The sequence below is a fragment of the Variovorax sp. PMC12 genome (assembly GCF_003019815.1).
Classification (GTDB): domain Bacteria; phylum Pseudomonadota; class Gammaproteobacteria; order Burkholderiales; family Burkholderiaceae_C; genus Variovorax.
Window position 1 is genome coordinate 4,486,004 of the sequence record NZ_CP027773.1, and the last position, 55,945, is coordinate 4,541,948.

At 70.6% G+C, this 55,945-nt stretch carries 48 protein-coding genes (1 of these 48 only partly in view); 27 read left to right on the forward strand and 21 right to left on the reverse strand.

Annotated elements, in window-relative coordinates; all coding sequences use genetic code 11:
- Positions 1-260: 260 nt before the first annotated feature.
- Together C4F17_RS20805 and C4F17_RS20810 are read right to left on the reverse strand one after the other, a co-directional pair.
- The gene (locus C4F17_RS20805; RefSeq protein ID WP_081267491.1) at positions 261-1,706 is read right to left on the reverse strand and encodes a nicotinate phosphoribosyltransferase; all 1,446 of its coding nucleotides are present in this window, start codon (positions 1,704-1,706) and stop codon (positions 261-263) included.
- 65 nt (positions 1,707-1,771) lie between these two features.
- Positions 1,772-2,851: a bifunctional nicotinamide-nucleotide adenylyltransferase/Nudix hydroxylase gene (locus C4F17_RS20810; protein WP_106936512.1), complete on the reverse strand. Its 1,080-nt coding sequence runs from the start codon at positions 2,849-2,851 to the stop codon at positions 1,772-1,774.
- A gap of 83 nt (positions 2,852-2,934) precedes the next feature.
- Between C4F17_RS20810 and C4F17_RS20815 the strand changes: the two genes are divergently transcribed.
- From C4F17_RS20815 to C4F17_RS20835, 5 genes are all read left to right on the forward strand, one after another.
- Positions 2,935-3,768: a pseudouridine synthase gene (locus C4F17_RS20815; RefSeq protein WP_106936513.1), complete on the forward strand. Its 834-nt coding sequence runs from the start codon at positions 2,935-2,937 to the stop codon at positions 3,766-3,768.
- Positions 3,735-4,865 carry a winged helix DNA-binding domain-containing protein gene (locus C4F17_RS20820; protein ID WP_106936514.1) on the forward strand — a complete coding sequence of 377 codons (1,131 nt, stop codon included), beginning with the start codon at positions 3,735-3,737 and terminating at the stop codon, positions 4,863-4,865. The genes C4F17_RS20815 and C4F17_RS20820 overlap by 34 nt, the downstream gene beginning before the upstream one ends.
- A 156-nt stretch (positions 4,866-5,021) precedes the next feature.
- Positions 5,022-5,678: a response regulator gene (locus C4F17_RS20825; RefSeq protein ID WP_081267495.1), complete on the forward strand. Its 657-nt coding sequence runs from the start codon at positions 5,022-5,024 to the stop codon at positions 5,676-5,678.
- Between the two features lie 67 nt (positions 5,679-5,745).
- Positions 5,746-7,140: a sensor histidine kinase gene (locus C4F17_RS20830; protein ID WP_106936515.1), complete on the forward strand. Its 1,395-nt coding sequence runs from the start codon at positions 5,746-5,748 to the stop codon at positions 7,138-7,140.
- A gap of 157 nt (positions 7,141-7,297) precedes the next feature.
- Positions 7,298-7,636, forward strand: coding sequence for a hypothetical protein (locus C4F17_RS20835; RefSeq protein ID WP_106936516.1), 339 nt, complete (start codon positions 7,298-7,300; stop codon positions 7,634-7,636).
- Positions 7,637-7,747: 111 nt separating this feature from the next.
- On the opposite strand, the gene C4F17_RS20840 is transcribed toward C4F17_RS20835, so the two are convergent.
- Positions 7,748-8,758, reverse strand: a complete 1,011-nt coding sequence (locus C4F17_RS20840) for a zinc-dependent alcohol dehydrogenase family protein (protein WP_106936517.1) — start codon at positions 8,756-8,758, stop codon at positions 7,748-7,750.
- A gap of 96 nt (positions 8,759-8,854) precedes the next feature.
- On the opposite strand from C4F17_RS20840, the gene C4F17_RS20845 reads away from it, so the two are divergent.
- Both C4F17_RS20845 and C4F17_RS20850 read left to right on the forward strand, forming a co-directional pair.
- Positions 8,855-9,775, forward strand: coding sequence for a LysR family transcriptional regulator (locus C4F17_RS20845; RefSeq protein WP_106936518.1), 921 nt, complete (start codon positions 8,855-8,857; stop codon positions 9,773-9,775).
- Positions 9,776-9,848: 73 nt separating this feature from the next.
- On the forward strand, positions 9,849-10,901 hold the full coding sequence (locus C4F17_RS20850) for an ABC transporter substrate-binding protein (RefSeq protein WP_106936519.1): 1,053 nt from the start codon (positions 9,849-9,851) through the stop codon (positions 10,899-10,901).
- 9 nt (positions 10,902-10,910) lie between these two features.
- Here the strand turns inward: C4F17_RS20850 and C4F17_RS20855 are convergent, their stop codons facing one another.
- Positions 10,911-11,420 carry a DUF3761 domain-containing protein gene (locus tag C4F17_RS20855; protein ID WP_106936520.1) on the reverse strand — a complete coding sequence of 170 codons (510 nt, stop codon included), beginning with the start codon at positions 11,418-11,420 and terminating at the stop codon, positions 10,911-10,913.
- A gap of 367 nt (positions 11,421-11,787) precedes the next feature.
- On the opposite strand from C4F17_RS20855, the gene htpG reads away from it, so the two are divergent.
- From htpG to C4F17_RS20910, 11 genes are all read left to right on the forward strand, one after another.
- Positions 11,788-13,824: a molecular chaperone HtpG gene (htpG, locus tag C4F17_RS20860; RefSeq protein ID WP_106936521.1), complete on the forward strand. Its 2,037-nt coding sequence runs from the start codon at positions 11,788-11,790 to the stop codon at positions 13,822-13,824.
- Entirely contained in the window at positions 13,821-14,465 is a 645-nt protein-coding gene (locus C4F17_RS20865) for a hypothetical protein (protein ID WP_106936522.1), read from the forward strand. The genes htpG and C4F17_RS20865 overlap by 4 nt, the downstream gene beginning before the upstream one ends.
- A gap of 52 nt (positions 14,466-14,517) precedes the next feature.
- The gene (locus C4F17_RS20870) at positions 14,518-15,870 is read left to right on the forward strand and encodes an SWIM zinc finger family protein (RefSeq protein ID WP_106936523.1); all 1,353 of its coding nucleotides are present in this window, start codon (positions 14,518-14,520) and stop codon (positions 15,868-15,870) included.
- A gap of 61 nt (positions 15,871-15,931) precedes the next feature.
- Positions 15,932-17,473: a DUF5691 domain-containing protein gene (locus tag C4F17_RS20875; protein WP_106936524.1), complete on the forward strand. Its 1,542-nt coding sequence runs from the start codon at positions 15,932-15,934 to the stop codon at positions 17,471-17,473.
- A complete protein-coding gene (locus C4F17_RS20880; RefSeq protein WP_081267506.1) occupies positions 17,470-18,549 on the forward strand; it encodes an ATP-binding protein in 1,080 nt (359 codons plus the stop codon). Before C4F17_RS20875 ends, C4F17_RS20880 begins: the two co-directional genes overlap by 4 nt.
- A gap of 8 nt (positions 18,550-18,557) precedes the next feature.
- Positions 18,558-20,420, forward strand: a complete 1,863-nt coding sequence (locus C4F17_RS20885; RefSeq protein WP_106936525.1) for an ATP-binding protein — start codon at positions 18,558-18,560, stop codon at positions 20,418-20,420.
- Between the two features lie 26 nt (positions 20,421-20,446).
- Positions 20,447-22,765 (forward strand): tetratricopeptide repeat protein, encoded by a 2,319-nt coding sequence (locus C4F17_RS20890; protein ID WP_106936526.1) that lies wholly within the window; start codon positions 20,447-20,449, stop codon positions 22,763-22,765.
- A 36-nt stretch (positions 22,766-22,801) separates the two neighbouring features.
- The gene (locus C4F17_RS20895) at positions 22,802-25,147 is read left to right on the forward strand and encodes a DUF5682 family protein (RefSeq protein ID WP_106936527.1); all 2,346 of its coding nucleotides are present in this window, start codon (positions 22,802-22,804) and stop codon (positions 25,145-25,147) included.
- A complete protein-coding gene (locus C4F17_RS20900; protein ID WP_106936528.1) occupies positions 25,144-26,358 on the forward strand; it encodes a VWA domain-containing protein in 1,215 nt (404 codons plus the stop codon). The genes C4F17_RS20895 and C4F17_RS20900 overlap by 4 nt, the downstream gene beginning before the upstream one ends.
- 43 nt (positions 26,359-26,401) lie before the next feature.
- The gene (locus tag C4F17_RS20905) at positions 26,402-27,391 is read left to right on the forward strand and encodes a Bug family tripartite tricarboxylate transporter substrate binding protein (protein ID WP_106937632.1); all 990 of its coding nucleotides are present in this window, start codon (positions 26,402-26,404) and stop codon (positions 27,389-27,391) included.
- A gap of 142 nt (positions 27,392-27,533) precedes the next feature.
- Entirely contained in the window at positions 27,534-29,213 is a 1,680-nt protein-coding gene (locus tag C4F17_RS20910; RefSeq protein WP_106936529.1) for a hypothetical protein, read from the forward strand.
- Here the strand turns inward: C4F17_RS20910 and C4F17_RS20915 are convergent.
- Genes C4F17_RS20915 through C4F17_RS20930 form a run of 4 tightly spaced genes read right to left on the reverse strand, consistent with a single transcriptional unit; the run spans position 29,203 to position 33,196 of the window.
- Positions 29,203-30,333 (reverse strand): hypothetical protein, encoded by a 1,131-nt coding sequence (locus C4F17_RS20915; RefSeq protein ID WP_106936530.1) that lies wholly within the window; start codon positions 30,331-30,333, stop codon positions 29,203-29,205. The two genes, C4F17_RS20910 and C4F17_RS20915, sit on opposite strands and share 11 nt — an antisense overlap.
- 3 nt (positions 30,334-30,336) lie before the next feature.
- Positions 30,337-31,113, reverse strand: a complete 777-nt coding sequence (locus tag C4F17_RS20920) for a diiron oxygenase (protein ID WP_106936531.1) — start codon at positions 31,111-31,113, stop codon at positions 30,337-30,339.
- On the reverse strand, positions 31,103-32,116 hold the full coding sequence (locus C4F17_RS20925; protein ID WP_106936532.1) for a hypothetical protein: 1,014 nt from the start codon (positions 32,114-32,116) through the stop codon (positions 31,103-31,105). The genes C4F17_RS20920 and C4F17_RS20925 overlap by 11 nt, the downstream gene beginning before the upstream one ends.
- A 51-nt stretch (positions 32,117-32,167) precedes the next feature.
- Entirely contained in the window at positions 32,168-33,196 is a 1,029-nt protein-coding gene (locus C4F17_RS20930; protein WP_106936533.1) for a glycosyltransferase, read from the reverse strand.
- Positions 33,197-33,292: 96 nt separating this feature from the next.
- Here C4F17_RS20930 and C4F17_RS20935 point away from each other — a divergent pair, with 96 nt between their 5' ends.
- The gene (locus tag C4F17_RS20935) at positions 33,293-34,633 is read left to right on the forward strand and encodes a UDP-glucose dehydrogenase family protein (protein WP_106937633.1); all 1,341 of its coding nucleotides are present in this window, start codon (positions 33,293-33,295) and stop codon (positions 34,631-34,633) included.
- Between the two features lie 13 nt (positions 34,634-34,646).
- Here C4F17_RS20935 and C4F17_RS20940 read toward each other — a convergent pair whose 3' ends face one another.
- The 3 genes from C4F17_RS20940 to C4F17_RS20950 form a co-directional block, all read right to left on the reverse strand.
- Complete coding sequence (locus tag C4F17_RS20940) at positions 34,647-35,771, reverse strand: CaiB/BaiF CoA transferase family protein (protein ID WP_106936534.1); 1,125 nt, start codon at positions 35,769-35,771, stop codon at positions 34,647-34,649.
- Positions 35,772-36,069: 298 nt separating this feature from the next.
- Entirely contained in the window at positions 36,070-37,047 is a 978-nt protein-coding gene (locus C4F17_RS20945) for a Bug family tripartite tricarboxylate transporter substrate binding protein (RefSeq protein WP_081267517.1), read from the reverse strand.
- A 38-nt stretch (positions 37,048-37,085) separates the two neighbouring features.
- Positions 37,086-38,795: an acyl-CoA dehydrogenase family protein gene (locus tag C4F17_RS20950; protein WP_106937634.1), complete on the reverse strand. Its 1,710-nt coding sequence runs from the start codon at positions 38,793-38,795 to the stop codon at positions 37,086-37,088.
- A 101-nt stretch (positions 38,796-38,896) separates the two neighbouring features.
- On the opposite strand from C4F17_RS20950, the gene C4F17_RS20955 reads away from it, so the two are divergent.
- On the forward strand, positions 38,897-39,796 hold the full coding sequence (locus C4F17_RS20955; RefSeq protein ID WP_106936535.1) for a LysR family transcriptional regulator: 900 nt from the start codon (positions 38,897-38,899) through the stop codon (positions 39,794-39,796).
- Here the strand turns inward: C4F17_RS20955 and C4F17_RS20960 are convergent.
- The 4 genes from C4F17_RS20960 to C4F17_RS20975 form a co-directional block, all read right to left on the reverse strand.
- On the reverse strand, positions 39,787-40,821 hold the full coding sequence (locus tag C4F17_RS20960) for a serine/threonine protein kinase (RefSeq protein WP_081267519.1): 1,035 nt from the start codon (positions 40,819-40,821) through the stop codon (positions 39,787-39,789). The two genes, C4F17_RS20955 and C4F17_RS20960, sit on opposite strands and share 10 nt — an antisense overlap.
- 33 nt (positions 40,822-40,854) lie before the next feature.
- Positions 40,855-41,970, reverse strand: a complete 1,116-nt coding sequence (locus tag C4F17_RS20965; protein WP_106936536.1) for a DUF2855 family protein — start codon at positions 41,968-41,970, stop codon at positions 40,855-40,857.
- A 147-nt stretch (positions 41,971-42,117) separates the two neighbouring features.
- Complete coding sequence (locus C4F17_RS20970; RefSeq protein ID WP_106937635.1) at positions 42,118-43,557, reverse strand: N-acyl-D-amino-acid deacylase family protein; 1,440 nt, start codon at positions 43,555-43,557, stop codon at positions 42,118-42,120.
- A 10-nt stretch (positions 43,558-43,567) separates the two neighbouring features.
- Complete coding sequence (locus C4F17_RS20975; protein ID WP_106936537.1) at positions 43,568-44,557, reverse strand: Bug family tripartite tricarboxylate transporter substrate binding protein; 990 nt, start codon at positions 44,555-44,557, stop codon at positions 43,568-43,570.
- A 170-nt stretch (positions 44,558-44,727) separates the two neighbouring features.
- On the opposite strand from C4F17_RS20975, the gene C4F17_RS20980 reads away from it, so the two are divergent.
- Positions 44,728-45,621, forward strand: a complete 894-nt coding sequence (locus tag C4F17_RS20980) for a LysR substrate-binding domain-containing protein (protein ID WP_234382248.1) — start codon at positions 44,728-44,730, stop codon at positions 45,619-45,621.
- A 72-nt stretch (positions 45,622-45,693) separates the two neighbouring features.
- On the opposite strand, the gene C4F17_RS20985 is transcribed toward C4F17_RS20980, so the two are convergent.
- Together C4F17_RS20985 and C4F17_RS20990 are read right to left on the reverse strand one after the other, a co-directional pair.
- Entirely contained in the window at positions 45,694-46,119 is a 426-nt protein-coding gene (locus C4F17_RS20985; protein ID WP_019657755.1) for an organic hydroperoxide resistance protein, read from the reverse strand.
- A gap of 97 nt (positions 46,120-46,216) precedes the next feature.
- On the reverse strand, positions 46,217-46,672 hold the full coding sequence (locus C4F17_RS20990) for a MarR family winged helix-turn-helix transcriptional regulator (protein WP_106936538.1): 456 nt from the start codon (positions 46,670-46,672) through the stop codon (positions 46,217-46,219).
- Positions 46,673-46,784: 112 nt separating this feature from the next.
- Between C4F17_RS20990 and C4F17_RS20995 the strand changes: the two genes are divergently transcribed.
- Positions 46,785-48,386: a glycosyltransferase family 39 protein gene (locus C4F17_RS20995; RefSeq protein ID WP_234382251.1), complete on the forward strand. Its 1,602-nt coding sequence runs from the start codon at positions 46,785-46,787 to the stop codon at positions 48,384-48,386.
- A gap of 7 nt (positions 48,387-48,393) precedes the next feature.
- On the opposite strand, the gene C4F17_RS21000 is transcribed toward C4F17_RS20995, so the two are convergent.
- Together C4F17_RS21000 and C4F17_RS21005 are read right to left on the reverse strand one after the other, a co-directional pair.
- Entirely contained in the window at positions 48,394-49,233 is an 840-nt protein-coding gene (locus C4F17_RS21000) for an ABC transporter permease (RefSeq protein ID WP_106936540.1), read from the reverse strand.
- Positions 49,234-49,236: 3 nt separating this feature from the next.
- Positions 49,237-50,259: an ATP-binding cassette domain-containing protein gene (locus C4F17_RS21005; RefSeq protein WP_234382259.1), complete on the reverse strand. Its 1,023-nt coding sequence runs from the start codon at positions 50,257-50,259 to the stop codon at positions 49,237-49,239.
- A 21-nt stretch (positions 50,260-50,280) separates the two neighbouring features.
- Between C4F17_RS21005 and C4F17_RS21010 the strand changes: the two genes are divergently transcribed.
- Genes C4F17_RS21010 through C4F17_RS21020 form a run of 3 tightly spaced genes read left to right on the forward strand, consistent with a single transcriptional unit; the run spans position 50,281 to position 52,435 of the window.
- Positions 50,281-51,123: a hypothetical protein gene (locus tag C4F17_RS21010; protein WP_081267526.1), complete on the forward strand. Its 843-nt coding sequence runs from the start codon at positions 50,281-50,283 to the stop codon at positions 51,121-51,123.
- A complete protein-coding gene (locus tag C4F17_RS21015) occupies positions 51,120-51,803 on the forward strand; it encodes a hypothetical protein (RefSeq protein WP_106936541.1) in 684 nt (227 codons plus the stop codon). The genes C4F17_RS21010 and C4F17_RS21015 overlap by 4 nt, the downstream gene beginning before the upstream one ends.
- Positions 51,800-52,435 (forward strand): hypothetical protein, encoded by a 636-nt coding sequence (locus tag C4F17_RS21020; RefSeq protein ID WP_234382262.1) that lies wholly within the window; start codon positions 51,800-51,802, stop codon positions 52,433-52,435. Before C4F17_RS21015 ends, C4F17_RS21020 begins: the two co-directional genes overlap by 4 nt.
- On the opposite strand, the gene C4F17_RS21025 is transcribed toward C4F17_RS21020, so the two are convergent.
- On the reverse strand, positions 52,425-53,315 hold the full coding sequence (locus C4F17_RS21025) for a LysR family transcriptional regulator (protein ID WP_106936542.1): 891 nt from the start codon (positions 53,313-53,315) through the stop codon (positions 52,425-52,427). The genes C4F17_RS21020 and C4F17_RS21025 overlap by 11 nt on opposite strands.
- 119 nt (positions 53,316-53,434) lie before the next feature.
- Here C4F17_RS21025 and C4F17_RS21030 point away from each other — a divergent pair, with 119 nt between their 5' ends.
- Together C4F17_RS21030 and C4F17_RS21035 are read left to right on the forward strand one after the other, a co-directional pair.
- Entirely contained in the window at positions 53,435-54,085 is a 651-nt protein-coding gene (locus C4F17_RS21030; RefSeq protein ID WP_106936543.1) for a glutathione S-transferase family protein, read from the forward strand.
- The gene (locus C4F17_RS21035; protein ID WP_106936544.1) at positions 54,082-55,071 is read left to right on the forward strand and encodes a pyridoxamine 5'-phosphate oxidase family protein; all 990 of its coding nucleotides are present in this window, start codon (positions 54,082-54,084) and stop codon (positions 55,069-55,071) included. The genes C4F17_RS21030 and C4F17_RS21035 overlap by 4 nt, the downstream gene beginning before the upstream one ends.
- Here C4F17_RS21035 and C4F17_RS21040 read toward each other — a convergent pair.
- A protein-coding gene (locus C4F17_RS21040) for a cytochrome P450 (protein ID WP_106936545.1) crosses the window boundary here: on the reverse strand, positions 55,029-55,945 show its 3' portion. Its footprint extends 253 nt past the window's final position; 917 of the gene's 1,170 nt are visible here — the last part of the coding sequence; its start codon lies off the right edge, out of view — the gene reads right to left on this strand; the stop codon is at positions 55,029-55,031. The genes C4F17_RS21035 and C4F17_RS21040 overlap by 43 nt on opposite strands.

Here is a 55,945-nt window from a genome sequence, read left to right on the forward strand (position 1 = left end):
CACGCCGACGGGGTGCCTTGCTCCGCGAATGTCCCCCGCCCTTCGGGCTCCTCCTTTATTTCGCTGCGCAAGGCACCCCGCCGTCGTGAGCGTTCAGAGCACTTGTTGATCGAGTGGAACAACGGCAGCGCTCGTTGTGCGCAGGGCGCCGGGTGCTCCCCGCAGCGAAATAAAGGAGGAGGGGCGCAGCCCCGGGGGACATTCGCGGAGGGGAGTACCCGGTGGCCTGCGCACGCATCCCGAACGCCTGAACCGAAAGCCTAAAGAGGCGCCCGAGAAGTGATGAACTGATTCACCCCCGCAGCAGCCCGCTCGCGAACAGCATCGAAAGTGGTGCTCTCCACGATGCGCCCGTTCTCGAACACCGTCTGCAGCAAGTCGGCCTGGCCTGCCGCCAGCGTCTCTTCACGCACAGTGCTTTCGACGCCGTTCGCACCGCGCACCAGCGCAAGACGCCCCTTCTTCGAAGCCTTGCCCATGTCCCCCACGGGCGACTTGTACACGTCGCGCCACTCGCCGTTCACCTGCATCGCCGAGCACTTCATCGCCCACTGCATCGTGTCGCGGTTGACCTGCTGCAGCAGCCCGCCGCCCATGCCAAAGGAGATGTTCTCCGTCGAGAAACCGTTGTGGAAGAAGTTCGACAGGCACAGCCGCAGCGAATCGAGATTCACGCCGTCGCCCTGGATGATGCGCACGTTGTTCAGCACGCGGAAGCCCTTGGCGTTGGTCGTCGTGCCGAAGCGCTCGGCCAGGATCTGCGCCACCTTCAGCGTGGTCTCGGCCGGGTCGCCCGAGTCCGGCCGCACCACCAGCGTCGCGCCCGAGGCCACCACCTTCGCCTTCAGCTCGCCACCCCAGATGCGCGCGCAGGCATTGAAGATGTCGTAGCTGTCGCTCACCACCGCAAAAGTGGCGCCGGGCTTGCCGAACTGGTCGACCATGTTGCTGTACGCATCGGCTTCATGCTCGCGGCCCCAGCCCGTGATGGTGCTGTGCTCCGCCGCGGGAATCGAGAAGCCCGCCACGTCGCAGTCGTAGTACCGGCGCGCCGCCACCAGTGCAGCCAGCGTGTCCGTGCCCATGAAGTTCACCAGGTGGGCCATGCCGCCAAGCGCGGCCGATTCGAGGCTCGACACGCCGCGCGCGCCGAAGTCGTGCAGCCGGAAGGCGATCTGCCCCTGCGGGTCGTCGCAGGTCGCTTCCAGGTAGCGCAGCAGCGTGGTGCGCGCGGCCGCCGACAGCGTGGCCACCGTGGTCGGGTACCAGATGGCGCGCAGCAGCTCGGTCTCGAGAAAGCTCGTCACCCAGAAGAACTCGGGGTCGGTGTTCTCGATGGTCGCCAGCACGTTGTGCACCGGCGTCACGCTGCCTTCGGGCACGGCGCGGATGCGCACCGGCATCAGCCCGCCGTGCTTCTCGATCAGCCGCAGCCAGCCTTCGCGGTTGAAGGGCTCGCCGTGCGCGGCCATGAGCAGGGCGGCTTCTTCCACGTCGTCGCGCGTCACCGGCGTCTGCAGATATTCGCGCAGGTAGGCCTGCAGCCCGAAGAACAGCGAGTGGCTGAAGATGCCGCCGCGCGACTCGATGTAGCTGTACACCGTCTGCGTGCCGGGCGGGTACTGCATCCAGTGCGACACCTTGTAGGAGTCGGTGCGAAGCAGCAGGTTGTTGCCCAGGGGCGAGGAGGTGAGATTGCGGTTCATGTGAAAGCTCCTTTCACTGTGGCGCCCGTCAACCGGGGCCGTTCTTGCTGACAAAGCCTGGTCGTTCAGTTCTTGCCCAGGCCACCCAAAAAATGATTCGCGATGAAGAAGTGGTCTTCGTAGATGCGGTCCTGCATGTCGAGGAACTCGGCAATGGGCACCCAGCGCACCTCGGCCGCGTCGTCGTCGGCGCGCACTTCCGAAAGGCCGGTCCACTGGTTGTGCGCCAGCTCGAAGAAGAAGCCGTGCGTGATGGTGCGCCCGCGCTGCGAGCGGTCGGGCGCGTCGAACACGTGGCTGGCCTTCATGCTGCCGTTGAGCACGGGCACGGGCACCTTGAGGCGGGTTTCTTCCTTCAGCTCGCGGATGGCCGCGTCCTGCAGCCGCTCCTGCTGGCCGACGAAGCCGCCGGGCAGCGCCCAGGTGCCCTTGCCGGGATGGAACTTGCGCTGCACCAGCAGGATGTGGCCGGCCTCGACCACGACGGCGTCGACCGTGGTGTAGATGGGCGGAAAGTCGCTGCCCGCGTAGCGGTACTTGTCGCGGTAGTCGACGAGGAAGGCGCGCTCTTCGCAGAGCTCGGCGTAGTCGGCGGTGCGGGTGAACTGGTCGAGGAACGCGGCCGTGCCGTCGGGCAGGTCGGCGCGCGCGAGCTGGCCGCGGTTCTCGGGGTCGAAGTAGAGGCTGCGCACGTCGGTGGCGTTGAGGCTCTCCACGCTGTTCTGCCCGACGAACTCCCAGTGCGGGAACATCTTCAGGTAGTAGCTCGATGCGTCCTTCAGGTGTCCCACCAGCGCCACCCTGGCCTTGGCCGGTGCATGGCCGTCCTGCGCGATGAGCCGCTCGACAGCCGACTGGATCGACGCGATCCAGATCTGGTCGTTGTAGGGCGAGTCGCCCACGCCGACCACGCTCACGCGCATCTGGTCGCTGCTGCGCAGGCAGGCGCGCACCATGCGTTCGCGTTCGTCGAAGGTGAAGGGATTCTTGACGCTGCGCGGCTGCCGGTCGGAGCCGACCACCACGATGACCCGATCGGCGGCGCGCGAGGCCTCTTCGATGAGTCGTTGATGTCCGAAATGAACGGGCTGGAAGCGCCCGATGACGATGGCGTACTGGTACTTGCGTGCGTTTTGCGTGTTCACTTGGGAATCCCCCAAAAAGGGCGCGATCAACTCGCGCTTGCGTTCAGGATAGCATCGGTGCCGCACATTGATCAAGCCTTCCGATGACCGAGCCCTCTTCTCCCCCCGCCGATGCCGTGCGCCTGAACAAGCGCATGGCCGAACTGAAAATGTGCTCGCGCCGCGAGGCCGACGAATGGATCGCCAACGGCTGGGTGAAGGTCAACGGCAGGCCGGCCGAGATGGGCGTGAAGGTCACGCCCTCCGACCGCATCGAGATCGACAAGGCGGCCAAGGGCCAGCAGGCGAACCAGGTCACCATCCTCATCAACAAGCCCATCGGGTACGTGAGCGGGCAGGCCGAGGACGGCCATGAACCGGCGGTCACGCTGTTCACGCCGCAGAACCGCTGGGCCGAAGACAACGCGCGCTTCTTCTTCAGCCCGCAGCAGCTGCGCGGCCTCGCGCCGTGCGGCCGGCTCGACATCGACTCCATCGGCCTGCTGGTCATGACGCAGGACGGCCGCATCGCGCGCCAGCTCATCGGCGAAGACTCGGTGATGGAGAAGGAATACCTGGTGCGCGTGGCCTACCACGGCCTGGGCCAGCCCGCGCCCACCGGCCAGCTGGTGCGCATGGACGACGACGATCCCGTCACGACCAACGTGCAGGCGGTGTTTCCGCCGGCCATGCTCGCGAAGCTGCGCCACGGCCTGAGCCTCGACGGCCAGGCGCTGAAGCCCGCGCGGGTCGAATGGCAGAACCCCGAGCAGCTGCGCTTCGTGCTCACCGAAGGCAAGAAGCGGCAGATCCGCCGCATGTGCGAACTGGTCGGCCTGAAGGTGGTGGGCCTGAAGCGGGTGCGCATCGGCAAGGTCATGCTGGGCAACCTGCCGGTGGGGCAATGGCGATACCTGGCGCCGCACGAGAAGTTCTGAGCCTGCGCGCGCTGAACCGCGCCACGCTGGCGCGGCAGATGCTGCTGGCGCGGCGCAGCCTCGCGGCGACGCAGGCCGTCGAGCGGCTGGCCGGTCTGCAGGCGCAGGCGCCCAACCCGCCCTACATCGGCCTCTGGAGCCGGCTCGAAGGCTTCCGGCGCGAGCAGCTGACCGATGCATTGCACAAGCGGCGCATCGTGCGCATGTCGACCCTGCGTGGCACCCTGCACCTGATGAGCGCGCGCGACGCGCTGGCATGGCGCCCGCTGCTGGAGCCGGTGCATCAGCGCGGCCTGCAGGGCAGCAACCACAGGAAGGCGCTCGACGGCATCGACCGCGCGGCGGTGGTCGAGGCCGGACGCACGCTGCTCGCCGAGCGGCCGCGCACCGGCGCCGAACTCGGGCAGGCCCTCGGGCTGCGCTGGCCGGGCCGCGAGAGCGCCTCGCTCGCCGCGCTGATCCGCAACAGCCTGCCGCTCGCGCACCTGCCGCCGGCGGGCACCTGGAACTCGCACCAGAGCGCGCTGCTGCAGCCTCTTGGCGACTGGCTCGGGGATGCGGCGGCCGATGCCGCCCCCGCCACCCAGGACGATCTGCTGCTGCGCTACCTCGCCGCCTTCGGCCCCGCCACGCTGGCCGATGCCGGCGCATGGTCGGGCCTCACCGGCTGGAAGGCCGTGGCCGAGCGCCTGCGGCCCCGGCTGCGCGTGTTCGTGAGCGAAGACGGGCAGGAACTCTTCGACCTGCCCCGCGCGCCCCGGCCCGACCCCGGCACGCCCGCGCCGCCGCGCCTCGTGGCCGAGTGGGACAACCTGCTGCTCTCGCATGCCGACCGCGCCCGCGTGCTGAGCGAGGCGAACCGTGCGCGCGTGTTCACCGCCAACGGCATCGTGCGCGGCACGGTGCTGCTCGACGGTTTCGTGGCGGGCGCCTGGAAGATCGAGCGCGAGAAGAAAAAGAACATCGCCGCCGTGCTGCTGGAGCCTTTCGCACGCTGGTCGAAGGCCGACCGCGCCGCGGTGGAGGGCGAGGCCCTCGGCCTGCTGGCCTTCGCGTCGGACGGCGGAGGCGAACGCCACGCCGTGCGCATGGCCTGAGCATTGCCGCGGCGCGCCGTTGCCCCGCGCGATTGCCCCCGCGATGCACCCGCCGCCTAAGCTGCGTCTAAGTATTCCCACCTACTCTGCGCCACGGCGCAGGCTCTTCCGATCATCCCGGTCGCGTGCTACCTTGCGGCCGAAGGAGTCGCCGCAATGCGCGTTCTGCTGGTGGAAGATGACGAAATGATCGGGCGCAGCCTCAAGCAGGCGCTCGAGGGCGCGGGCTGGTCCGCGGATTGGGTGCGCGACGGCGAGCTCGCGCAAAGTGCCCTGGGCGACGGCGGCTACACCTGCGTGCTGCTCGACCTCGGCCTGCCCAGGCAGGACGGTACCGAGGTGCTGCGCCGCGCCCGCGAACGCGGCGACGCCACCCCGGTGCTGGTGCTCACCGCCCGCGACGGCCTCGACGACCGCATCCACAGCCTCGACCTTGGCGCCGACGACTACCTGCTCAAGCCCTTCGAATTCCGCGAGCTGCTCGCACGCATGCGCGCCGTCGTGCGGCGGCGCGACGGCGCCGCGCATTCGCTGGTCGGCAGCGCCACGCTGCAGCTGGACCTCACCACGCGCGAAGTGGTGGTCAACGGCGAGCGCGAAGCGCTCACCGCGCGCGAGTTCGCGCTGCTGCACGCGCTGCTGGAGCGCCCCGGCGCCATCCTCTCGCGCGAACAGCTGGAGAACCGCATCTATGGCTGGGGAGAAGAGGTCACCAGCAATGCGATCGATGTGCTGATCCACGGCATGCGCCGCAAGCTGGGCGCGGACGCGATCCGCAACGTCCGCGGCCTGGGCTGGCGCGTGGTTGCATGATGAGGCGCGCGCCCAGGTTTCGCGCACTTCGTATCGCTGCGGCGTTTCGCGAACGGACCCGGGGCCCATGACCGGCGCAGACCGTGGCAGCGGCCGCTGGTGGCGGCCGCATTCGCTGCGCACGCAGCTGCTGCTGTGGCTCATCACGCTGCACCTGGGCGCCGCGGTGCTGACCGCGTGGTTCTCCTTCGTGGCCTACGGCAACCTCGTGCACAACGCGCTGGACGACCAGATGCGCCTGGTGGCCGAGTCGTACGCGGGCAGCGACCCGCTCAAGATCCCGCGCCCCATGGACGGCGAGGCTGCGTTCTCGCGCGGCGCCTTCATCGTGCAGATATGGAGCCCCGACGGCCACACGCTGCGCGCCAGTTCGTGGCCGGTGCTGGCGGTGCCGCTGCAGTCGCGCGCGGGCTTCGGCGACGTGAGCACGGGCGCGCATTCGCAGTCGAGCTGGCGCGTGTTCACCGCCGAGCCCGGCCCGCGCGCCGACCAGCCGCGCGTGCAGGTGCTGCAGAACGAGGACTACCGCCGCCGCCGCGCCCTGCGCCGCGCATTGCTCGAAGGCCTGCCGATCACGCTGCTGCTGCCGCTGGCGCTGCTGATCCTGTGGATCATCGTGTCGGCCGCCTCGCGCTCGCTGCGCGCGGTGGCGCGCGACGTGGCCTCGCAGGACGAGCGCAGTCCCACCGAGCTGTCGCTGTCGCGCGTGCCCGAAGAGATCGCACCGCTGGTGGGCGCCTTCAACAACCTGCTGTCGCGCGTGCGCAGCGCCTTCGCCACGCAGCGCCGCTTCGTGCAGGACGCGGCGCACGAGCTGCGCACGCCGATGGCCGCCATCGGCCTGCAGATCGAGAACCTGCGCGCCCATGTGCCGGCCGGCGAGGCGACCGAGCGCTTCAACCAGCTCGAAGCCGGCGTCACGCGCGCGCAGCACCTGATCGAGCAGCTGCTCAACCTGTCGCGCCAGGACGCGCCGCAGCGCAGCAGCGCCGGCGAGCGCGTCGACATCGAAGTGCTGCTGCGCGAGAGCGTGAGCCAGCTCATGGTGCTGGCCGATGCGCGACGCGTGGACATCGGCTTCGAGGGCGGCATCGCGGCAGTGGTGGTGGCGCCCGCGGCCGAGCTGCGCAGCGTGTTCGACAACCTGATCGACAACGCGCTGCGCTATGCGCCCGAAGGCGGCGTGGTCGACGTGAAGCTGCACCAGTTCGGCGGCCATGCGGTGGTCGACGTGCTCGACAACGGCCCCGGCATTCCGAAGGCCATGATGGGCCGCGTGTTCGACCGCTTCTTCCGCGTGCCGGGCGCGGCGGCGGGCGGCAGCGGCCTGGGGCTGGCCATTGCCCGCACGGCGGCGGAGCGGCACGGCTTGCGCATCGAGCTGCACAACCGCGAAGACGGCCCGGGATTGAGGGCGCGCGTGCATCTGCCGCCGTCGCCGGCCGCGCCTCTTTCGCACTGAGTGCGAAGGCCGGTGCGCGGCGCGCTCACTCATCCGCGCCTAACTCTTCGCTCACGTTCAACTCAGATGGCGTGCCTAGAGTGCGTTCAGGTCCTGCCACGCGCAGTTCGCGCGATGGCACGAGGCCGGAGACAACATGCCCTCAGGAGAACACACCATGCGTACTTCCCTCAAGCTTCTCGCCGTCGGTTCCCTTGCTGCGCTGGCAGCGATGGGCGCGGTCACCGCATCGGCCGAAACCACCGATGGTTCGGACTTCCATCCGCTGCAGATGAACTCGCCCACGAACCCCGATGTGCAGGCCGGCGCGATGGCTGCGGCCCGCCCGAGCGGCACCGAGCCGATCGGCCAGTCGACCAGCGCACCCGCGATGAATTCGACGATGCCGGTGGCCGACATCCAGGCCGGCGCCTATGCGGCGTCGCACCCGACCGGCACCGAGCCGATCGGGCAATCGACCTCGCTGCCGATGGTGAAGTCGGGCAGCGGCAGCTGAGCGCCGTCGCGCCGATGATGGCGCCGCGACGGGCGCCTGTTCGCGTTCGCTGCGGCTTCGTGTATCTGCAGCAGGATGCCGCGTTTGCGGGCTGCGCGTTCCGTCACGTTTTCAGGGCGTGACCACGATCTTTCCGAACGGTCCGCGCGCGAGGTGGTCGAGCGCGGCGGGCAGCGCATCGAAGTCGTAGCGCGCCGCGATGACCGGCCTGAGCGCGTTCACGTCGATGGCGCGCACCAGGTCTTCCAGCGCGCGGCGGTGGCCCACGCCGATGCCTTGCACCGTGGCGCGGCCCAGCACCATGGCGTAGAACGACGCGCTCAGGGTCTCGCCTTCGAGCATGCCGATGATCGACACGCGCCCACCCTGCCTCAGCGCCTGCAGAGAGCGGTCGAGGTTGGGTCCGCTCGCGAGTTCGAGCACATGGTCGGCGCCGCGGCCTTGCGTGAGCCTGCGCACTTCGGCCGGCCAGTCGCCGTCGCGCGCCAGCACGTGCGAGGCGCCCAGCGCCTGCACCTGCGCGCGCTTGCTCTCGCTGCCCGTGACCACGATGGCCTGCGCGCCATGCAGCCGCGCGATCTGCAGGCCGAACAGCGCGACGCCGCCGGTGCCGTGGATGAGCACCGTCTCGCCCGCGCGCAGCCCCCCGGTCTCCGCCAGCGCGAACCAGGCGGTGAGGCCGGCGCAGGGCAGGGTGCTGGCTTCGGCCAGGCTCAGCGTGGCGGGCGCGGCCACGGCCCAGTCCGCGTCGATGCACACGTGCGAGGCCAGCATGCCCGGCCCCGGACCGCCGAACAGCGTGGCGCCGGCCTGCCAGTGGCTGTCGATCCAGCCGCCCCAGAAAGTGTTGACCACGCGGTCGCCCACCGCGAAGCGCGTCACGCCCTCGCCGACGGCCACCACGGTGCCCGCCATGTCGGAGCCGGGCGTGAAGGGCAATGCGAGCGGCATGCCCATGCCGTCGCGCACCATCAGCAGGTCGCGGTAGTTGAGCGCCACCGCGCCGACCTGCACCAGGATCTGGTTCGCGCCCGGCGCGGGCAGGGGCGCTTCGGCCTGTTCGAGGTTGGCGTGGCCGAGCACCGGCAGTTGCCAGCGGCGCAGCATTCGAGCTTCTTGCATGAGGGGACTCCGGGAAAAAAGAGCGCCCATGCTATTGACGATTGCTGATATCCAGTGGTGGATAATTTTCGCTTTGATGGTGCTTGAAAGTATCCAATGGGTCAGCGTCTTCAGGGCATCGAAGAATTCGTGGCGGCGGTGGAAGCGGGCAGCTTTGCGCTGGCCGCGCAGCGCCTGCACGTCACGCGCTCGGCCGTGGCCAAGAGCATCGGGCGGCTCGAGGCGCGGCTGAACACGCGGCTCTTCCTGCGCACCACGCGCAGCCAGAGCCTCACCGAGGAAGGCCACGGTTACTACGAGCGCTGCCGCCGCGTGCTGGCCGAACTCGAGGCGGCCGAGGCCATGGCCGACTCGGCGCGCAGCACCGCCTCCGGCCTGGTGCGCCTGAGCATGCCGGCGATGCTGGGCCGGCTGAAGGTGGGGCCGCTGCTGCTGGCGCTGGCGCGGCGGCATCCGCAGCTGTCGCTCGAACTCTCGTTCAACGACCGGCGGGTGGACCTGGTGGAAGAAGGGCTCGACCTGGCCATTCGCAGCGGCGAACTGGCCGATACCGACGAGCTCGTCGCGCGGCCCGTCGGCACGCAATGGATGACGCTGTGCGCCGCGCCCGCGTACCTGGCCGAGCGGGGGCATCCGCGCGGCGTGGCCGAGCTCGTGGCGCCGCACGAGGCGGTGTTCTATGCGCGCGACGGGCAGGTATCGACCTGGCGCTTCCATGCGGGCGAAGGCGGCCTCGCGGACATGGTCGAGGTGACGCTGCCGTCGCGCCTGCGCTGCGACAGCGCCGAGGTGCTGCTCGAGGCGGCCATCGGCGGCATGGGCCTGGCGCGCCTGCCGGCCTGGCTGGCGGCCGATGCGCTCGCGGCCGGCACGCTGGTGCGGGTGTTCGACGAGCCGCGGCCCTTCGGCTTTGCGCTGAACGTGATCCGCTCGCGCAGCCGCTACCTGCCGCTGAAGACCCGCGTGGTGATCGACTGGCTGGCCGAGCACCTGCCGCCGCTGCTGGCCGCACGCTGAAAACCCTGCGCCGCCGTGCGACGCGGCGCTATCCTGCGGCTTCCTGCCATCGCACACCGAGGAGACCCGCCGCATGCGCCCATTCGCCATTCCACACACCGCAGCCGCCGTCGCATGCACGGCCCTCGTGGCCACGGCGGCGCTGCTGGGCGCGTCGAACGCGGCCGCGCAGGGCACCGTCAACGCGCTGTGCAGCACCGACGCTGGCTGGTGCGAGGCCGCCGCCGCGGCCTTCACGCGCGAGACCGGCATCAAGGTGCAGCAGGCCCACAAGGGCACCGGCGAAATCGGTGCGCAGCTGCGCGCGGAAGCTGCCAACCCCAAGACCGACATCTGGTGGGGCGGCACCGGCGACCCGTTCCTGCAGGCCGCCGAGCAGGGCCTGCTGGAGCCCTACCGGCCGGCCTACATCAACGACCTGTACGACTGGTCGGTGCGCCAGTACGCGATGTCGCAGAACATGGTGGGCGGCTTCTACACCAGCGCCATCGGCTTCGGCTTCAACACCGACCTGCTGAAGAGAAAGAAGCTGCACGAGCCCAGGTGCTGGGCCGACCTGGTCAAGCCCGAATACAAGGGCGAGATAGAAATATCGCACCCCGCCTCCAGCGGCACGGCCTACACCATCATCGCGGGCCTGGTGCAGCAGATGGGCGAGGACCAGGCCTTCGAATACCTCAGGAAGCTGCACCGCAACGTGACCAGCTACACCCGCAGCGGCCAGGCGCAGGCGCCCAACGTGGCCAAGGGCGAAGTGGCCATCGGCGTGAGCTTCATTTTCGGCTTCGAGCGCTGGCGCTACGACAAATTTCCCGTGAAGACCGCCGCGCCCTGCGAGGGCACCGGCTACGAGATCGGCGGCATCGCCCTGGTGAAGGGCGCGCGCAACAAGGAGAACGCCAAGCGCTACTACGACTGGCTCATGAGCCCCGCGGGCCAGTCCATCGGCGGCAAGGCAGGCAGCCTGCAGTCGCCGGCCAACAAGACCTTCAAGCCCGACCCGCGCATCCCGTCGATGGCCGACGTGAAGCTCATCAAGTACGACTTCGAGAAATACGGCAAGGCGGCCGAGCGCAAGCGGCTGATCGACCGCTGGACCCGGGAAGTGGAATCCCAGCCGAAGTGACGAAGGAGCCTACGAGCAGGTCTTGTTGTGGGAGGCGTGCATGCCCTTGGCCTTGGCATCGGCCTCGCTCAGGTATTCGCCCTTCTTGGTCTTGCCGTAGTAGCGGTCGCCCATGCAGTGGTAGACCTTGGTCTCGTCGTTGGCCCACACCTTGCCGGCACCGCCGCCGGGCGCGGCGGCCATCTTCGTGGGGTCGGGCGCGCCGGGGGTCTTGGTGGCCGTGCCGGTGCTCGGCGCGACGCCGGTCTTGCCGACATCGGCCGACTGCGTCTGCACGGCCGGAGCCGCGGCGGCAGCAGGCGCTGCAGGCGCCGCGGCCGCGCCCTTGCCGAACCACGTCTTGATGCCCTTGTGCCCGCGGCAGGCGCCTGACCTGGTGTCGGGCGACGCATAGCTGCCGTCCTTGCATTGCACGGTGGTGCCGGCCGGCGCGTCGGCCGGCACCTGGGCCTGCGCCGCGAAGGCGGCCAGGCCGAGGCAGGCGGCGATCCACAGCGTCCGGGGATTCTTGTTGTTCATGGAAAGCTCCTGGTGGGTTGGAAACGAGGGCAACCCCGCAGCTTTGGCGATCAATCCCAGCGGGAGCTGACCTGGCGCAGCCCTGCTGCGCACCTCGACCGGCAGAATTGCCGTTCGACGCCATGCCCGGCGCATCGGGAATCGATTTTTCTGGAGATGCCGGGTGCGGTACTCTTTTGTGTTCCATGAGGCGCCGTGCGCCTACGTGTGGAGGCCATTCGTTTTAATAAAAATACGAAGTGCATCAGTCCTGAGGCTCGGGATGTTGAAGAAGCACACGAACGCCTTACCTTAGAAAGTCGGCACGCCGTCACCTTGCGGGCACCGTGCCGATTTAGAATTTTTTTGACTCGATATTTCTCTTTCCATGGCTGATTCCTCCAACACCAAACTCCCGTTCCAGGCTGAAGTCGCGCAACTGCTGCACCTCGTCACGCATGCGCTTTATTCGAACAAGGAAATCTTCCTGCGCGAGCTGATCTCGAACGCCTCCGACGCGTGCGACAAGCTGCGCTTCGAGGCGCTCGACCACCCCGAGCTGTACGAGGGCCAGTCCGATCTCGACGTGCGCCTGTCCTTCGACAAGGCCGCGCGCACCATCACCATCACCGACAAGGGCATCGGCCTGTCGCGCCAGGAAGCCATCGACAACCTCGGCACCATCGCCAAGAGCGGCACCAAGGACTTCATGAGCAAGCTCAGCGGCGACCAGAAGGCCGACGCTCAGCTCATCGGCCAGTTCGGCGTGGGCTTCTACTCGGGCTTCATCGTGGCCGACAGGATCACGGTCGAATCGCGCCGCGCCGGCCTGCCGGCCGACCAGGGCGTGCGCTGGGTCAGCGGCGGCGCCGGCGACTTCGAGGTGGCCGACATCACCCGCCCCGAGCGCGGCACCAGCATCACGCTGCACCTGCGCGACGACGCCGACGAATACCTCAACGCCTGGAAGCTCAAGCAGATCGTCGGCAAGTACTCCGACCACATCTCCCTGCCCATCCTGATGGAAAAGGAAGAGTGGAAGGAAGGCGAGAACGACCAGCCCGGCGACATGGTGAAGACCGGCGAATGGGAAACCGTCAACAAGGCCAACGCCCTGTGGAGCCGCCCCAAGAAGGACATCACCGCCGAGCAGTACGAAGAGTTCTACAAGAGCATCAGCCACGACTACGAGGCGCCGCTCGCCTGGAGCCACAACCGCGTGGAAGGCAGCACCGAATACACGCAGCTGCTCTACATCCCGGCCAAGGCCCCGTTCGACCTGTGGAACCGCGACAAGAGTGCGGGCGTCAAGCTGTACGTCAAGCGCGTCTTCATCATGGACGACGCCGAGGCCCTGCTGCCCAGCTACCTGCGCTTCGTGAAGGGCGTGATCGACTCTGCCGACCTGCCGCTGAACGTGAGCCGCGAGCTGCTGCAGGAAAGCCGCGACGTGAAGGCCATCCGCGAAGGCAGCACCAAGCGCGTGCTCGGCATGCTCGAAGACCTGGCGAAGAAGCAGAAGACCGGCCCCGAGAGCACCGAAGGCCGCATCGACGTGGGCTCGGGCGAATCGGTGCCCGCACCCGAGCCGACCGAAGCCGTGACCGACGTGGTCGACAAGAACGCGCCCACCGCCGCCGAAGCCGCCGCGAGCGCGGCCGACGAATCGGGCAAGTACGCCAAGTTCTACGCCGAGTTCGGCGCCGTGCTCAAGGAAGGCCTGGGCGAGGACTTCGGCAACCGCGACCGCATCGCCAAGCTGCTGCGCTACGCCTCCACCACCACCGACACGGTGAGCGTGAGCTTCGCGGACTACAAGGCCCGCATGAAGGAAGGCCAGGACGCGATCTACTACATCACCGCCGACACCCTCGCCGCCGCCAAGAACAGCCCGCAGCTCGAAGTCTTCAAGAAGAAGGGCATCGAGGTGCTGCTCATGACCGACCGTGTGGACGAGTGGGCGCTGAACTACCTCAACGAGTTCGACGGCACCCCGCTGCAAAGCGTGGCCAAGGGCGCGGTCGACCTCGGCAAGCTGCAGGACGAGGCCGAGAAGAAGGCCGCCGAGGAGGCCGCCGAGTCGTTCAAGCCGCTGCTGGAGAAGCTCAAGGAAGCGCTCAAGGACAAGGCCGAAGACGTGCGCGTGACCACCCGCCTGGTCGACTCGCCCGCCTGCCTCGTGGTGCAGGACGGCGGCATGAGCACGCAGTTGGCGCGCATGCTCAAGCAGGCCGGCCAGCCCGCGCCCGAGCTGAAGCCGGTGCTCGAGGTGAACGCCGAGCATCCGCTGGTGAAGAAGCTCGAAGGCTCGGCGCACTTCGACGACCTCGCGAACATCCTGTTCGACCAGGCGCTGCTGGCCGAAGGCGGCCTGCCCGCCGATCCGGCGGCCTATGTGAGGCGCGTGAACGCGCTGCTGGTGTGACCGGCCGGCCGCGCACCGTCCGGACAACGGCCGCCGCGGTTCCCGCGGCGCTGCTGCTCCTCATGGTGGGCGGCTGCTCGCACTATCACGTCGGCATTCCGCTGGTGCCGGGGCTCTCGCTGGGGCTCGGCGCCACGAAGGACGGCAACTTCTCGGTGGGGCTCAACACGGGCTTCGGCCCACTCAGCGCGGGCGTGGCGGTGAACAACGGCGGGCAGGTGTCGGGCTCGGCCGGCGTCGGTGTCGGCGTGGGGCCGGTGGCCACGGGGATCAGCAAGGGCGCGGTGCTCTACGACCCGAAGGCCGCGCCCGCAACACCCGCCGCAGCCGCCTCGACCGTGGCCCCGGCCGCCGTCACCGTGACGGCCGCGCCGGGAACGCCCGCCCCCATCCTGTATTCGACGCCAGCGGCGCCTTTCACGCCTATAGCGTCTACTGCGCCTTCGGCGCCGGTCGTGCCCGCGGCCCGGACTGCCGCCGCTCCGGCTGCCCCCGCCAGGCAGCCTCTCTTCAAGATCACGCGCCCGCCGCCGGAGCCTGCGGCGCCTGCGGTGAACGTGAGCTACCGCACGCCGGCCGTCGCGGCCGCGGCGGTCTCGGCCCGCGAGGCCGGCACGCCGGGCAATCCCGTCGCGCCTTGATGGCCGCGTTCTTTCAATCATCCGCGCCGCGGAGCGGCGCGAGGGTGCCCCGATGAGTCTCAGCACAGAAGCCGTCCTGGCGCTCGCCCCCGACGACGCGTCGGCCAAGGCCGCCAAGGGTTTGCTCGCACCGGCCAAGTGGCCCACGCTCGCGTTCTCCGACACCGCCGTGTGGGGCGAATGCCAGGGCAGCGGCAGCAAGCCTTACCAGACGCAGGTCGACCTCACGGGCCCGGTGTTCCGCTGCTCGTGCCCGAGCCGCAAATTCCCTTGCAAGCACGGCCTGGCGCTGATGCTGCTGCGCGCGCAGAACGAAGCCGGCTTCACCCAGGGCGACCCGCCGCCGTGGGTGGCCGAGTGGCTCGCCTCGCGCCGCGAAAAGGCCGAGAAGAAAGAAGCCCGCGCCGCCGAACCGCCGGCCGCGGCCGACCCCGCCGCTGCCGCCAGGCGCGACGCGCAACGCTGGAAGCGCATCGAGGCCGGCGCGCAGGAGCTTGCACTCTGGCTCGACGACCAGACGCAGCGCGGCCTGGCATCGCTCGGCAGCGAGCAGCAGCAAGCCTGGAGCGCGATGGCCGCGCGCATGGTCGATGCGCAGGCGCCGGGGCTCGGCCAGCGCATCACGCAGGCGGCCGAACTCATCGGCGTGGGCGAAGGCTGGCCCGCGCGGCTGCTCGACCGGCTCGGGCGGCTGCAGCTGATCGTCGATGCGGTCCCGCGCCGCGAATCGCTGTCGCCCGCCACGCTGGCCGATTTGCGCACCGCGCTCGGCTGGCCGCAGGACCGCGAGGCGCTGCTCGCCGAGGGCGAACGCGTCAGCGACCACTGGCTGGTGCTGGGCCAGTGCATCGACGAGCGCGACACCAAGCTGGTCGAGCGCCACGTGTGGCTGCAAGGCCGCGCGAGCGGGCGCCGCGCGCTGCTGCTCGACTACGCCCACGGCGGGCGCGGCTTCGAGACCGGCTGGGTCAGCGGCAGCGAACGCGCGGCGGTGCTGTGCTTCTATCCGGGCCATGCTTCGCAGCGCGCGCTGGTGGCCGAGCTGCCGTCCGACGCGCCCGCCACGGCTGCCCCCGCCAACGACGTGCCCCATGACGAATGGCAGCGCATGGCGCAGCAGATCGCCGCCAACCCCTGGCAGCCGCTGCTGCCGATGGTGTGGGCCGACGCCGTGCCCAGCCGCGACGGCGACCGCTGGTGGCTGCGCCTCGACGGCGCGCCGCAGGCGCTGCCGATGCAGGTCGCCGCGCAGGAGGCATGGCAGCTGCTGGCGCATTCCGGCGGTGCGCCGCTGCGCGTGTTCGGCGAATGGGACGGCGAGCAGTTCGCGCCGCTCACCGCATGGCCGATGGGTACGGCGGTGGACAGCGCGCCGGTCTGGACGCTGACGGGAGTGCGGACATGAGCGCAGCGCCGCGCCGCCCCGAGCAAGCTCGCACCGCAGTGCGAAGCACGGAGGTCATCGAATGAGCCACTGGAACCAACTGCTGCAGGCCGCGCTGGTCGGCACCTCGCGCCAGCCCGTGCCGCCGGCCGCAGGCATGGCGGGCGAATTCGCCGGGCTGCTGCAGGCGCTGCAAGGCGGCGAGGCGCAAGGCCGGTTGCTGCGCATGGCGGGTGCCGTCGCGGTCGGGCGCCGCGCGGGCTTCGTCGCGCCGAAGCTGCCGCCGTCCGAAGCGCCCGTCGCCGCCGAAGACAAACGCCCCGAACTCAAGGACGCCACGCTGCAGGCCGCCATCGCCGATGCCCTGTCGAGCGGCCCGCTGCGCCTTCAGCATGAAGGCCTGGCAGCGCTCGCGGCCGCCGGCCTGCGCCTGCCGCACAGCCTGCTGCCCCTGGCGCTCGACGCCGGCCGCCGCGCCATCGACCTGCGGCCCGCCGTGGCCCCCGCGCTCGGCGAACGCGGCCTCTGGCTCGCGGCGCGCAACGACGACTGGCGCTATGCCGTCGGCGCCAGCGAACAGGCCGACGCGCAGACACGCTGGGACGAAGGCAGCCTCGACCAACGCGTCGCGGTGCTGCGCGAACAGCGCCAGGCCGACCCGGCCGGCGCGCGCGAACGCCTTGCCGCCGAGCTGCAGCAACTGCCCGCCAAGGACCGCGCCGCGCTGCTCGGCGCGCTCGCCGAAAACCTCGGCCCCGACGACGAGGCACTGATCGACGCCCAGCTCAAGGACCGCGCCCGCGACGTCCGCCAGGCCGCCGTCGAACTGCTGCAGCGCCTGCCGCAGAGCGCGCATGCGCAGCGCATCGCCGCCTTCCTCGAACCGCTGCTGAAGCACGACGGCGCCACATGGCGCATCGACGCTCCCGAAGCCGCCGACGCGCGCTGGAAGGACGACGCCATCGACCCCGCACGCCCCACGCACGAGGGCCTCGGCGAGCGCGCATGGTGGCTCTACCAGCTCGTGCGCCAGGCGCCGCTGTCTTGGTGGACCGCGCGCACCGGCATGACGCCGGCGGCCTTGCTCGACTGGGCCGCCGCCGGCGACTGGAAGGACGCGCTGCTGCGCGGCTGGAACGACGCCGTCATCGCCGCCCCCGACCACGACTGGTGCGACGCCATGCTCGACCGTCCGCGCGCCCAGCGCGCCTGGATCGGCCAGCTGCTCGCGCTGCTGCCGCGCGCGCGCCGCGAGCGCCACTGGCTTGCCGAGCTGGGCGCCGAAGGCAACGGCGCGCAGGAAGTCGTGGGCTTCGCCGACCAGGCCTGCGCGCCCGGCGAAACGCCGTCGGCCGAGCTGTCCGCCAGGCTGGCCGCCGCGCTGCGCCTGCGCGTGGAGCGCGGCAGCCTCGCCAACGACTACATGCTGCGCCAGGTGCTCACCAGCGCCGCCGCGCTGCTGCATCCCTCGGCGCTGCCTGCGCTGGCCGACCTGCCGCGCACCGCCGACGAAACACCCGGCACCGCCAACGCGCTGGCCGAGACCGCGCGCATCGTGCGCGCGCGCCGGCTGTTCCTCACCCTTTCATCTACTTCTTCTTCTCCATCCCAAGGCCGTCCATGAGCAATGTCCTGCGCCAGCATGCCGAACAGCAATTCGCCGAAGAACTCGATGCGCTCCAGAAGGTCGACGACCGCCAGCGTCCGGCCAACTGGAAGCTCTCGCCCTGGGCGGTGCTCACCTACCTGATGGGCGGCAAGCTCGCCAGCGGCTTCGAGGTCAGCCCCAAGTACATCGGCAATCCGCGACTGATGGAAATCGCGGTCTCCACGCTCGCCACCGACCGCGCGCTGCTGCTGTACGGCGTGCCGGGCACGGCCAAGTCGTGGGTATCCGAGCACCTGGCCGCCGCCGTGAGCGGCGACTCCACCATGCTGATCCAGGGCACCGCCGGCACCAGCGAAGAGCAGCTGCGCTACGGCTGGAACTACGCCGAGCTGCTGGCCCACGGCCCGTCCGACAAGGCGCTGGTGCCCAGCCCGCTGGTGCACGCCATGCGCCTGGGCAAGATCGCGCGCGTCGAGGAACTCACCCGCATCCCGGCCGACGTGCAGGACACGCTGATCACCGTGCTGTCCGAAAAGACACTGCCCATTCCCGAACTCGGCAGCGAGGTGCAGGCGGTGCGCGGTTTCTCGGTCATTGCCACCGCCAACAACCGCGACAAGGGCGTGAACGAGCTGTCGAGCGCGCTCAAGCGCCGCTTCAACACCGTGGTGCTGCCGGTGCCGTCGAGCGAGGCGGAGGAAGTGCAGATCGTGGTCAAGCGCGTGGGCGAACTGGGCCGCGCGCTCGCGCTGCCGGCCGAGCCGCCGGCGCTGCAGGAAGTGCGCCGCGTGGTGCAGATCTTCCGCGAGCTGCGCAACGGCCAGACCGAGGACGGCAAGACGCGCATCAAGTCGCCCAGCTCCACGCTCTCCACCGCCGAGGCCATCTCCGTCATCAACAGCGGCATGGCGCTGGCCGGCCACTTCGGCGACGGCGTGCTGCGTTCGGCCGACGTGGCCTCGGGCCTGATCGGCGCGGTCATCAAGGACCCGGTGCAGGACCAGGTGGTGTGGAAGGAGTACCTGGAGACGGTGGTGAAGGAGCGCAGCGACTGGAAGGACCTGTACCGCGCCTGCCGCGAGCAGCTGTGAGCGCGCCGATGTCGGACTCCCCACAGCCAGACCTCCCTTCGCAGACGCCGGCGCTGCAGACCACCCAGGTGCACCTGGACGGCCTGTTCGACGTGCTGGCCAAGCACCTGTATTCCACGCCCGTGGTGGCGATCCGCGAGCTGATCCAGAACGCGCACGACTCCATCTCGCGCCGCCGGCTCGAAGACCCGTCCTTCACCGAGGCCGGCCGCATCGACGTGCTGGCCGACGAGGCCGCGCAGACCATCGTCATCCGCGACAACGGTTCCGGCCTCACCGAGCAGGAGCTGCACCGCTACCTCGCCACGCTGGGCAACGGCTACACGCGGCAGCTGCGCGCGTCCGACAAGGACGGCAGCGACGAGCTCATCGGCCTGTTCGGGCTGGGCTTTCTCTCCGCCTTCGTGGTGGCCGAGCAGGTGCTGGTGAACAGCACCTCGTTCCAGTCGCCCGGCGAAGGCTGGCGCTACCGCTCGTCGGACGGCCGGCGCTACGCGGTGCAGGCCATCGACGCGCGGCCGGTGGGCACCGAGATCCACCTCGCGATGCGCAGCGACTTCAACCACCTGTGCTCGGCCGGCGTGCTGAAGAAAGTGCTCGGGCGCTATTGCGCGCTGCTGCGCGAGCCGCTGTGGTTCGACGACGAATGCGTCAACGCCGACCCGCCGCCTTGGCGCGCCGCCGCCGACGGCGTGGTGCTGCACCCCGCGGTGCTGCAGCGCCAGCGCATGGCCTTCGCCGCACGCATGGAGCGGCACTTCGAGCCCATCTGCGTGATTCCCGTGGAGCCCGAGGGCGAGAGCGACGCGCGCGGCCTGCTGTGGGTGCAGGACGGCGCCACCTACGGCACCAGCGACAACCGCCACCTGAGCGTCTACGTGCGCGGCATGCTGCTCGACGACGAGGCGCGCGACCTGCTGCCGGTGTGGGCCGGCTTCATCGGCGGCGTGATCGAGTCGAACGCGCTCACGCCCACCGCCAGCCGCGAAGACCTGCAGCGCGACGCCGCCTACCAGGCCACGCGCGCTCACATCCAGGACGCGCTGATCCGCGGCCTGGCCGATCTTTCGCGGTCGCAGGCACCGGCCTGGAGCCGGCTGCTCACGCGCCACAACGAGGCGCTGCTGGGCGCCGCGCTGTGCGAGGACGAACTCTTCGCCATGCTGGCCGACGCCGTGCGCCTGCCCACCAGCCAGGGCGACCTGCCGGTGCGCAGCCTGGTGCGCGAAGGCCGCATCCACCTGAGCCTGGGCCAGAGCGGCGGCTTCGAGGACGTGCTGTTCCGCGCGCTGCAGGTGCCCGTGGCGCGCGGCGACCGCTACGCGGTGGCCGGCTTCCTGCGCCAGTGGGTGCGCGATCGCGGCGTGCAGCTCATCGAGATCGGCACCGCCGCCGGCAACGCCCGCATGTTCCGCGGCGAAGACCTGCCCGAGAGCGAACTCGCCTGGCTGCGCGAACACCTCGCATGGGGCGAGCTGGTGGTGCCCGCGCGCTTCGTGTCGCCCGAGCTGCCGCTGATCGCCGTGCCCGACCGCGAGGCGCAGCTGAAGGCGCGGCTGGAGACCGACGAGGCCAGGAAGCGCATGGCCGGCGCCGCGCTCAGCCTGGCGCGCGCGTTCACCCAGCGCATCGACGCGAGCGTGTCGGCGCGGCTGTACGTGAACCTCGACAACCCGGCCATCCAGGCGCTGCTGCAAAGCCACCGCGAGGGCCGCGCCGTGCCCGCGCATGCGGTCGCGCTGCTGCGCAGCTTCAAGGCCATCATGGCGCCGGGCGGCGAGGAACTGAAGGGCCAGCCGCCGCTGGTCGAACTGCTGGCCGATTTCAGCCGGGCCGTGGCCGCGCTCTGCGCGCCGCGCTCGGCTTCCTAGAAAACCAAAGAGAGAGGATCAACACGATGGACAGCTTTGCCTGGGTCAACGACCTGTCGGACCGGCTCGAGGAAGAAGGCCAGCAGCGCCTGGCCTACCTGATTCACGACGTGCCGCACCAGCAGTTCCAGGGCAACCATGCGCTGGTCGAGGCGCTGGTGCCCGAGGCGCTCGCCAGCGCGCGCGGACTCGACATTCCGTGGCTCGACGTGTACTTCAAGCACTGGCTGTGCGCCTCGCGCGTGGCGCGCCACCACGGCGAGTCGCAGCTCGGCGAAGTGGTCGATGCCTACGAGCGGGCGCACCAGGAAAAGACCCAGGGCTGCCCGCAGAGCGTGTGCGTCACGCAGGACCTGGTGGCCACCTACGCGAACGTCGACGGCCCCGGCTGGGCCGGCGAGCGCCTCGCGGCCTGCGACGAGACGCTGGCGCGCATCGACCCCAGCTGGGGCTGCTTCGGCTGCCTGAGCATCGAGCGCGCCAATGCCATGGGCGACCAGGGCCAGCCGCGCGAGGCCGTGCTCTACCTGAAGAGTCAGCGCGACGCTCAGCGCCGCGCCGGCGAGGAAGTGACCACGCTGTTCGTCACCACCGAGGTCGAGCAATGGCTCGCGGCCGGCGACCCGCACACCGCGCTCAAGCTGCTCGACGACTCCGAGGACGAAGCCGACGAGGACGACCGCCGCGAGCAGTCGACCCGCCTGCTGCAGCGCAGCCGCGCGCTCGTGCTGGCCGGCCAGCCGCAGGCCGGGTGGGACCTGCTGCCGGAATTCGGCGACATCGAGGTGGCCGACCATGTGTCGTGGTGCCGCGCCGCCGTCGCGGCCGCGCGCGCGCTGCCGGAGCTCAACACGCCCGCGCTGGGCCACGCGCTGTGGACCACCATCGAGCACCTGCACACCGTCGGCAGCCACCGGCTGCTGATCGACCTTGCGCTGGCCCAGGCCGAGCTGGCCGGCGCGCGGCAGGTGCCGTGGCTGGCCGCGCAGGCCGTGGCGCGTGCGCGCCACCACGTGCCGTTGCTGCGCGAGGACTTCGGTGCCGCCGACAAGGTGCGGCGTGCCGAGCAGGCGCTCGCCGCCGTGACACCGAAGCCCGCGCCGAGCGCGCCCGAATCGCTTCCCGACTGGCTGCGTTCGCCCGAGGCCGAGGGCCTGTCGAACGAGACCGTCATCCAGTGGCTGGAGCAGGCGCACCAGGCGCTGCCCGGCGACGAGGGGCTGGCGATGATGCTGGCCTCCGCGCTGTCGAACTACGGCTGCCACGACGAGGCGCGCAGCCGGCTGCAGGCCATGGTGCTGGCGGCGCCGCAATCGGTGGCGCTGCAGAACCACTGGTTCGGCCTGTGCTTCAGCGCCGGCGACCTGGGCGCCATCGAGGAACAGGCGCGACGCATCGAGGCCGCGCAGCCGGCCATGGCCGCCTGGTACCGCGCGCGCATCGCCTTCCGCGAAGGGCGCTACACGCAGGTCGGGCCGCTGGTCGAGCAGGTGCTGGCGCACGACCCCGAGGCCACGGCCACGCGCCGGCTGTGGGCCGACGCGGCCATGGAACTGAAGGACTTCGACACGGCCGTGGCCCAGCGCCGCATGGTGCTGGCCGCCGACGATGCGCCCGAGCCTGGCCGCCGCTGGGAGCTGCTAATCGCCGCCACCGCGGCGCGCCAGTGGGCCGACGTGCGCGCGCAGGCCCGCGCGCTCGAGATGGAACTCGAAGCCGGCCAGCCCGACGATGCCGAGGTCGAGGAAGACTGGGGCCTGGTCTACCTGCGCTGCGAGGAAAACGGCCGCGAGCGCGACGTGCTCGCGCGCCGCACCGGCCCGGCCACCGCGCGCATCGTGCAGCCCTCGCCGCGCGGCCTCGAGCAGCGCCTGGGCGACTGGGTGGTGTTCGAGCCCAGGCTGGCGGAGCAGCCGCCCGAGGACGAGGAAGAACTGCGCACCTACACCCGCGTCTTCACCGCGCCCGTGCACCTGCTGGAGAAGGGCCCCTACGGCCCGAGCTACATGATCGACGGCGTGCACCCCGGCGAGGAAAGCGTGAGCGCCCTGCGCGACGCGCTCCACGAGGCGGGCTGGAGCACCTGGCAGTACAGCAACGACAACTATCGCGTGAGCGACGCCGAAGCGGATGACGCGGACGAAGAAGACGAACACGACGAAGACGACGACCTCCCCGGCCTCTACCTCGCCGTGACCGCGCCCGCCAGCGTGCCGCCGCGCGCCATTGCCGCGCGCGTGGCTGCGCTGTGCAAGGGCCATCAGCTGTGCTGGACCGAGCTGGCCCGCGCGGCCGGCGAGCCGACCGAATGGCACGAGGCCATGGAAGCGCGCTACGGTCTCTGAGCCCCTGCAACTCCACTTTTTCGACGCACTGAACAGATGGGCTCTCCGCTGCACTACTTCGGCATCCGCCACCACGGGCCCGGCTGCGCGCGCAGCCTGCTGCGCGCCTTCGAGTCGCTGCAGCCCGACTGCATCCTGGTCGAAGGCCCGCCCGACGCGGAAGGCCTGCTGTCCTTCATGGCGCACGCCGACCTGCGCCCGCCGGTCGCGATGCTGATCCACGCGGGCGAGGACACGGGGCTCGCCGCCTTCTACCCCTTCGCCGAGTTCTCGCCCGAATGGCAGGCGCTGCAATGGGGCGTGTCGCGCAACCTGCCGGTGCGCTTCATCGACCTGCCGCAGTCGCACCGCATGGCGATCGAGCAGGCCGCGCGCGCCGCCGACGAAGCCGAGGCCGCGAAGGCACAGGAAGCCCCCGGGGCCGAAGCCGGCGAGCCGCCGGGCGATGACGAACACGACGAAGCACCGGCCTCCGGCGAGGAAGCGGCGCTGCGGCGGATCCCCGACGACCCCTTCGACTGGCTCGCCCATGCCGCCGGCTATGCCGACGGCGAGAGCTGGTGGAACCACATGGTCGAGGAGCGCGGCGACGGCGAAGACCTGTTCGGCGCCATCGCCGAGGCCATGACGGCCGTGCGCGCCGAAACACCCGAAGACCGCCGCGGCCCGCGCGCCGCGAAGCGCGAGCAGCTGCGCGAGGCCTTCATGCGGCAATCGATACGCGAAGCCGTCAAGGCCGGCCACCAGCGCATCGCCGTGGTCTGCGGCGCCTGGCATGTGCCGGCCCTTCAGGGCGCGGCCACCGCCAAGGCCGACGCCGCGCTGCTCAAGGGCCTGCCCAGGCTCAAGGTGCTGGCCACCTGGGTGCCGTGGACCTATCGCCACCTCACCAGCGCCAGCGGCTACGGCGCGGGCATCGATTCGCCGGGCTGGTACGAGCACCTGTGGCAGCAGGGCCAGCAGGTGGCGGGCCGCAGCACCGGCTGGCTCGCGCGCGTGGCGCGGCTGCTGCGCGAGCACGACCTCGACTGCTCTTCCGCCCACCTGATCGAGGCCACGCGCCTGGCCGACACCCTCGCCGCCCTGCGCGAACGCCCCGCGCCCGGCCTGCCCGAACTCGACGAGGCCGTGCGCAGCGTGATCTGCATGGGCGAGCAGGCGCCGCTCACGCTGATCCGCGAGCGCCTGACCGTCGGCGACCGCATGGGCCAGGTGCCGGCAGAAGTGCCGACCGTGCCGCTGCAGCGCGACATCGAGCAGCAGCAAAAAAGCCTGCGCCTGAAGCCGGAAGCCACCGCGCGCACGCTCGACCTCGACCTGCGCCAGCCCAACGACCTCGCGCGCAGCCACCTGCTGCACCGGCTGCGCCTGCTCGACCTGCCCTGGGGCGCGCCCACCGTCGGCCAGCGTTCCAGCCGCGGCACCTTCCACGAGGTGTGGCAGCTGCAGTGGCAGCCCGAATTCGCGCTGCGCATCATCGAGGCCAGCCGCTTCGGCGCGACCCTGGCGCACGCCGCCACCTCGCGCGTGATGGAGCAGCTGGCCGGCGAAAGCTCGCTCACCGCGCTGGCCGGGCAGGTCGACACCGTGCTGCTGGCCGACCTGCCAGCGGCGGTGCAGGCCGTGACCCGCGCGCTCGAAGACCGCGCCGCGCTCACCGGCGACGCGGTGCAGCTCATCGGCGCGGTGCCGCCGCTGGCCAACGTGTTCCGCTACGGCAGCGTGCGCCAGACCGACAGCGCGCTGCTGTCGCACGTGCTCGACAGCCTCATCGTGCGCGGCGCCATCGGCCTGCCCATTGCCTGCGGCGCGCTCGACGCCGAAGCGGCCGAATCGCTGCGCACCAGCCTCATCGCCGCACACGACGCGGTGCGCCTGCGCGACGGCGAGGAAACCACCGCCGCATGGCGCGGTGCGCTGCGCGCCATCGCCTTCGGCGAGAGCGCGGCGCCGCTGCTGCGCGGCGTGGCCTGCCGGTTGCTGCTCGACGATGCGCAGATCGACAGCGAAGGTGCCTCGCAGCAGCTCGCGCGCAATCTCTCGGCCGGCGCTCCGCCGACCGAGGCGGCAGCGTGGCTCGAAGGTTTTCTCAACCGCAACGCGATGGTGCTGCTGCACGACGAGGCCGTGTGGCCGCTGGTCGACGGCTGGCTGTCGGCGCTCGGCGAAGAACACTTCCTGCAGGTGCTGCCGCTGGTGCGCCGCAGCTTCGCCGACTTCTCGGGCGCCGACCGGCGCGCGCTGGGCGAGCGCGCGAAGCGGGGCGCGACGGGTGGAAAAGGCGGCACGGCGGTGGTCGCCACAGCCGCCGCCGAGTGGGACGAATCTCGCGCGGTGCTCGCGCTGCCGCTGCTGCGGGAACTGCTGGGAGTGAAGGCATGAACACCGACGACACCGTTGCCGCGTCCGCGGACGAGACGCCGCCCTCCACCGACCGCCTGCAGCGCTGGCGCCTGGTGCTCGGCAGCGAGGCCACGCCCAGCTGCGGCGCCGTGGAAGGCCGGGTCCGCGAGATCGACATGGCGCTCGCCGCGCTCTACGAGGCCGACGGCCGGCGCGGCCTGGGCCAGGGCGGCCAGCGCGGCGGCCGGGGCGATTCGGCGCCCAGCGTGGCGCGCTGGCTCGGCGACATCCGCAAGTACTTTCCAAGCCAGGTGGTGCAGGTGATGCAGCGCGACGCGATGGAGCGGCTCAACCTGCGCCAGATGCTGCTGCAGCCCGAGATGCTCGAGAACGCCCAGCCCGACGTGCACCTGGTGGCCAGCCTCGTGGCGCTGGCCAGCGTGATTCCCGCGGGCACCAAGGACACCGCGCGCGCCGTGGTGCGCAAGGTGGTCGAAGAGCTCATGAAGAAGCTCGAGGAGCCGATGCGCAGCGCCGTGAGCGGTGCGCTCAACCGCAGCCAGCGCAACCGCCGCCCGCGCCATTCGGAGATCGACTGGAACCGCACCATCCGCGCCAACCTGCGCCACTGGCAGCCCGAGTACCGCACGGTAGTGCCGCAGTCGCTGGTCGGCTACGGCCGCAAGGCGCGGCAGCCGCAGCGCGAGGTGATCCTGTGCATCGACCAGAGCGGCTCCATGGCCGCGTCGGTGGTCTATTCGAGCATCTTCGGCGCCGTCATGGCCAGCCTGCCGGCGGTGGCGACCAGGCTGGTGGTGTTCGACACCAGCGTGGTCGACATGACCGAGCAGCTGCAGGACCCGGTCGACCTGCTGTTCGGCGTGCAGCTGGGCGGCGGCACCGACATCAACGGCGCCGTGGGCTACTGCCAGGGCCTCATACGCGAGCCGCGCAACACCATCCTGGTGCTGATCTCCGACCTGTACGAAGGCGGCGTGGAAGAAAAGCTGCTGCACCGCGCCAACGAGCTGGTCGAGGCCGGCGTGCAGTTCATCGCGCTGCTGGCGCTCAGCGACGAGGGCGCGCCGGCCTACGACCGCGACCTGGCCGCCAAGCTGGCCGCGCTGGGCGTGCCCTCGTTCGCATGCACGCCCGACGCGTTCCCGGGCCTCATGGCCGCCGCCATCAAGCGCGAGGACGTGGCGGGCTGGGCCGCTGCACAAGGCCTGAGGACCAGCAGGGCTGGATGAACAGGCCCTAACATGGAGGCGGAGACGCCCGCCCATGCCGCCCATGATCCGCCGCCGACCGCTTCTGCTGCAGCTCCTGTCCACGGCCGCCCTCGCGGCCGGCACGCTGCCCCGCGCCGCGACGGCGCAGCCGCTCTATCCCGCCAGGCCCTTCCGCTGGATCGTGCCGTACCCGGCCGGTGCCGGCGCCGACATCGTCGCGCGCACCGTGGGCGCCCAACTCGCCATCGACACCGGGCAGCCGGTGACCATAGAGAACCGTGCCGGAGGCAACACCGCGCTCGGCGCCATCGAGGCGGCGCGCGCGCCGGCCGACGGCTACACGCTGCTGTCGGCCGACAACGGCATGCTGGTGTTCAACCCCGCGATCTACCGCAACCTCAGCTACAACCCCGTGCGCGACTTCGCGCCGGTCACGCTGATGGGCCGGCTGCCGATGGTGCTGCTGGTCGGCCCGGCCACCGGCGAGAAAGACGCGCGCGCGTTCATCGCCGACGCGCGCGCCTTTCCCGGCAAGGTCAGCTTCGCTTCCGCCGGCACCGGCAGCCCGCAGCACCTGGCCATGGAACTGCTCGAGCGCGAGGCCGGGCTGAAGATGGTGCACGTGCCGTATCGCAGCGCGGCGCCCGCGCTGGCCGACGTGGCCGGCGGCCAGCTGCCGGCCATGATGTGCGACCTGGCGGCGGCCCGCCGCTTCATCCAGAGCGGCAGGCTGCGCGCGCTGGCGGTGGCCCATCCGCGCCGGCTGGCGCAACTGCCGGCGGTGCCGACCTTCGCCGAGCTCGGCATGCCGCGCGTCGAGGCCGCCACGCTCATGGGGCTCGTGGTGCCCGTGAACACGCCCGGCGAGCTGGTGGCGCGGCTGCAGCAGGCGGTGGCCAGCGCCATCCACAACCCGGCGGTGCTGGCCCGGTTCGCCGAGCTCGGCATCGAGGCCGCAGGCGACGGGCCCGGCAAGTTCGCTTCGCTGCTGCAGGCCGAAGCGGCGCGCTGGCACCCGCTCATCCGCGACCTCAACCTGGTGCTCGACTGAGCGGCCCGCGCCTTTACGGCAACTTTGCGCGCAGGCCGCGAAGTTCTCATCCCCGGCTAAGAGTCGCTGCCTAGATTGGCGCATCGCCAGAAAGGGTTGGCGGGGCGGTGTGCACGGGCAGGCCGGCCTGCCCGGAAAAACAATGAAAACTCGCCGGTTCCACCACGTCGTCTTTGCGGACGATTTTTTTCGCTCCGCGGCCAACGGCCTGACCTACCACGTCGCGAACCGGCGATTCCTGCGTGCTTTCTTCGACACCGCTCTCGGCCGCCTGGGCCTGCCGGTGCAGGAGGTCGCGCCGCTGTCCGACGGCGGGCGCATCGACGTCGCGCGCCTCATGGCCCGGCTCGACCTGCCCTGCACCCCGGCCGGCTGGGCCCGCGCCTGCATCGCCGACCTGGCGCCGCTGGCGGGGCGCGACGGCATGCCGGCGTTCGACCCCGGCTGCCTGGTGATCGGCTGGGGGCTGACGCCAGCGCTGCAGCACTGCATCGACCGCGGCGGCGCCAGCTACCTCGACATCGAGATCGACCCGCGCCGCTTCACCGAGCACCTGCACTTCTGCGCCCGCACCAACGACCCCGCCATCGAGGCCGCGCTGCGCGCGCGCCGGGTGGACGAGGAGCTGTTCTGGAACCACGCGAGCGTGCTCAAGGGCTACTTCGCCAGGCGCGGCGCCGCTTCGCTGTTCGACCCGCGCCTGCGCGTGGGGCTGTTCTTCGGCCAGAGCCTGGTTGACCTGTCGCTGGTGGGCGGCGGGCGCACCATGCATCCGGCCAGCGTGATCGCGCCGCTGCGCGAACTGGCGCGCGGGGTCGACCTGCTGGTCATCAAGCCGCACCCGTACGAGCCCGCGCTGCACGACCTCGCGCCCATCGCACGGGCCATTCCCAACGTCGCGTGGACGCAGGAGAACACGTATGCGCTGCTGTCGGCGAACAACGTGCACTTCGCGTCGGCGCTGTCGTCCAGCGTGCTGGCCGAGGCGCGCTATTTCCGCAAGCCCGCGCACGCGCTGATCCATGCGGACCGCAATGCGCGCTCGCAGCTGCCGGCGGCATGCTCGGGCTGGATGCCGATCGGCGCCGGGCTCGGCGCGATGGACTTCATGGCCGAGGCCTGCGGCGACATCTCGCCTTTGTCAGCCAATGCCGCCGCCAGCGCATCGGCGTGGCCGGCCGCCGCCATCGAGCAGGCATTCGCGCTGCGCTGGGGCTTCGACGACAAGAGCCAGGGCCTGCGCGACGTGGCCGAGCTGCGCCTGGACCGGCCCTACATGTTCCATCCCGGCAGCCCCGCGGCCGGCTGGCTCAGCCACGGCTGGGCCGGCTTCGACGGGGAGGGCGCGCGCAGCGAGGGCGAACTGGCCAGCCTGGTCATACCGCTGCCCGCGCTGGCGCCTTCGCAATCGCTTGCGGTTTCGCACCAGAGCCCGCACCGCATCGAGGTGCGGGTGGACTACCGCAGCAATGCCAAGGCCACGAGCGTGCACGCCATGTTCGACGGCGTGGTGCTGCCGGCCCGGCGCGTCACGGGGGCGCGGCGCCGCAGCCTCGTGTTCGACATCGAGGCCGCGGCGGCGCGCAAGTGCCTGGTGCTGCAGTTCGTGGTGGCGGACACCGGGCGCTCCCTGCCGCGCCGTGCGCTGGCGCGGCCGTCTTTCACGATCAAGCGGCTGCAGGTGTCGCTGCGCATGGGCCGGGGCGTGGTCTCGGCGCCGCCGAAGGCCACGTCGATGCGATGGGCCGAGATGCATCCGCTGCGCGCGGCGGCCCGCGTGTTCCGCGCGGTGGTCGATTCGGCGCGCGGGGTCATGGGCTAGCCGGCGCGCCGCCCGCAAGGCGCAGCAGCAGCGTGACCCATTGCTGGCGGCGGTCGATGGCGGCCTGCCTGCCTTCGACGCCGTCCGTGGTGTTGCCGGCATTCATGGCGAGCAGTTCGCCCGCCGCGGTTGCCACGGCCCGCGCGAACTTCGCCGCGTCGCCGCGCCACACCACCACCCGGTGCTCGAGCCCGAGCTGCGCGGCGCGCCCGGCGTTGATCGCCTGTTCGGGCTGGTCGGTCAGCAGCAGCAGGATCGGCTTGCGGTACACCGCCGCGATCGACAGCGCCGCCATGCCCGGCGCGGAGACGATGAAGGCGCTGCGCGCTGCGGCCTCGATCCAGTGCTCGTCGCGCGCATGCCAGCGGGGACGCCGCGCATAGCCTTCGCCCACCAGGTGCGCCGGCAGGCCCGCGTCGGCCAGGCCCTGCTCCAGGCCTTCGGCCAGGGCCGGTTCCTCGAAGTGGGGGTTCAGGTAGACAGCGGCGGCGCGCGGCGCGGCCTCCTGTGCATGGGCCACCGCATCCACCACCGCGACCGGCGTCGGCAGCCGCCAGCCGCCGCGCCCGTCGTGGGCCGGCTCGCCGTGCGCGAAGTCATGCGCGATGCGCGCGAGGCTGCGGTCGATCTGCCACGCCACGATGCCGCCGAACAGCCGCGCCACGGCGCCCGGCATGCGGCCCTCGAAGTTGGTCTGCAGCGCATGCCGCAGGCTCGCGCCGTACACGTGCACGACCTTGCGGCGCCAGAACGGCAGCCAGCCCATCAGCAGCAGCGCGGGGTGGAAGGAGTCGTTCACCACCAGGTCCGCGTCGCGGAAGCGGCGGCTCAGCCGCAGCACGTCGCGCAGCATGCGCGTGGGGCGGAACATGTAGTGCGCCACGTTGCGGTCGGTCTCGCGGCGCAGCATGTTCTGCTCCTTGTCGAACTGCACCGCGTAGTGGCGCGAAAGCACGGGCGCGTCGATGCCGAAGCCGGCCAGGAAGCGCGCGCCTTCGTCCGAGGTGGTGAGCACCTGCACCCGCGCGCCGGCGTCGCGCAGCGCGTGCGTCAGCAGCTGCGCGCGCATCAGGTGGCCGCGCGCGTCCGCGGTCGCGAGGTAGAGGATGCGCGGCGGCATCGCTCAGGCGTGATGCCGGTGCCGCAGCGGCCGCGTGGCGCCAGGGCGCAGCCGCAGGGCCACGCCCGCCAGCCACATCCCGGCCGCGCCGGTGATGCCGAAGCCGCGTTCGGTGTCTCGCACCTCGCGCATCAGCTGTGCGAGCCGGGCCTGCTCGTGCGGCGCCACGCAGCGCTGCAGCGTGTGGCTGCACAGGCGGATGTGGCGGTCTTCGTCGGCCAGCACGCGCGACAGCAGCGGATGCAGCGGATGCTGCTGGCCGATCAGCGCGCAGTGGCGCTGCAATATGCGCGAGGCCATCTGCTCCGCGCTCAGGCCGATGGCATAGGCAGGCACCAGCCCGCCGTGCGCGAAGTGCGGCGCATGCCGGCGGATCAGCTGCTGCCAGCGCGCCAGCTTGCGGCGGCTGAACCAGTCGGGCCGGGGTGCTTCCTCGGGCGAGGCGGCGGCCTGGGCGGTGCCGCCGCGCAGGTTGATGGCTTCCGCGAAAAGGCGCGCGTGCAACTGCTCGTCGGCCAGGTGCTGGTCGAGCTGGCGCGCGAGCCAGTCGGGCGGGTCGATGCGCAGCTCACGCTGCAGCGCCTGCTCGGACGATTCCTCGCCCACCAGGTAGAAGCGCAGCAGCAGCATCTCGCCCGCATTGCTCGCATGCAGCTGCCGCAGCGCGGCGCGCTTGACGTGGTGCACGATGCGCGCCTGCAGCGCGGGCCAGCCGCTAAGCCGCGGCGGGGCGAGGCAGTCGAAGCCGGCTGCCGCGTCTGGTGTCTGGTCAGCGGGCATCGGCCTTGGCCTGCACGGGCTGCGGCTGTTGCTGCTGCTGCCAGCCCAGCACGAGCCCGATGAAGCTGTCCTGCAGGAACGCGCGCGCGGCCGCGTCGGCGCCCGCGAACTCGCGCTGCTGTCCGTCGTAGCGCACGAAGCCCTTGCCGCCGGCCGCGCCGAGCACCAGCTTCTCGTTCTTGCGGAAGCCGCGCTGCAGCAGCGGCTGCAACAGCGACTGCGACTCGAGCCCGTACAGGAACAGGTCGCGCTGCACCACCTGGCGCGGGATCTTGCCGCTGAGCGCCTGCAGCTCCAGCGTCCAGTTGCCTTGTCGCATCGCTTCGGCCAGTTCGCGGCCCTTGGCGGCCGGCGCGTGGAAGCGCGCGCGCGCCACCGACTTCGACGCCTTGCCCAGCCCCAGGCCGATGGTGATGTCGGCGTCTCTTGCGCCATCGGTGCGGTTGTCGTCCACCTGCACCAGCACATTGGCCAGGCGCGCCGTGAGCGAGGGCCTGGCCAGCGCTTCGATGACCTGGTCGGCCGTGAGCACCACGCGGTCGGTGTTCGCCTCGTTCACCACGACCTGGTACGGGTCGATGCGGATGTCGTTGAACTCCCCGCCGATAGGCGAGTGCGCGTGGCTGCTCACCGACCAGTCGGTGCCCGAGCGGCTCAGCAGCGCGTGGAAGGTCAGCGGCACGCGCTGGCCGCCGCGCGCCTGGCCCGAGCCCTGCAGCAGCACGTCGCCGACGATGGTCTTCTCGGCGTAGCTGCGGGTGTTGGTGAAGCGGATGGTGTGCGCGGCGCCGTCGAGCGCAGCGCGCGTTTCGGGGTCGTCGAGGGCGAGGCGGTTGCAGTCGTTGCCCGCGCCGGCCAGCGCCGCGAAGGGGCAGCCGGCATCGGACTTGAAGTTGAAGACGCCGCGGCCGGCGAAGTCGGCAGCGCTGGCCAGCGTGAAGGCGCCTGCGAGCGCGAGGCCGAGCGCGGCGCGGCGCGCCGGAAACGAAGAGCGGATGTGCATGGTCTTTGTCGTTTGTTGTTCTTGTGTCGAGTGCCGCTCAGGGCAGGCGATTCAGGGCCGGTGATAGGAGAGCGCCTGCGCGTCCGCGTTGGTGCGGCCCGTGGTGTGCCAGCCGATGCCGCGCGCGAACGCGCCCAGCATGTCGACGGCCGAGAAACCCAGGATCAGCGCCACGCCCGCGAGCCAGCGCAGGCCGCGCAGCGGCGGCAGGTCTTGATGGTTCAGCGCCTTCACGCTGAAGCCCAGCCGCGTGAACAGCACGCACAGCGGGCCGATGGGGCCGCTCTTGGCCAGCCACTGCCAGCGCGGCGACACGTAGCTGCGCAGCAGGTGCGGCGTGAGCGAGTAAGTGTCCTGCCCGCGCATCCAGCGCAGCTTGAGCGCCTCCAGGCGCGTGTCGGGCAGGCGGTGTTCGGTGTGGGCCGTGGCCGCGTAGCGAATGGGCACGCCCGCCGCCTTCAGCCGCATGCCCAGCACCTGGCAGTGCGCGCGGTACACGCCGTCGAGCGCCTGGTAGCTGTGCCGCTCGAACACCTCGCGGCGGAAGGCCACGTTGTTCGCGTAGAAGTTGCTCGTGGCGCCGGCATGGCCGGCGTTGGGGAAGTACATGAAGTCGATGGTCGTCAGCGCGGTGCCGACCACGTTGGCCGCGTAGCTGGTGCGCCCGGCCACCACGGCGGGCGCATCGGCGCCTTGCGTGAACGGCAGCAGCATCTGCAGCAGCCAGTCGTCGTCGGGCAGGCAGTCGGCATCGGCGAACACCACGTGCGTGCAGCGCTGCGCATCGGTGGCCGCGAAGCCGGCGTTCTTGGCGTCGTAGTACCCGGTGGCCGCGTCGATGCGCACGAAGTCGACCGGGCGGCCCGCGAGCGCGCTCACTGCATCGCAGGTGGCGGGGCTCAGCCCGTCGTGCGTGATGACCACCTGCGCGAGCGCCGTGAGCGGCAGCTTCTGTTTCGCGAGCAGTGCCACCAGGCGCTGCAGGCTGGCGCCGGCCCTAGCCTCGGCATCCGCTCCGCCGCGCAGGTTGTTGGTCTCCAGGACCAGCGCGCAACGCGCGGCAACTTGATCGGGCATCATCGAATTTTCCTGTCCGGACATTGTTTTGAAGGCTTGCACCCTGCTTTTATCGCACAACCGCGCCAGCCACCAGTGCAGCGCGCCGCCGGGCCGGCCATGAAGGTCGGCATCTTCGGCGCCGGCTACGTGGGCCTGAGCTTCGCGGCCTGCCTGGCCGAGGCCGGGCACGAGGTGCTCTGCACCGACGCCGACCTGCCGCGCATCGAAGGCCTGCAGCGTGGCCTGATGCCCTTGCACGAACCGGACCTGGAGCCCCTGGTGGCCGAGGGCCTGGCCGCCGGCACGCTGCGCTTCACCGCCGACGCGCAGGCCGCCTGCGGGCACGGCGACGTGCTCTTCATCGTGGTCAACACGCCGGCGGATGCGCAAGGGCGCGTCGACCTGCGGCAAGTGATGGCGGTGGCGGCGGGCATCGGGCGGCACCGCGAGCGCGAGGCGCTGGTGGTGTGCAAGTCGACCGCGCCGGTGGGCACGGCCGACCAGATCGAGGCCGTGCTGAGCGGCGAGCTTTCGCGGCGTGGCGCCTCGCTGCGCGTCGCGGTGGCCGCCAACCCCGAGTTCCTGCGCGAAGGCGCGGCGGTGCGCGACTGCCGCCGGCCCGACCGCGTGGTGATCGGCACGCGGGACCCGTGGGCCATCGACCTGCTGGCCCGGCTCTACGCGCCGTTCGTGAGCGAACCCGAAAGGCCGCTGCTGGTGATGGACCGCCGCTCGGCCGAGCTCACCAAGTACGCAGCCAACGCGATGCTCGCCACCCGCATCAGCTTCATGAACGAGATGGCGCGCGTGGCCGGGCACGCGGGCGCCGACATCGAGATGGTGCGGCGCGGCATTGGCGCCGACCACCGCATCGGGCCCGACTTCCTGCAGGCGGGCGCGGGCTACGGCGGCTCCTGCCTTGCCAAGGACGTGCGCGCGCTGACCCGCATGGCCGAGCGCGACGGCCATGCGTTGCGCATTCTCTCGGCGGTCGAGGCCGCGAACCACGAGCAGAAGGGCCGGTTGTTCGACCTGATGACCCACCACTTCGAAGGCCGCATCGCGGGCAAGACCGTCGCCGTGTGGGGCCTGGCCTTCAAGCCCGACACCGACGACATGCGCGACGCGCCCAGCCTGGTGCTGCTTGAGCGGCTGCTGGCGGCCGGCGCGCGCGTGCAGGTGCACGACCCGGCCGCGATGGCGAATGCGCGCGCCATCGTCGGCGAGCGCGACGGCCTGCTCTGGTGCGCCACCGCGCAAGAGGCGCTGCACGGCGCCGACGTGCTGGCGCTGGTGACCGAGTGGCCGGTGTTCCGCGAGGCCGGCCTTGCGCAGATCGCGCGAGAACTGCGCATGCCGGCGATCTTCGACGGCCGCAATGTCTATGACGCGGCGCAAGTGGAGGCCGCGGGCATCGCGTACTACGGCATCGGGCGCGGGCGCGCGGTGCCGCGCTGAGGCGGTCGCCCGGTCAGTCCTGCGGCAGGAAGGCGTCGCCCGGCGTGAGCGGCGCATGCCGGTAGCTGGCCGGCGTGCGGCTCAGCTTCACCGGCGCGCCGATGCCGCGGTAGCCGCCGGGCATCTCGACCACCATCTCGCGGTGCAGCGTGTGCGGGTGCTGCAGCGCGGCGTCGACCGGCAGGACCGGCGCGGCGGGCACGCCGGCGGCCATGAGCTGCTCGACGAGTTGGCGGCCGTCGAAAGCGGCCATGGCCGCCTCGAGCCGCTGCTTGAGCTCGCCGCGGTTCACCGAGCGCGCACCGGCGGAGCGGTAGAGCGGATCTTCGGCAAGCCCGGGCAGGCCGATGCAGCGGCACAGGCTGGCGAACTGGCGGTCGTTGCCCACGGCGATGAACACGGGGTCGGTGCCGGTGGCGAGTGCGTCGTAGGGGTAGATGTTGGGATGCGCGTTGCCGGTGCGGCGCGGCGCGGTGCCGTCCATGAACCAGTTGGCCGCATGCGGATGCAGCAGCGACAGGCCGCTGTCGTACAGCGCCGCTTCCACGAACTGGCCGCGTCCGCTGCGGTTGCGTTCCTGCAGCGCGAGCAGCACGCCGATGACCGCGTTGAGGCCGGTCACCATGTCGACCACGGGCAGACCGACGCGCAGCGGGCCGCCATCGGCTTCGCCGTTGATGCTCATGATGCCGGTCATGGCCTGCACGGCGGCGTCGTAGCCGGGCAGCGCGCCGAGCGGACCATCGGCGCCGAAGCCGGAGACGCGGCACCACACGAGGCGCGGGAAGCGTTGCGACAGGGTCTCGTAGCCGATGCCCCAGCGTTCCATGGTGCCGGTCTTGAAGTTCTCGATGAGCACATCGGCCTCTGCGACCAGGGCGAGCAGCGATTCGCGGCCTTCTTCTGTCGAGAAGTCGAGGTGCTGCACGCGCTTGTTGCGGTTGAGGCCGTGGTAGTACGAGGCCACGCCTTCCTTGAACGGCGGGCCCCAGGTGCGGGTGTCGTCGCCTTGTGGCGGCTCGACCTTGAGCACATCGGCACCGTGGTCACCGAGGATCTGTCCGCAGTAGGGACCGCCGAGGATGCGGGAGATGTCCAGCACCCGGATGCCTGCGAGGGCGCCTTGGGGTTGTGTCATTTCTGTCTTTCGTTTGTTCTTTCTTTCTTTCGGGGCACGCTCACGCCGACGGGGTACCTTGCTCCGCGAATGTCCCCCGGCCTTCGGCCTCCTCCTTTATTTCGCTGCGCAAGGCACCCCGCCGTCGTGAGCGTTCAGAGCACTGGTTGATCGGCCCGCACGAGCGCGGCGTCCATCGTGCACAGGGCGTCGGGTGCTCCCCGCAGCGAAATAAAGGAGGAGGGGCGCAGCCCCGGGGGACATTCGCGGAGGGGAGTACCCGATGGCCTGTGCACACGCCACGAACGAAGCGGCTGAATCAGTCCAGCTGCGCCCCGGACTTCTGAACCACGTCCTTCCACTTGACCGACTCCGCGGCGATGAACTGCCCCAGCTTCTGTGGCGATGTGTCGGCCGATGCTTCCAGGCCTTGGGCAGAGAACATCTGCTTCACCTTGGGTGAGTTGAGCACCTCGGCAAACGCATGATTCAGCTTGGCCACGCGGTCCGCCGGCGTGCCGGCCGGCGCGACGATGCCGAAGAACACGCTCACGTCATAACCCTTGTAGCCCTGCTCCGCGATCGTCGGCACGTCGGGCAGCGCCTGCGAGCGCGCCGACGTGGCAACGCCCAGCGCGCGCAGCTTGCCCGCCTTCACATAAGGCAGCGCGGTGAGGATGTCGGTGAACGTCATGCTCACCTGGTTGCCCAGCAAATCATTGAGCGCCGGCCCCGTGCCTTTGTACGGAATGTGCTGCAGGTCCGTGCCCGCCACCGAGTTGAAGAGCACGCCCGCCAGGTGCGACGACGCACCGTTGCCCGAAGACGCATAGCTCAGCTTGCCGGGGTTGGCCTTGGCGTAGGCCACGAGCTCCGGCACGGTCTTCACCGGCAGGGCGGGGTTCACCACCAGGATGTTGGGCAGGTAGCCGACCTGGATCACCGGCGCGAAGCTCTTCACCGGGTCGTAGTTGATCTTGCGGTACAGGCTCTTGTTGATGGCCAGCGGGCCCGAGGTGCCGAACATCAGCGTGTGGCCGTCGGCCTCGGCGCGCGCCACGTATTCGGCGCCGATGTTGCCGCCCGCGCCCGCGCGGTTCTCCACGATCATCGGCTGGCCGAGGCGGTCCTTCATCTCGGCGGCGAGCGTGCGCGCCATCGCGTCGGTCGGGCCGCCGGGCGGGAAGGGCACGACCAGCGTCAAGGGCTTGGCGGGAAAGGCGTCGGCCGCATGCGCGGCGGGCACGGCGGCCACGAGCGTGGCGCATGCGGTCAGCAGGAAGATGAAGCGTTTCAAAGGGATGTCTCCGTTTTTGTGTGTTGGGGAAAGCAGGTTCAGGCGATGGCCTGCGCGGTGCGTGCGGCGGGTGCGCCGTTCCAGTCGGCGGGCATCGCATCGGGCGAGAGCGGGTCGCGCGGCAGCACGCGGTGCAGCAGCACCAGCTGCGCCCAGCGCAGGCGCGGCGCGGAGCCGCCGTGCGCGGCCTCCCAGGCCATCGCGATGGCGCTGGTGCAGTGGTAGAGCGCCGATGCCGCCTGGCGCGCGAGCACGTCGCCGCCTTCGCGCGCGGCGGTCTCGGTCAGCGCGGCGGCGCGGTCCAGCGCGTCGCGCAGGGCCTTGGCGAAAGCCGGGGCCAGCGCCGCGTCGTCGAGCAGCTTGCGGCAGTGCGCGCGCAGCACGGGCAGCGAGCCTTCGCGCTTGACCGCGCGGATCACGTCGAGCGCCACGATGTTGCTCGTGCCTTCCCAGATCGAGCCCAGGTGCGCGTCGCGCACCAGGCGCGCATCGCTCCATTCCTCGATGTAGCCGCAGCCGCCGCGCACTTCCATTGCATCGCCCGTCACCTTGCGCGCATCGCGGCAGGCGCGGAACTTGATGAGCGGCGTGAGGATGCGCAGCAGCGCATAGGCGTCGCGCTCGCCGGCGTCGGAGCGGGCGAGCGCCAGAGCGGTCTGGCACACCATCGTGCGGGCCTGCTCGGCCGGCAGGCGCAGCTTGTCGAGCTGGCGCTGCATCAGCGGCATCTGATCGAGCGTGCGGCCGAAGGCGCGGCGCTCGGAAGCGATGAACTCGGCCTCGGCCACCGCACGGCGCATCAGGCCGGCGGCGCGCACGCCGTTCGACAGGCGCGAGTTGTTGACCATGTCGGCCATCTGCACGAAGCCGCGGCCGGCCTCGCCCACGAGGTACGCGACCGCGCCTTCGAGGCGGATCTCGCCGCTGGCCATCGAGCGCGTGCCCAGCTTGTCCTTCAGCCGGATGATGCGGTAGTGGTTGAGGCTGCCGTCGTCCAGCCGGCGCGGCAGCAGGAACAGCGACACGCCCTTCATGCCGGGCTGGCCGCCCGATTCGTCGTCGGCGCGCGCCAGCACCATCGCGAAATCGGCGTCGGGGTTGGAGCAGAACCACTTGTCGCCGCTCAGGCGCCAGCTGCCGTCGGCTTCCTGATAGTGGGCCAGCGTGGCGGTGGCGGCGATGTCGGAGCCGGCGGCCTGCTCGGTCATGAACATCGCGCCCTGCGCGAGTTCGTCGAAGTCGAGCGAGGTCAGGCGCGGCAGAAATTTGGCGACCAGCTCAGGGTGGCCGAATTTCTTGAGCGTGCGCGTGAGCGAATCGGTCATCGACACCGGGCAGCACAGGCCGAACTCGGCCTGCACGAACAGGTAGGTCAGCACGTATTTGACGAGCGGCGGCATCCTGCCCTGCCAGCCCAGCGTCTCGTCGCGGTGCGAGATGGCGGCCAGGCCGAACTCGGCGAGCGCCAGGCGTTCCATCTCGACGTAAGCGGGGTGCTTGAGGATCTTCTGGTCGTCCAGCCCGGTGCGGGTGCGCTGCTTCAGCACGGGCGGGTTGCGGTCGGCGGTGCCGGCCAGTTCGTCGAGCAGGCCGCCCGCGAGGCCGCCCAGGCGCTCGAAGTGCGGCTGCATGTGCCGGCGCAGGTCTTCGGGCAGGTAGAGCGCGAGCAGCGCGTGCAGCTCGGCGTCGGTGGTGAACAGGTTCTGGCCGTGCCGGTCGGGAATCGGATGGGCTTGCTCTGCGGACATGCGCTTTGTCTCCATGGGTCCTTTGGTCTGGCGCATTGTTGGAGCCGCGACGATCCGTGTCTAATATCGATTTGGTCTTGTTCGATTCGATCTGACTATCCATGGAACTGCGGCACCTGCGCTACTTCTCCGTGCTCGCCGAAGAACTGCACTTCGGCCGGGCGGCGCGGCGCCTGTCGATCTCGCAGCCGCCGCTGTCGGTGGCGATCCGCCAGCTCGAGGACACGGTGGGCGCGCGGCTCTTCGAGCGCAACAGCAAGGAGGTGCGGCTCACGCCGGCCGGCGAGGCGCTGCGCGTGTCGGCGCGGCGCGTGCTGCTGCAGGCGGAAGAGGCGGCCGCGGAGGCGCGCGACGTGGCGCTGGGTTCGGCGGGGCGGCTGCGCATCGGCTTCGTCGGCGCGATGCTGTACCGGGGACTGCCGCAGGCGCTGCGGGCTTTCCAGGCGAAGCACCCGGCGGTGCGCATCACCCTGAGCGAACTCAATTCCGGCGTGCAGATCACCGAGCTGCTGAACGACCGGCTCGACCTGGGCTTTGCCCACACGCGGCGCGTGCCGCTCGAACTGCAGCACCGGCTGCTGCTGTCGGAGCCCTTCGTGGCCTGCCTGCCGGCGGAGCATGCGCTCGCGCGCAAGCGGGTGCTGGCGCCGGCCGACCTGCGCGCGCAGCCGTTCGTGCTGTTCTCGCGCGAGGCCTCGCCCGACTATCACGAGCGCATCCTGTCGATCTGCGCCGACGCCGGCTTCCTGCCCGAGGTGCGGCATGAAGTGCGCCACTGGCTGGCCGTGGTCTCGCTGGTGTCGCAGGGGCTGGGCGTGGCGCTGGTGCCGCAGGCGATGCGCAATTCAGCCTTGCGCGGCGCTGTGTTCAGGCCGCTCGACCGCGCGGTGGCGCAGTCGGAGGCCTATGGCATCTGGCGCAACGGACCGGCCAACGTGCTGGTCGAGCGCCTGCTGCAGGGCGTGGCGGACAGCATTGCCGCCGACCAGAGTCAGGCGTAGAGGGGCTCCTCGGCCATTTGCTCGCACTGGTCTTCCAGCACCAGGATCTGCCCCTTCCAGTAGTCGCTGGAGCCGAACCACGGGAAGTTGATCGGGAAGATCGGGTCTTCCCAGCGCCGCGCCAGCCATGCGCTGTAGTGGATGAGCCGCAGGGTGCGCAGGGGCTCGATCAGCGCCAGCTCGCGCCGGTCGAATTCGCGGAACTGCTCGTAGCCGTCGAGCAGGCCCGACAGCTGCGCGGTGCGCTGGGCGCGGTCGCCCGACAGCAGCATCCACAGGTCCTGCACGGCGAAGCCGGTGCGCGCGTCGTCGAGGTCGACGAAGTGCGGGCCGCCGCCGGGGCGGTCGGTAGGCGTCCACAGAATGTTGCCGGGGTGCACGTCGCCGTGCAGGCGCAGCTTGCGCGGCTTGAAGTCGGAGGCCGGCGGCTGCAGCGCCAGCGCGGTGGCGCGGACCATGTCCAGCGCGTCGTTGCAGGCCTTTTCCCAGTCGCGCTGCACGTCCAGCGGGATCTTGTCGTTCTCCAGCAGCCAGTCGCGCGAGTCCAGGCCGAAGGTCTGCAGGTCGAGCGCGGGGCGGGCCTCGAAGGGCTTCGCGCTGCCCACGGTGTGGATGCGCGCGAGGAAGCGGCCGACCCATTCGAGCACCTCGAAGTCGTCGAGCTCGGGCGCGCGCCCTCCGCGGTACGGGCTCACGCTGAAAGCGAAGCCGGCGTGGTGGTGCAGGGTCTTGCCGTCGAAGGCCAGGGGCGGCACGGCGGGCACTTCGCCGGCGGCCAGTTCGAGCGAGAAGCCGTGCTCTTCGAGGATCTCGGCCTCGCTCCAGCGCCCGGGACGGTAGAACTTGACGACGACCGCGGAGCGGTCTTCCAGGTAGACCTGGTAGACCCGGTTCTCATAGGAATTCAGGCCGGTGAGCCGGCCGTCGCCGTGCAGGCCGAGCGTCGCGAGCGCGTCGAGCACCACGTCGGGCGTGAGGCTCTCGTAAGGATGTGTGTTCGCGGGCGCCGCGGAAGAAGGAGTCATGCGGCCATTGTCGCCACACGCGCGCTCCAGGGGTCAGGCGTCGCCGGGTTGTTTGTAAAGAGAAAGGACATGGCCCGCGCGCGGGTCGCCCTTGCCGGCCAGCACTTGCGCGTAGGCGGCCTGCACCGCCTCGCCGCCGTGGTGGCGCTCGGCGCGCAGCCAGGGCTTGTTCGCATCGGTCGCGGTGGCGATGAAGTCGCGCCAGGCGGCCACCATGCGGCGCCCGAACTCTTCCGCGCCCCATTCGGCGGTGCGCTTCTTGATCTGCGCGGGCGCGAAGAACAGCGTGGCGCGCGGGCCGGCCAGGTCCTTGCCGGCGCCCTTGGCGGCGAGCTGCTCGACGTGCGTGCCGCCGATGGAGCTGCTGTACTTCAGTTGGGTGAACCGGCCGTGGATGGCGTTGCGCAGCGCGCCGTTGCCCGCGAAGTCGATGTACACGCAAGGCGTGTCGGCCGCGATGGTGTCGAGCGCCTCGTAGGTCACGACGCGGTCGTAGCAGCCCAGGCTTTCGCAGAAGGCCACGTTGGCCGGCGAAGTCAGGCCGATCACCTCGATGCCTTCGCGCCGGTGCAGCTGGAACGCGGTGCCGTAGGCCGTCTTGCTCGATGCGCTGGACAGCAGCATGGTCCTTGCGCCGAAGAAATCGTTGTCGCCCATGAAGTCGTCGATCAGCCACGAGGTGATGAACAGCGGGCGCAGCAGCGACTGCGTGTCTTCCGAATCCGCGGTGTAGAGCGGGTCGCGCGCGCAGCGGAAATACTGGTTGTAGACGGCGGGCAGCTCGGCGCGGTGCGCCGCCGTGTCGGTGAAGCGCTCGGGCGACAGCCGCCCGGGGCTCAGCACCGCGCCGGTGGCCATCGGCCAGTAGCCGTAGAGCCGCTCGCCCACCGCCACGCCCGGGTGCAGCGACTGCACCACGCTCGCGAAGCCCCACACGGGAATGCTGCCCCAGCCTTCTTCGCCGGTCGGGTAGAACTGCCAGTAGCTCATCGCGTCGCCGAAGGCGGCATAGGTGATGTTGTTCGACGTGAGCGCAAAGCTGTCGATGCGCACGCGCACCTGGCCGTCGGCCAGCGGCGCGTCGGTGGCGGTGTGCAGCCGCGTGGTCGCGAGCTGGTCTTTGCGGATGAGAAGGCTGGTGGTGCTCATGGGCGAAGCTCCGGCAGTGGATCGTGCCCGCGACCTTAGCCAAGCGCCATGAAAGGCGCCATCGCGCGCAGCGTTTTGGCGTCGCGCGCGAGACATGCCGTGCCTGCCCTGCCGCCCTGCCGCTCTGCCGCTCTGGCGCTCTTCCGCTCAGTCCGAGCGCCCGTGCCGCAGCACGCGGCCCGCATGCACGTCGGCCGTGCGGCCCTCGCGGCAGGCGAGCCGGCCGTTGACGAACACCGCGTCGATGCCCGCGCTGGGCTCGGTGGGGTGGTCGAAGGTGGCGCGGTCGGCCACACGCTGCGCGTCGAACACCACGATGTCGGCATGGTGGCCGCTTGCCAGCAGGCCGCGTTCGTGCAGGCCGCAGCGGCGCGCGCTCAGGCCCGTCATCTTGTGTACCGCCGTCTCCAGCGAGAACAGCTTGCGCTCGCGCACGTAGTGGCCCAGCACGCGCGGGAAGGTGCCCCACAGGCGCGGGTGCGGGCTGGTGTCGTGCGCCAGGCCGTCGGAGCCGACCATGGCCATCGGGTGGCCGAGGATGCGGCTCACGTCGTCCTCGCTCATCGCGAAGTAGATCGCGCCGGCGGGCTGCAGCTCCGCGGCCAGCTGCTCGGGCGGGCGGCCGCGCTCGCGCGCCAGTTCGAACAGCGAGCGGCCGGCCGCGCTGGCGTCGGCCTTCGACCAAGTCACGCGCACGTCGTCGGACTGCGCCACGCGCCCGGGCAGCAGCATGGTCGACGAGGCGTTGTAGGGGTAGCAGTCGAAGCACACGCGCTGTGTTTGCGCGGCCTCCTCGATGGCCGCGAGCGTCTGCACCGAGCGGCCGTGGTTGGCCTTGCCGACCAGCTTGTGGTGCGACAGCACCGTGTCCACGCCCAGCGCGCGGCCGATGTGCAGCGCCTCGCGCAGCGCCTCGTCGATGGCGTCGGCCTCGTCGCGGATGTGCATGGTGACGATGCCGCGCGCGCCGGCCAGCGCGGCGCCCACGGCAATCACCTCCTGCGCGCTGGCGGCGCGCGCCGGCGGGTAGTAGAGGCCGGTCGACAAGCCGATGGCGCCGCTTTCCAGCGCCTGTGCCAGGTCGTCCGCCATGCGCCGCGTCTCGTCGCCGTTGGCCACGCGGTCCAGCCGCGCCATGTGCCGCACGCGCAGCGTCGAATGGCCGACCAGGCAGGCGGCATTGAGCGCGGGCCGTGCCTGTTCGAGCGCGTCGAGGTAGTCGCCGAAGCGATCGAAGCGCCAGGCGTCGCTGCCCAGCAGGTCGAGCGGCGCGGGCGGCGTGACCGCCGAGCACAGCGGCGCCAGGCTCACGCCGCAGTTGCCGGTGACCACGGTGGTCACGCCCTGCGACAGCTTGGGGTGGGCGCCCTGCGGCGCGTCGAGCAGCAGCCGGTCGTCGTGCGTGTGCACGTCGATGAAGCCCGGCGCCACGATGCGCCCGCGCGCGTCGAAGCGCTCGCGCGCCGCCACGCCGGCCAGCTCGCCCAGGCGCACGATGCGCCCCTGTTGCACGCCCACGTCGGCGCGCACGCGCGGCGCGCCGCTGCCGTCGATCACCTCGCCGCCTTCGATCACCAGGTCGAGCATCGCCATGCCTTCAATCGACCTGCGCGCCGGAGCGCTTCACCACGTCGGCCCACAGCGGCGTTTCGCGGGCCACGCGCTCCCACAGCCGCTGCGGCGGTCCGGTGAGCGTTTCGAAGCCGATGGCCGCGTACCTCTCGCGCATGGCCGGCGTGGCGAGGATGGCGTTGACGGCCGCGTTCAGCCGCTCGACCACGGCGGGGGGTGTCCTCGCGGGCGCCACGATGCCGCCCCAGGCCACCACGTCGTAGCCCGGCACGCCCGACTCGGCCACGGTGGGAATGGCCGGAAACAGGGCGCTGCGCTGCGCGCCCGTGACGGCCAGCACCGCGAGCCGCCCGGCCTGGATGTGCGGCGCGATCGAACTCAGGTTGTCGAACATCAGGTCCACCTGGCCGCCCATCAGGTCCTGGATGGCCTGGGGGCTGCCGCGGTAGGGCACGTGCGCCATGGACGTGCCCGTCAGGGTCTTGAACAGTTCGCCGCTCAGGTGGCCGGTGGTGCCGTTGCCGGCCGAGGCCATGGTGAGCTTGCCGGGACGGGCCTTCGCCAGCGCGACCAGTTCGCCCACGCTGTGCACGCCCAGGTCCTTGCGCACCACCAGCGCGTTCTGCACGTAGCCCAGCAGCGCGACGGGCACCAGCTGGCGGTCGGGGTCGTAGGGGAGCTTCGAGAACAGCGCCTTGTTGATGGCCAGCGTGCCCACGTTGCCGTAGCCCAGCGTGTAGCCGTCGGGCGCGGCGCGCGTCACGTCGACCATGCCGATGTTGCCGCTGGCGCCTGGCTTGTTGTCGATGACGATCGCCTGGCCCAGCGACTTCGACAGCTCGTTGGCCAGCAGGCGGCAGACCGCGTCGGGCGAGCCGCCCGCGGCCGAGGGCACGACCAGGCGCACCGCGCGCTCGGGCCAGTCGCCCGCGCGGGACGCCAGCGGCAGCGCCGCCAGCGCGGTGGCCGAAGCCAGCCGCAACAGCGCGCGGCGGGTGGGAATCTGCGGTGTCATGGAAAGCCTTTCATCGTCGAAGCCATCAAGGAATGGCCGCGATGTTGCGCGGCGCGCTCTCCGTGGACAAACCATGTTTGCTGCGTCTAGCATGAGGTTTTCGCATGCACTTTCGCGGTGCTGCACTGGCAAACGCCCACAGCGGCATGCACCGAAAGAGCGCTTTCCTCATGAACACCAACATCCGTGCCCCTTCGACGATGTCGCTGCTGTGCCTGGAGGCCAGCGCGCGGCTGCGCTCGTTCACCGCCGCCGCGCACGAGCTGCGGCTCACACAGGGCGCGGTGAGCCGCCAGGTGCAGAGGCTCGAGGACCGGCTCGGCGTGCGGCTGTTCACGCGCCGCCGCGAGGCGCTCGCGCTGACCGAGGCGGGGACGTACTACCTGGGCGAGGTGGCGCCCTTGCTGCGCCGGCTGGAGCGCGCCACCGCCACCGTCATGGCCCTGAAGGGGCGCGGCGGCGAACTGTCGCTGTCGGTGGGCGCGTCGGTCGGCAGCTACTGGCTCATTCCGCGGCTGCCGGCCTTCACCCGCGCGCACGGCGAGATCACGCTGAACCTGGGCACGCGCGTGGGCCAGGTCGACTTCCGCACCACGCCGGTCGATGCGTCGCTCGAGTTCAGCGACGGCCAGCGCGCCGGGCTGCACAGCGAGTTCGTGCTGCCGCTGGTGCTGTCACCCTACGCCTCGCCGTCGTGGGTCAAGGTGCACGGCAAGACGGTCGATGCCGGCACGCCGCGCTCGGCGCTCATCCACCATCACACGCTGCCCGACGGCTGGGACGAATGGTTCCGCCGCGAGGGCATCGCCGATGCGGCGCCGCGCGAGGGGCCGCGCTACGAGATCATGTCGATGGCGCTCAACGCGGCTGTCGCCGGCATGGGCGTGGCGCTGCTGCCGCCCTACATGGGCGAGGACATGGTGGCCTCCGGGCGGTTGAAGCGCCTGAGCCGCCACGCGCACCGCTACGCCAAGGGCTACTACCTCGTGTACCCGGAAGAGTCGGCGCGCATGCAGTCGCTGCAGGTCTTCAAGGCGTGGCTGCTCGCGCAGGCAGGCGCATGAAAAAAGGCGGCACCGTGGCCGGTGCCGCCTTCAATTGCGAGCTCGCCGAGCGCGCCAGCTGCGCTGGAGCTCTCAGGCGATGGTCAGTTCCACGTCAATGTTGCCGCGGGTCGCGTTCGAGTACGGGCAGACCTGGTGAGCCGTGTCGACCAGCTTCTGCTTGGCTTCGGCGTCCAGGCCGGGCAGCGTGATCGCCAGCTTCACGGCGATGCCGTAGGCGGCGCCGCCGTTCGTCGGGCCGAGGGAAACGCTGGAGTCGATGGCGACGTCTTCCGGCACCTTCACGCCGATCTTCGGGCCGACGGCCTTCATGGCGCCGATGAAGCAGGCGGCGTAGCCGACCGCGAACAGCTGTTCGGGGTTGGTGCCGGGCTTGCCGGAACCGGGCGAGCTCAGCTTGACGTCGATGGCGCCGTCGCTGGACTTGCCTGCGCCGTCACGGCCGCCGACCGTGTGGGCTTCTGCGGTGTAGAGCACTTTGTCGAGCTTGGTGGTCATGGTGATTCCTTTGATGATGGAGTGGAGGGAGGGTGGAAAAGCCTCGGCCGCAAGCAGCCTCGGCGGGGAGAAACGGAGAACAAAAACGGGCGCTGCGTCAGGCGGCTTTCCTGATGCGGTCGCGCAGCGCCTGGATCTGCTGGGTGAGCGAAACCAGCTCGGGCACCGAGCACTGGGCAGCAGCCATCAGGCACTCGGGCACGTCGGCCGCGCGGGTCTTGAGCTTGCGGCCGACGGCCGTCAGCGTGATGTGCACCCGGCGCTCGTCGGCCACGTCGCGCACGCGGGTCACGTAACCGTTGGCTTCCAGCCGCTTGAGCAGCGGGGTGAGCGTGCCGGAGTCGAGCGACAGGCGGTCGCCCAGCGCGGAGACCGTCGGGCCGTCCTGCTCCCACAGCGAGAGCATCACGAGGTATTGCGGGTAGGTGAGCTGCAGCTTTTCCAGCACCGGCTTGTAGAGCCGGGTCATGGCCAGCGAGGCGGAATACACGGCAAAGCACAGCTGGTTGTCCAGCTTGAGCATTTCGTCGGCGGAGACGGGTGTGGAGCGCATGGGTCGAATTGTAGCGAGCAATTGAATTGCGTACAATGTAAAGTTAAGGTAAACGTCGTGCCACACTTGGGACTTTGGTTTTCATCCCGCCTCCCGTTTCGCCCCACCCCGTATGCGACTCTCCCCGATTCCCTCGACAGGAAACGCCACGCCCCTGGCCGTCCCGCCTCCTGCCCTGCAGCGCAACATCCTGTGGGCCTTGGCGGCGATGCTGCTGCTGTGGACCCTGTCCTTCAGCTGGTTCTATCCGACCCCGCCCTGGGACAACGTCGAGGAGCTGTTCTGGGGCAGCAGCTTCGAATGGAGCTACTACAAGCATCCGCCGCTGCCGAGCTGGCTGATGGGCGCCCTGATGCTGCTGGGCGGGCGCGAGCCCTGGCTGACCTACGCGGCCGGTGTCGGCTGCGGCGTGGGTGCGCTCTGCCTGGTGTGGCGCTGGTCGCTCGAAATGGTCCACCCGGCGCGCGCGGCGCTGGCCGTGCTGCTCGGCTCGCTGGTGGCCTACCACGTGCAGCGCGCGGTCATCTACAACCACAACACCGTGCAACTGCTGCCGCTGGCCGGCTACTGGTGGATGCTGTGGCGCGTGCTGCACGCGCCTTCGTCGTCGAAGCTGCGTGACTGGGCCTGGCTGGGCGTCTTCGCGGCGCTGTCGATGCTCACCAAGTACAGCGCCGTGGTGCAGTTCGCGGTGGGCGCGGCCTTCATCGTGCGGCAGGGCCTGTGGCGCGATGCGCATGTGCGGCGCGGCCTGCTGCTGGCGGCCGGCGTCGCGCTGGTGCTGATGGCGCCGCACCTGTGGTGGGTGCTGGAGCACTCCGGCCGCAGCATCGACTACGCGCGCCATTCGGTCCACCCGGGCACGCACGGGCACGGCTTTCGCCACCTGGTGCATGTGTTCCTGGTGCAGGTATCCCGCCTGTTGCCGATGCTGCTGCTGGTCGGCTGGGCCTGGTTCACCCGGGCTGCCGTCGCGCCCGCGCCCTCATCGGCCGCCACGCCGGGGCTGAACGCGTTCGACCGGCGCTTCCTGGCCTGGGCCACGCTGGGGCCCATGTGCCTCGTGTTTCCCGCGGCGGTGCTGCTGAAGGTTCCGCTGGTTCCCTCGTGGCTCGGCACCTTCTTCCTGCCGGCCGCGCTGTGGGCAGTGGCCGTGCTGCCCGGCCTCGAGGCGGAGCGATGGAGCCGCCGCCGCTGGCGCGGCGTGATCGTCACGGTGGCGGTGCTCCATGTGGCCGGCGCGCTCGGCCAAGCCTGGGTCGACGGCGTGCTGAGCAAGCGCCTCGGCTACATCACGCGTGCCAACCTGCCGGCGCAGGAAGTTGCGGACGCTGTTCGTGACATCTGGCGCGACCGCGTCGGCGACCGCCCGCTCACGCTGCTGGTGGGCGACACCTGGTTCGCCGGCGCGGTGGCGCTGAGGATGGACCCGTCGACGCAGTTGCTGATCGACGGCGACGAGCGCAATTCGCCGTGGCTGCCTCCGGGCACGCTGGCGCGCGAAGGCGGCATGGTGCTGATCCTCGACACGCACGAGTTCCGCTCCGAAGGCGCGCTGCTCCAACCCCGGCTCGCCCTGGCCGACTGCCGCGGCACGCTGGACATCCCGTGGGCCGGAACCGACGAGCACAACAGGCTGCGCATGCGCTGGGGCATCGTGCTGCCGCAGGGAGAGCGCGCAGCGAAGAACTGCGCGGCGGATGCGAAGAAGTAGCGCGGCCTCAGCCCCTGAACCGCTTGCGCGTCAACGCCAGCGCGATCCAGAAGGCGACGACCGCGTACACCGCCAGCACCGCCGCATGCACCCACCAGCCTGCCGGCCACTGGTCCATGAACAGCGGCCGCACCAGCGCCACCGCATTCGTCAGCGGCAGCCAGGCCGCCACGGCCTTGACCGCGGAGGGCAGCTGTTCGAGCGGAAAGAACACGCCGCTCAGGAACATCATCGGCGTCATGAACAGCGTGAAGTAGTAGGTGAAGAAGTCGTAGCCCTTGGCCAGCGCGTTGAAGATCAGCGCAATCGACGAGAAGGTGATGCCCGCGCCCACCAGCACCATCCACGCGACGATGAGCTTCGGGCTGTGGCTGATGCCCAGCCCGAGCATCACGAACAGGATGGCCGTGACCGTGAAGATCGACTTGAACGCCGCCCACAGCATCTCGGCCAGCACGATGTCGTCGAGCCCGACCGGCGCGTTCATGATGCCGTCCCAGGTCTTCTGCACGTGCATGCGCGAGAACGCCGAGTACAGCGCCTCGAAGCTCGCCGCGTTCATCGCGCTCATGCAGATCGACCCGCTCGCCAGGAACAGGATGTACGGCACCTTCACGCCGTCGACCGCCACCTGACCCACCAGCGCGCCCATGCCGTAGCCGAAGGCCACCAGCCAGATCAGCGGCTCGGCGATGTTGCCGATCAGGCTGGGAATGGCCAGCTTGCGCCACACCAGCAGGTTGCGCAGGAACACCGGCCACCAGCGCAGCGAGATTTCGGGCGCGCGCCAGACCGAGGGCGAAGCGGGCGCGTTCGTTTTTGTTGTTGTGGTGGTTGTCGTGTCCATGGCCTAGCCGTCCTCGCGAATCTGGCGGCCGGTGAGCTTGAGGAACAGGTCCTCCAGGTTCGCCGGCCGGTGAAAGGTGCGCAGCCCGCCGTGCCGCGTCAAGGCGTCGAGCAGGCGCCGCGCGTCCTGTGTGTAGAAGAACACCGTCTCGCCGCTCACTTCCACGCGCGCGGCCATCGCCTTCAGTTCGGCCGATTCGGCCAGCGACAGCGCGCCGTTGCCGTACACCTCGACCACGTCGGGCTCCAGGTGCTCGGCGATCAGGTCGCGCGGTCGGCCTTCGGCGATCTTGCGGCCGTGGTCGAGCACCAGCAGGCGCGAGCACAGGCGCTCGGCCTCGTCCATGAAGTGCGTGGTCAGCAAAATCGACTTGCCCTGCTGCAGCAGCACCTGCAGCCGCTCCCACATCAGGTGGCGCGCCTGCGGGTCGAGCCCGGTGGTGGGCTCGTCGAGCAGCAGCAGCTTGGGGTCGTTGACCAGCGCGCGCGCCAGCGACAGCCGCCTGCGCATGCCGCCCGACAGTTCGCCCGGCTTGGCATCGGCCTTGTGCGACAGCGCCGCGAACTCCAGCAGTTGAGGCACGCGCTCGCGCACCTGCGCCTTGCCGAAGCCGAAGTAGCGGCCGTACACCACCAGGTTCTCGGCGCAGCTGAAGTCGGGGTCGAGCGTGTCGAACTGCGACACCACGCCCAGCTGCGCCTTGATGGCCAGCGCGTCGCGCGGCATCTGCAGGCCCAGCGCGGATATCTCGCCGCCGTCGGGCGCGGTGAGGCCCAGGCACATGCGGATGGTGGTGGTCTTGCCGGCGCCGTTCGGGCCGATCACGCCCAGGCATTCGCCGGGCGCGATCTCGAACGACAGGTCGTCGACCACGGTGGTCTCGCCATAGCGCTTGCGCAGCCGGCTGACCTGGAAGAGGGGAGGGGTGGGGGCGGTTGTGGGCTGCACGCGGCGATTCTGACGCAGGCGTGCGCAATCCGCCCCCGCGGCTTGCCCGGGCCACGGCACAATCGCTGCCAAATGCATTTCACGGGGGGAGGCCCAAAGATGCTGCGTTTCCTGTTGGCGCTGTCTCTCCTGATGGCGCTCGGCGCCTGCGCGCCGTTTCATCGGCCGCTGTCGTCCGCGGACCGGGGCAAGGTCCGGGAGGTGGACGTGCGCGTGGTCGTCGCCCAGGAGAGCTTCATGTTCTCCGCGCAATCGCCCGGCGTGAGCGCTGCCACCGGCGGCGGGCTGATCGGCGCGCTGATCGACTCGTCGGTGCAGCAGTCGCGCCAGAAAGACATGAGCGCCGAGGTGCAGGCCATCGTCGGCCCGCTGCTCGACTACGACTACCGCGCCGAGGCGGCCCGCGCGCTCGAGGCGCAACTGGCCGACCCGAGTTCCTTTCCGCTGAAGATCCGCTCTGCGCAATTGCTTGCCGCCATGCCGGTCAAGGCCGCGCACGAAGCCCGCATCGCCGCCACCCGGGACGGCCCCGCGTACATGGTGGTGTGGCTGCAATACGCGCTCGAGCCCGGACTCGGCGCTTTCACCACGCGCGCCTCCGCGCTGCTGTGGCAGGACGGCAAGAGCGAGCCCAGCTACCGCACCGCCGCCATTTTCCAGACGCCCATCGGCGGCACCGCGCGCGCCACCGTCATCCGCCGCCTCACGGCCGACGACGGACAGGTGCTGCGCGGCGTGATGCGCGACTCGATGACGCAGACCCTGCGCGCGGTGGCGATGGACATTGCCGGCGCGCGCTCCGGCGCGGTGAAGACCGCGCGCTTCAACGTCAACGGCTCGTGGGTGACCGTGGCCGGCGCGAGCTTCGACGAGCAGCCGGGACGCGTGCTGTTCCGCGACCAGGACGGTGCCCTCTACTCCGTCAGGAGCGCAGCCCCATGATGCAAATACGCGCGCGGAGTGCCGCCGCCCTGTGTGTCCTTTCGGCGCTCTGCGCCATGCCGGGCCTGTCGCATGCGCTGACCGAGACCGAGCCGCTTTCCATGGTGTTCGAGCCGGCGCCCGAGGCGGCGGAGCGGCCCAACAGCCCGCCGGTCGCGCGGCTGCACGTCGCCAATGGCTGCACCCTGTACCTGCCGGCCATCGACGACCTGCGCCTGAACAAGGCCAACGTGGGCAACCTGACCGTGATGCTGCCCACCTTGCACGCCACGCCGGTGTCGGTGCAGTCCATCCAGGGCGGCGACGCCGGCCCGTGGATTCGCGGGGCGCTGCAGTCGGCCGGCCGCTACGGGCTGCAGGTGGTGGCCGCCGCGCCGCCGTCGCCCGGTGCCGCACGGCAGGTGACGGCCGATGTGGCGCTGCGCCTTGCGCATGCGTGGTCCGCCGGGCTGAACCTGGTCTCTCATGTCGTGCTGCAGGCCACCTACCGCAGACCCGGCGCCGAGCCCGTGGTGCGCCAGTACCACGGCATGGGCACGCGCACCAACTGGGCCAACGGCAACGGCGAATTCATGTCGGTGCTGAACCTCGGCATCGAGGAAGCCGTGCGCGGCATGGCCACCGATGCCGCGGCGCTGTGCGATGGCAGGCCCTTGCCCGAACGGGCGGCCGTGCCATGAAGCCCATGCTGAAGCTGCACCTGACCTGCGGCGCGCTGCACGCGTCGCAGATTCCTTTCTTCGTCGCGGTGTGCGAGCAGGCCGGGCTGCGGCCGCTGCTGATCGACCATCACCACCATCGCGGCGGCAACGATCATGGTGGCGGTGATCGCAAGCAGCAGCCTTCGGCCATCGCCTGGCTGCGTGCCGACTTCGAAGAAGCCAAGGCCGAGGCCATGGCGCTGGCGCAATGGCTGGCGCGCGCGGGCATGGCCGTGCTGGGCGTGAAGGTCGATGCGCAGGTGCATGACGCCGACAGGCTGGGCCGCGCCGGACGGTACTTCGAGTGGCGCGGCAAGCTGCGCCAGCTGCACGACCTCTCCGCGCTGCAGCAGCTGTGCGAGGCGCACGGCGCACAGCTGTCGCGCGACAGCCTGCGCGAAGAAGCCGACACCTGCTTCCTCACGCTGCGCAGCCGCGAGCCACTGGATGCGTTCAGCGTGCGCGTGGTGGCGCTGTGCGAGCAACTCCACCGCGACGGCTGGTCTCTGCTGGCGCAGGACTCCGAGATCTGCCTGCACGACAGCCGGGAGACACCCGAGATGCCCGGAGCCGACTGGCTCGCACCTTACCTGGGGTCTGCTAGAGCCTGAGTTCGCTGAACTCCATCTTCATCCAGTCGATGAAAGCCCGCGTGCGCGCCGGCAGCAACCGCGCGTTCGGGTAGATCACGCTCACGGGCCGCGGCTGCGGCTCGAAGTCTTCCAGCACCAGCGCGAGCCGCCCCTGCGCCACGTGCGGCATCACCTGGTAGGAGAAGAAGGTGCCGAAGCCCATGCCCGCCGCGCAGGCTTCGATGGCCGGTGCGATGTGGTTGAACTCCAGCCGGTTGTCCGGCGTCACGCCGATGGTCTTGCCGCCGTCGCGGAACAGCCATTGCGGCGGCGCATCGACCCGGCCGCGCACGCAGGGCGCGCCGTTCAGCTCGCGCGGATGTTGCGGCGTGCCGTGCGCTGCCAGGTAGGCGGGGCTGGCCGCCACCACGCGGCGGATGGTGCCCAGCGTCTGCGCCACCAGCGACGAGTCTTCCAGCGGGCTGATGCGGATGCCCACGTCGACGCCCTCTTCGAGCAGGCTCACCGTGCGGTCGTACAGGCGCACGCTGCAGCGCACCTTTTCATAGCGCTTCATGAAGCGCACGATGGCCGGCGCCACGTACATGTGGCCGAACAGCACCGGCGCGGTGATGGTGAGCTGCCCGGCCGGCTCGCGTGCCTCGGCCTTCAGCGCGAGGTCGGCGGCGTCGGCCGCCAGCAGCACTTCGCGCGCGCTCGGCAGGTAGTGGCGGCCCTCCTCGGTCAGCGAAAGGCGGCGCGTGGTGCGGTGGAACAGGCGCACGCCCAGGTGCGCCTCCAGCGACGCCAGCGAGCGCACCACCGCGGGCAGCGAAGTGCCGAGCGCCTCGGCGGCGCGGGTCAGGCTGCCCTGGTCGGCAATCTGCACGAAAGTCTGCATGGCCTTGAAACGATCCATGGCGCGATTAAACCGGAAATCGCAGCAGTCAAATACAGAAGTGGCTATTCATTCATCCGGCGCAAGAGAGAAGAATCGGCACCGTACTCGCTCAAAGACATCCCAGAAGGACCCTCGCCATGAACGCCACCCGACCCATTCGCCCCATCAAGCTCTACGGCGCCGCCATTTCGGGCCACGTGCACAGAGTGCGCCTCTTCCTCACGATGCTCGGCCTGCCCTTCGAGAACATCGAACTCGACATGCGCAAGCGCGAGAACCGCACGCCGGAGTTCCTGGCGCGCAACCTCTTCGGCCAGGTGCCGGTGATCGAAGACGGCGATCTGACGCTGGCCGACTCCAACGCCATCCTGGTCTACCTCAACGCGCGCTATTCGCCCGACCCCGCCCGCTGGATGCCGCAGGACGCGGTGGGCGCGGCGCAGGTGCAGCGCTGGTTCTCGGTGGCCGCCGGTCCGCTGGCGTACGGGCCCGCCGCCGCGCGCGTCATGGCGCTGTTCGGGCTGGCCACCGATCCGGCGGAGACGGTGACGCGCTCGCATGCATTGCTGGCGGTGATGGAGGCGCACCTGCGGCAACAGCCCTTCCTCGCGGGCCCGGCCGCCACCCTGGCAGATATCGCGAACTACGCCTACGTGGCGCACGCACCCGAAGGCAGGGTGTCGCTCGACGGCTACGCGCATGTGCGCGAATGGCTCGCGCGGGTGGAGGCGCTGCCCAGCTTCGTGCCAATGGTGCGCACGCCCGTCGGGCTCGCGGCGGCCGCATGATCGCCGCACCGTTCCATGCGGGCGAACGCGCGCTGCAGACGCTTGCGGGATCGCGCGAGCAGATGGAGGCCGCGGGCCCGCGCATCATCCGCGACTTCATGCCCGACCAGCACCGCGAGTTCTTCTCGCTGCTGCCCTTCATCGTGGCGGGCAGCATCGACGACGGGCTGCAGCCCTGGGCCAGCGTGCTCGCGGCGCCCGCCGGCTTCGTGCATTCGCCCGATGCCACGCACCTGCGCATCGACGCGCTGCCCGCGGCGGGCGATCCGCTCGCGGGCCAGCTGAAGCAGGGCGCGACGCTGGGCCTGCTCGGCATCCAGCCGCACACGCGGCGGCGCAACCGCATGAACGGCACCGTCGAGGCCATCGACGCGGCGGGCTTCATGGTCGAGGTGCAGCAGAGCTTCGGCAACTGCCCGCGCTACATCCAGGCACGCGAGCCGGTGTTCGCACCGCCGCGCGGTGATGCGGCGCCCGCGCAATGGCTCGACAAGCTCGACCTGGCGGCGCATCGGCTCATCGGCAGCGCCGACACGCTGTTCATTGCCACTGCGTATCCGAACGAAGTGGCGGTGGGCGACGATGCCGATGCGAGTTCGCACGGCGTCGATGTGTCGCATCGCGGCGGCCGGCCGGGCTTCGTGCGCATCGACGGCGACGACACGCTGACCGTGCCCGACTTCAACGGCAACCGCTTCTTCAACACGCTCGGCAACCTGGCGGCGCATCCGCGCGCGGGTCTGCTGTTCGTCGACTTCGACAGCGGCGACCTGCTGCATGTGGCGGTCACGGCCGAGATCGTCTGGAACGGCCCCGAGGTGGCCGCGTTCGAAGGCGCTGAACGGCTGATGCGCTTCCGTGTGACCCACGCCTTGCGCCGCCCGGCGGCACTGCCGTTGCGCTGGGGAGATGCGCAGCTGTCTGCGCATCTCGCGCACACCGGTCAGTGGAACACCGGCACGCGCGCCGCGACTGACGGCCGGTAGTGCCAGCCGCGCAGGAGCTGCGCGTCGACGTCGGGTGCGCGCTGCAGCAGGGCTTCGAGGCCGGCCGCCGCCAGCGTGCAGGCCAGGGTCTGCCCCGGGCAGGCGTGCGTGCCGTGGCCGAAGCCGAGCATGCGGCGCTTCGCACGCACGAGGACGAAGCTGTCGGGGTCGGGGTTGAACGCCGGATCACGGTTGGCCGAGGCCAGCAGCACCAGCACCGTGTCGCCCGCCGCGAGCGGCGTGCCCGCGATGGTGACGGGCGTTGCCACGAAGCGCCGCGTGTTGTGCACCGAAGGGTCGTGCCGCGCCGTCTCTTCGACGATGGCCTGCAGCCCGTCGCGCGTGCGTGCGGCCGTGCGCAGCGAGGGTTCGCGCAGCAGGGCGATGAGGCTGTTGCCCAGCAGGCCGGCCGTGGCGTCGCAGGTCTGTGAGAGCAGGCCGACCAGGTTGGCGAGCAGCGAGCGCGACGGTGCGGCGCTTTCGGCCATCACGGCCGCCAGCAGCGTGCCCCGGCGCGGCGGCGTGCCCGCGACCAGGTCTTCGAAGCGTGCCATCAATTCGCCTGCCGCCGTGCTTGCGCCCTGCAGTTGGCTCGCCGTCGACAGCGGCGACAGGCAGGCCACGAAGTCGCGCGTCCACAGGTCGACCTGCGGCAGCGCCTCGTCGGCAAAACCCAGCAGGTGCGCGACGGACCGCACCGGCATCGAGAACAACGTGTCGGACAGCGGCTGCTGCTGCGGCACTTGCCGCGCCACCTGCAGGGCAGCTTCGCGCACGGCGTTCAGATCGAGCCCGGCCAACGCCCGCTGCAGCGCGGGCCGTTGGACCTCGTGCGCTGTGCCGTCGTTCATGCGCACCAGGTGGCCGAACACCT

Coding starts and splice junctions, on each gene's coding strand:
- C4F17_RS20805 (WP_081267491.1), bottom strand. CDS start 1,706: ATGAACCGCAATCTCACCTCCTCGCCCCTGGGCAACAACCTGCTGCTT.
- C4F17_RS20830 (WP_106936515.1), top strand. CDS start 5,746: ATGACCGGCGCAGACCGTGGCAGCGGCCGCTGGTGGCGGCCGCATTCG.
- C4F17_RS20995 (WP_234382251.1), top strand. CDS start 46,785: ATGCGACTCTCCCCGATTCCCTCGACAGGAAACGCCACGCCCCTGGCC.
- C4F17_RS20985 (WP_019657755.1), bottom strand. CDS start 46,119: ATGACCACCAAGCTCGACAAAGTGCTCTACACCGCAGAAGCCCACACG.
- C4F17_RS20910 (WP_106936529.1), top strand. CDS start 27,534: ATGAAAACTCGCCGGTTCCACCACGTCGTCTTTGCGGACGATTTTTTT.
- C4F17_RS21005 (WP_234382259.1), bottom strand. CDS start 50,259: ATGCATTTGGCAGCGATTGTGCCGTGGCCCGGGCAAGCCGCGGGGGCG.
- C4F17_RS20900 (WP_106936528.1), top strand. CDS start 25,144: ATGAACACCGACGACACCGTTGCCGCGTCCGCGGACGAGACGCCGCCC.
- C4F17_RS21030 (WP_106936543.1), top strand. CDS start 53,435: ATGAACGCCACCCGACCCATTCGCCCCATCAAGCTCTACGGCGCCGCC.
- C4F17_RS20905 (WP_106937632.1), top strand. CDS start 26,402: ATGATCCGCCGCCGACCGCTTCTGCTGCAGCTCCTGTCCACGGCCGCC.
- C4F17_RS20930 (WP_106936533.1), bottom strand. CDS start 33,196: ATGATGCCCGATCAAGTTGCCGCGCGTTGCGCGCTGGTCCTGGAGACC.
- C4F17_RS20990 (WP_106936538.1), bottom strand. CDS start 46,672: ATGCGCTCCACACCCGTCTCCGCCGACGAAATGCTCAAGCTGGACAAC.
- C4F17_RS21035 (WP_106936544.1), top strand. CDS start 54,082: ATGATCGCCGCACCGTTCCATGCGGGCGAACGCGCGCTGCAGACGCTT.
- C4F17_RS20920 (WP_106936531.1), bottom strand. CDS start 31,113: ATGCCCGCTGACCAGACACCAGACGCGGCAGCCGGCTTCGACTGCCTC.
- C4F17_RS20880 (WP_081267506.1), top strand. CDS start 17,470: ATGAGCAATGTCCTGCGCCAGCATGCCGAACAGCAATTCGCCGAAGAA.
- C4F17_RS20835 (WP_106936516.1), top strand. CDS start 7,298: ATGCGTACTTCCCTCAAGCTTCTCGCCGTCGGTTCCCTTGCTGCGCTG.
- C4F17_RS20890 (WP_106936526.1), top strand. CDS start 20,447: ATGGACAGCTTTGCCTGGGTCAACGACCTGTCGGACCGGCTCGAGGAA.
- C4F17_RS20850 (WP_106936519.1), top strand. CDS start 9,849: ATGCGCCCATTCGCCATTCCACACACCGCAGCCGCCGTCGCATGCACG.
- C4F17_RS20935 (WP_106937633.1), top strand. CDS start 33,293: ATGAAGGTCGGCATCTTCGGCGCCGGCTACGTGGGCCTGAGCTTCGCG.
- C4F17_RS20950 (WP_106937634.1), bottom strand. CDS start 38,795: ATGTCCGCAGAGCAAGCCCATCCGATTCCCGACCGGCACGGCCAGAAC.
- C4F17_RS20960 (WP_081267519.1), bottom strand. CDS start 40,821: ATGACTCCTTCTTCCGCGGCGCCCGCGAACACACATCCTTACGAGAGC.
- C4F17_RS20825 (WP_081267495.1), top strand. CDS start 5,022: ATGCGCGTTCTGCTGGTGGAAGATGACGAAATGATCGGGCGCAGCCTC.
- C4F17_RS20955 (WP_106936535.1), top strand. CDS start 38,897: ATGGAACTGCGGCACCTGCGCTACTTCTCCGTGCTCGCCGAAGAACTG.
- C4F17_RS20970 (WP_106937635.1), bottom strand. CDS start 43,557: ATGCTCGACCTGGTGATCGAAGGCGGCGAGGTGATCGACGGCAGCGGC.
- C4F17_RS21020 (WP_234382262.1), top strand. CDS start 51,800: ATGAAGCCCATGCTGAAGCTGCACCTGACCTGCGGCGCGCTGCACGCG.
- C4F17_RS20915 (WP_106936530.1), bottom strand. CDS start 30,333: ATGCCGCCGCGCATCCTCTACCTCGCGACCGCGGACGCGCGCGGCCAC.
- htpG (WP_106936521.1), top strand. CDS start 11,788: ATGGCTGATTCCTCCAACACCAAACTCCCGTTCCAGGCTGAAGTCGCG.
- C4F17_RS20855 (WP_106936520.1), bottom strand. CDS start 11,420: ATGAACAACAAGAATCCCCGGACGCTGTGGATCGCCGCCTGCCTCGGC.
- C4F17_RS20925 (WP_106936532.1), bottom strand. CDS start 32,116: ATGCACATCCGCTCTTCGTTTCCGGCGCGCCGCGCCGCGCTCGGCCTC.
- C4F17_RS20965 (WP_106936536.1), bottom strand. CDS start 41,970: ATGAGCACCACCAGCCTTCTCATCCGCAAAGACCAGCTCGCGACCACG.
- C4F17_RS20815 (WP_106936513.1), top strand. CDS start 2,935: ATGACCGAGCCCTCTTCTCCCCCCGCCGATGCCGTGCGCCTGAACAAG.
- C4F17_RS21000 (WP_106936540.1), bottom strand. CDS start 49,233: ATGGACACGACAACCACCACAACAACAAAAACGAACGCGCCCGCTTCG.
- C4F17_RS21025 (WP_106936542.1), bottom strand. CDS start 53,315: ATGGATCGTTTCAAGGCCATGCAGACTTTCGTGCAGATTGCCGACCAG.
- C4F17_RS20895 (WP_106936527.1), top strand. CDS start 22,802: ATGGGCTCTCCGCTGCACTACTTCGGCATCCGCCACCACGGGCCCGGC.
- C4F17_RS20820 (WP_106936514.1), top strand. CDS start 3,735: ATGGCGATACCTGGCGCCGCACGAGAAGTTCTGAGCCTGCGCGCGCTG.
- C4F17_RS20885 (WP_106936525.1), top strand. CDS start 18,558: ATGTCGGACTCCCCACAGCCAGACCTCCCTTCGCAGACGCCGGCGCTG.
- C4F17_RS20870 (WP_106936523.1), top strand. CDS start 14,518: ATGAGTCTCAGCACAGAAGCCGTCCTGGCGCTCGCCCCCGACGACGCG.
- C4F17_RS20840 (WP_106936517.1), bottom strand. CDS start 8,758: ATGCAAGAAGCTCGAATGCTGCGCCGCTGGCAACTGCCGGTGCTCGGC.
- C4F17_RS20845 (WP_106936518.1), top strand. CDS start 8,855: ATGGGTCAGCGTCTTCAGGGCATCGAAGAATTCGTGGCGGCGGTGGAA.
- C4F17_RS21015 (WP_106936541.1), top strand. CDS start 51,120: ATGATGCAAATACGCGCGCGGAGTGCCGCCGCCCTGTGTGTCCTTTCG.
- C4F17_RS21010 (WP_081267526.1), top strand. CDS start 50,281: ATGCTGCGTTTCCTGTTGGCGCTGTCTCTCCTGATGGCGCTCGGCGCC.
- C4F17_RS20940 (WP_106936534.1), bottom strand. CDS start 35,771: ATGACACAACCCCAAGGCGCCCTCGCAGGCATCCGGGTGCTGGACATC.
- C4F17_RS20980 (WP_234382248.1), top strand. CDS start 44,728: ATGAACACCAACATCCGTGCCCCTTCGACGATGTCGCTGCTGTGCCTG.
- C4F17_RS20975 (WP_106936537.1), bottom strand. CDS start 44,557: ATGACACCGCAGATTCCCACCCGCCGCGCGCTGTTGCGGCTGGCTTCG.
- C4F17_RS20875 (WP_106936524.1), top strand. CDS start 15,932: ATGAGCCACTGGAACCAACTGCTGCAGGCCGCGCTGGTCGGCACCTCG.